This window comes from Vibrio nigripulchritudo (genome assembly GCF_027924785.1).
GTDB classification, from domain to species: Bacteria; Pseudomonadota; Gammaproteobacteria; order Enterobacterales; family Vibrionaceae; genus Vibrio; species Vibrio nigripulchritudo.
Genome location: NZ_AP027049.1, coordinates 1095258 through 1152928 on the forward strand (window position 1 = coordinate 1095258; position 57671 = coordinate 1152928).

Annotated in this window: 48 protein-coding genes and 1 pseudogene (2 of these 49 cut by a window edge); 31 read left to right on the plus strand and 18 right to left on the minus strand. The window is 45.9% G+C overall.

From position 1 onward, the window contains the following. The 3 genes from QMG91_RS05255 to QMG91_RS05265 all read left to right on the plus strand — a co-directional run. A protein-coding gene (locus QMG91_RS05255) for a TRAP transporter substrate-binding protein (RefSeq protein ID WP_045961409.1) crosses the window boundary here: on the plus strand, positions 1-40 show its end. 959 nt of this gene lie to the left of the window's left edge; only the last 40 of its 999 coding nucleotides appear in the window; its start codon lies beyond the left edge, outside the window; it ends in the stop codon at positions 38-40. A gap of 67 nt (positions 41-107) precedes the next feature. Then, positions 108-731, plus strand: coding sequence for a TRAP transporter small permease (locus QMG91_RS05260; protein ID WP_281829288.1), 624 nt, complete (start codon positions 108-110; stop codon positions 729-731). 3 nt (positions 732-734) lie between these two features. Beyond that, positions 735-2096 carry a TRAP transporter large permease gene (locus tag QMG91_RS05265; protein ID WP_022551241.1) on the plus strand — a complete coding sequence of 454 codons (1362 nt, stop codon included), beginning with the start codon at positions 735-737 and terminating at the stop codon, positions 2094-2096. Between the two features lie 101 nt (positions 2097-2197). Here QMG91_RS05265 and QMG91_RS05270 read toward each other — a convergent pair whose 3' ends face one another. The 5 genes and pseudogenes from QMG91_RS05270 to QMG91_RS28970 form a co-directional block, all read right to left on the minus strand. After that, positions 2198-3475, minus strand: coding sequence for a TRAP transporter large permease (locus QMG91_RS05270; RefSeq protein WP_281829290.1), 1278 nt, complete (start codon positions 3473-3475; stop codon positions 2198-2200). Then, a complete protein-coding gene (locus QMG91_RS05275; protein ID WP_281870185.1) occupies positions 3475-3975 on the minus strand; it encodes a TRAP transporter small permease in 501 nt (166 codons plus the stop codon). Before QMG91_RS05275 ends, QMG91_RS05270 begins: the two co-directional genes overlap by 1 nt. A gap of 18 nt (positions 3976-3993) precedes the next feature. Beyond that, a complete protein-coding gene (locus QMG91_RS05280) occupies positions 3994-4971 on the minus strand; it encodes a C4-dicarboxylate TRAP transporter substrate-binding protein (protein ID WP_223094533.1) in 978 nt (325 codons plus the stop codon). A gap of 378 nt (positions 4972-5349) precedes the next feature. Continuing rightward, entirely contained in the window at positions 5350-6687 is a 1338-nt protein-coding gene (locus QMG91_RS05285) for a sigma-54-dependent transcriptional regulator (protein ID WP_004406236.1), read from the minus strand. 8 nt (positions 6688-6695) lie between these two features. Continuing rightward, positions 6696-8469, minus strand: a pseudogene (locus QMG91_RS28970) (sensor histidine kinase). Positions 8470-8917: 448 nt separating this feature from the next. Between QMG91_RS28970 and tig the strand changes: the two are divergent. The 7 genes from tig (at position 8918) to QMG91_RS05330 (ending at position 17897) form a co-directional block, all read left to right on the plus strand. Beyond that, on the plus strand, positions 8918-10219 hold the full coding sequence (gene tig, locus QMG91_RS05300; protein ID WP_004406233.1) for a trigger factor: 1302 nt from the start codon (positions 8918-8920) through the stop codon (positions 10217-10219). Positions 10220-10324: 105 nt separating this feature from the next. Then, positions 10325-10951, plus strand: a complete 627-nt coding sequence (gene clpP, locus QMG91_RS05305) for an ATP-dependent Clp endopeptidase proteolytic subunit ClpP (protein ID WP_004406230.1) — start codon at positions 10325-10327, stop codon at positions 10949-10951. Between the two features lie 86 nt (positions 10952-11037). Then, positions 11038-12318 (plus strand): ATP-dependent protease ATP-binding subunit ClpX, encoded by a 1281-nt coding sequence (clpX, locus tag QMG91_RS05310; RefSeq protein WP_004406221.1) that lies wholly within the window; start codon positions 11038-11040, stop codon positions 12316-12318. Between the two features lie 113 nt (positions 12319-12431). Next, positions 12432-14783: an endopeptidase La gene (gene lon, locus QMG91_RS05315; RefSeq protein ID WP_004406208.1), complete on the plus strand. Its 2352-nt coding sequence runs from the start codon at positions 12432-12434 to the stop codon at positions 14781-14783. A 195-nt stretch (positions 14784-14978) separates the two neighbouring features. Then, the gene (locus tag QMG91_RS05320; RefSeq protein ID WP_004406206.1) at positions 14979-15251 is read left to right on the plus strand and encodes an HU family DNA-binding protein; all 273 of its coding nucleotides are present in this window, start codon (positions 14979-14981) and stop codon (positions 15249-15251) included. A gap of 327 nt (positions 15252-15578) precedes the next feature. Next, positions 15579-17450 carry a peptidylprolyl isomerase gene (gene ppiD, locus QMG91_RS05325; protein ID WP_022590033.1) on the plus strand — a complete coding sequence of 624 codons (1872 nt, stop codon included), beginning with the start codon at positions 15579-15581 and terminating at the stop codon, positions 17448-17450. A gap of 126 nt (positions 17451-17576) precedes the next feature. After that, positions 17577-17897, plus strand: a complete 321-nt coding sequence (locus QMG91_RS05330) for a ComEA family DNA-binding protein (protein WP_022551233.1) — start codon at positions 17577-17579, stop codon at positions 17895-17897. Between the two features lie 56 nt (positions 17898-17953). Here QMG91_RS05330 and rrtA read toward each other — a convergent pair whose 3' ends face one another. Continuing rightward, positions 17954-18520, minus strand: coding sequence for a rhombosortase (gene rrtA / locus QMG91_RS05335; RefSeq protein ID WP_022598155.1), 567 nt, complete (start codon positions 18518-18520; stop codon positions 17954-17956). On the opposite strand from rrtA, the gene QMG91_RS05340 reads away from it, so the two are divergent. Then, positions 18509-19129 carry a tRNA-uridine aminocarboxypropyltransferase gene (locus QMG91_RS05340; RefSeq protein WP_281829301.1) on the plus strand — a complete coding sequence of 207 codons (621 nt, stop codon included), beginning with the start codon at positions 18509-18511 and terminating at the stop codon, positions 19127-19129. The genes rrtA and QMG91_RS05340 overlap by 12 nt on opposite strands. 32 nt (positions 19130-19161) lie before the next feature. On the opposite strand, the gene QMG91_RS05345 is transcribed toward QMG91_RS05340, so the two are convergent. The 3 genes from QMG91_RS05345 to QMG91_RS05355 all read right to left on the minus strand — a co-directional run bounded on the left by QMG91_RS05345 (position 19162) and on the right by QMG91_RS05355 (position 22475). Further along, on the minus strand, positions 19162-20481 hold the full coding sequence (locus tag QMG91_RS05345; RefSeq protein WP_281829303.1) for an anti-phage deoxyguanosine triphosphatase: 1320 nt from the start codon (positions 20479-20481) through the stop codon (positions 19162-19164). 47 nt (positions 20482-20528) lie between these two features. Further along, positions 20529-21113 carry a 5'-deoxynucleotidase gene (gene yfbR, locus QMG91_RS05350; protein WP_281870188.1) on the minus strand — a complete coding sequence of 195 codons (585 nt, stop codon included), beginning with the start codon at positions 21111-21113 and terminating at the stop codon, positions 20529-20531. 147 nt (positions 21114-21260) lie between these two features. Beyond that, positions 21261-22475, minus strand: coding sequence for a pyridoxal phosphate-dependent aminotransferase (locus QMG91_RS05355; RefSeq protein ID WP_022613111.1), 1215 nt, complete (start codon positions 22473-22475; stop codon positions 21261-21263). A 256-nt stretch (positions 22476-22731) separates the two neighbouring features. Here QMG91_RS05355 and QMG91_RS05360 point away from each other — a divergent pair, with 256 nt between their 5' ends. The 6 genes from QMG91_RS05360 (at position 22732) to menE (ending at position 29865) form a co-directional block, all read left to right on the plus strand. Next, positions 22732-24021: an isochorismate synthase gene (locus QMG91_RS05360; RefSeq protein ID WP_281829394.1), complete on the plus strand. Its 1290-nt coding sequence runs from the start codon at positions 22732-22734 to the stop codon at positions 24019-24021. Further along, the gene (gene menD, locus QMG91_RS05365) at positions 24018-25730 is read left to right on the plus strand and encodes a 2-succinyl-5-enolpyruvyl-6-hydroxy-3-cyclohexene-1-carboxylic-acid synthase (protein ID WP_409351252.1); all 1713 of its coding nucleotides are present in this window, start codon (positions 24018-24020) and stop codon (positions 25728-25730) included. The genes QMG91_RS05360 and menD overlap by 4 nt, the downstream gene beginning before the upstream one ends. Next, positions 25717-26514: a 2-succinyl-6-hydroxy-2,4-cyclohexadiene-1-carboxylate synthase gene (gene menH, locus QMG91_RS05370; protein ID WP_281829396.1), complete on the plus strand. Its 798-nt coding sequence runs from the start codon at positions 25717-25719 to the stop codon at positions 26512-26514. The genes menD and menH overlap by 14 nt, the downstream gene beginning before the upstream one ends. A gap of 15 nt (positions 26515-26529) precedes the next feature. Further along, a complete protein-coding gene (gene menB / locus QMG91_RS05375) occupies positions 26530-27396 on the plus strand; it encodes a 1,4-dihydroxy-2-naphthoyl-CoA synthase (RefSeq protein WP_281829398.1) in 867 nt (288 codons plus the stop codon). 76 nt (positions 27397-27472) lie between these two features. Continuing rightward, positions 27473-28459 carry an o-succinylbenzoate synthase gene (gene menC / locus QMG91_RS05380; protein ID WP_281829400.1) on the plus strand — a complete coding sequence of 329 codons (987 nt, stop codon included), beginning with the start codon at positions 27473-27475 and terminating at the stop codon, positions 28457-28459. Beyond that, the gene (gene menE / locus QMG91_RS05385; RefSeq protein ID WP_281829402.1) at positions 28453-29865 is read left to right on the plus strand and encodes an o-succinylbenzoate--CoA ligase; all 1413 of its coding nucleotides are present in this window, start codon (positions 28453-28455) and stop codon (positions 29863-29865) included. The genes menC and menE overlap by 7 nt, the downstream gene beginning before the upstream one ends. Before the next feature lie 53 nt (positions 29866-29918). Here the strand turns inward: menE and QMG91_RS05390 are convergent, their stop codons facing one another. Further along, entirely contained in the window at positions 29919-31793 is a 1875-nt protein-coding gene (locus QMG91_RS05390; RefSeq protein WP_281829404.1) for an MFS transporter, read from the minus strand. A gap of 9 nt (positions 31794-31802) precedes the next feature. Continuing rightward, positions 31803-32399: a TetR/AcrR family transcriptional regulator gene (locus tag QMG91_RS05395; protein WP_004406182.1), complete on the minus strand. Its 597-nt coding sequence runs from the start codon at positions 32397-32399 to the stop codon at positions 31803-31805. A 341-nt stretch (positions 32400-32740) separates the two neighbouring features. Here QMG91_RS05395 and QMG91_RS05400 point away from each other — a divergent pair, with 341 nt between their 5' ends. The 3 genes from QMG91_RS05400 (at position 32741) to QMG91_RS05410 (ending at position 35445) form a co-directional block, all read left to right on the plus strand. Beyond that, on the plus strand, positions 32741-33613 hold the full coding sequence (locus QMG91_RS05400) for a Tim44 domain-containing protein (protein WP_022551221.1): 873 nt from the start codon (positions 32741-32743) through the stop codon (positions 33611-33613). Between the two features lie 291 nt (positions 33614-33904). Beyond that, positions 33905-34465: a LemA family protein gene (locus tag QMG91_RS05405; RefSeq protein ID WP_022551220.1), complete on the plus strand. Its 561-nt coding sequence runs from the start codon at positions 33905-33907 to the stop codon at positions 34463-34465. An 11-nt stretch (positions 34466-34476) separates the two neighbouring features. Beyond that, positions 34477-35445 carry a DUF3137 domain-containing protein gene (locus QMG91_RS05410; RefSeq protein ID WP_022613121.1) on the plus strand — a complete coding sequence of 323 codons (969 nt, stop codon included), beginning with the start codon at positions 34477-34479 and terminating at the stop codon, positions 35443-35445. Positions 35446-35499: 54 nt separating this feature from the next. Here QMG91_RS05410 and pta read toward each other — a convergent pair whose 3' ends face one another. Both pta and QMG91_RS05420 read right to left on the minus strand, forming a co-directional pair. Then, a complete protein-coding gene (pta, locus tag QMG91_RS05415; protein WP_022551218.1) occupies positions 35500-37653 on the minus strand; it encodes a phosphate acetyltransferase in 2154 nt (717 codons plus the stop codon). 104 nt (positions 37654-37757) lie between these two features. Beyond that, positions 37758-38954: an acetate kinase gene (locus QMG91_RS05420; protein WP_004406172.1), complete on the minus strand. Its 1197-nt coding sequence runs from the start codon at positions 38952-38954 to the stop codon at positions 37758-37760. 345 nt (positions 38955-39299) lie between these two features. Here QMG91_RS05420 and yfbV point away from each other — a divergent pair, with 345 nt between their 5' ends. The 5 genes from yfbV (at position 39300) to QMG91_RS05445 (ending at position 44644) form a co-directional block, all read left to right on the plus strand. Continuing rightward, positions 39300-39752, plus strand: coding sequence for a terminus macrodomain insulation protein YfbV (gene yfbV, locus QMG91_RS05425; RefSeq protein ID WP_004406170.1), 453 nt, complete (start codon positions 39300-39302; stop codon positions 39750-39752). Positions 39753-40274: 522 nt separating this feature from the next. Next, entirely contained in the window at positions 40275-41240 is a 966-nt protein-coding gene (locus QMG91_RS05430) for an ABC transporter substrate-binding protein (RefSeq protein ID WP_004406168.1), read from the plus strand. A 64-nt stretch (positions 41241-41304) separates the two neighbouring features. Further along, positions 41305-42225: an ABC transporter permease gene (locus tag QMG91_RS05435; protein WP_004406166.1), complete on the plus strand. Its 921-nt coding sequence runs from the start codon at positions 41305-41307 to the stop codon at positions 42223-42225. Beyond that, positions 42222-43016 carry an ABC transporter ATP-binding protein gene (locus tag QMG91_RS05440; RefSeq protein ID WP_004406162.1) on the plus strand — a complete coding sequence of 265 codons (795 nt, stop codon included), beginning with the start codon at positions 42222-42224 and terminating at the stop codon, positions 43014-43016. Before QMG91_RS05435 ends, QMG91_RS05440 begins: the two co-directional genes overlap by 4 nt. A 167-nt stretch (positions 43017-43183) precedes the next feature. Further along, positions 43184-44644: a sensor domain-containing diguanylate cyclase gene (locus tag QMG91_RS05445; protein WP_200766893.1), complete on the plus strand. Its 1461-nt coding sequence runs from the start codon at positions 43184-43186 to the stop codon at positions 44642-44644. A gap of 12 nt (positions 44645-44656) precedes the next feature. Here the strand turns inward: QMG91_RS05445 and dusC are convergent, their stop codons facing one another. Further along, positions 44657-45613 (minus strand): tRNA dihydrouridine(16) synthase DusC, encoded by a 957-nt coding sequence (gene dusC / locus QMG91_RS05450; RefSeq protein WP_281829413.1) that lies wholly within the window; start codon positions 45611-45613, stop codon positions 44657-44659. A 135-nt stretch (positions 45614-45748) separates the two neighbouring features. On the opposite strand from dusC, the gene QMG91_RS05455 reads away from it, so the two are divergent. Both QMG91_RS05455 and QMG91_RS05460 read left to right on the plus strand, forming a co-directional pair. Beyond that, positions 45749-46342: a YecA family protein gene (locus QMG91_RS05455; RefSeq protein ID WP_281829415.1), complete on the plus strand. Its 594-nt coding sequence runs from the start codon at positions 45749-45751 to the stop codon at positions 46340-46342. Between the two features lie 111 nt (positions 46343-46453). After that, on the plus strand, positions 46454-47221 hold the full coding sequence (locus tag QMG91_RS05460) for a hypothetical protein (protein WP_281829417.1): 768 nt from the start codon (positions 46454-46456) through the stop codon (positions 47219-47221). A 182-nt stretch (positions 47222-47403) separates the two neighbouring features. Here the strand turns inward: QMG91_RS05460 and dsbB are convergent, their stop codons facing one another. Together dsbB and nhaB are read right to left on the minus strand one after the other, a co-directional pair. Continuing rightward, on the minus strand, positions 47404-47928 hold the full coding sequence (gene dsbB / locus QMG91_RS05465) for a disulfide bond formation protein DsbB (RefSeq protein WP_281829419.1): 525 nt from the start codon (positions 47926-47928) through the stop codon (positions 47404-47406). A gap of 77 nt (positions 47929-48005) precedes the next feature. After that, a complete protein-coding gene (gene nhaB / locus QMG91_RS05470; RefSeq protein WP_004406154.1) occupies positions 48006-49589 on the minus strand; it encodes a Na(+)/H(+) antiporter NhaB in 1584 nt (527 codons plus the stop codon). A 637-nt stretch (positions 49590-50226) separates the two neighbouring features. Here nhaB and fadR point away from each other — a divergent pair. Next, the gene (gene fadR / locus QMG91_RS05475) at positions 50227-51066 is read left to right on the plus strand and encodes a fatty acid metabolism transcriptional regulator FadR (protein ID WP_004406152.1); all 840 of its coding nucleotides are present in this window, start codon (positions 50227-50229) and stop codon (positions 51064-51066) included. An 18-nt stretch (positions 51067-51084) separates the two neighbouring features. Here the strand turns inward: fadR and QMG91_RS05480 are convergent, their stop codons facing one another. Further along, positions 51085-51966 carry a hypothetical protein gene (locus QMG91_RS05480; RefSeq protein WP_281829422.1) on the minus strand — a complete coding sequence of 294 codons (882 nt, stop codon included), beginning with the start codon at positions 51964-51966 and terminating at the stop codon, positions 51085-51087. A 196-nt stretch (positions 51967-52162) separates the two neighbouring features. Beyond that, a complete protein-coding gene (metG, locus tag QMG91_RS05485) occupies positions 52163-54238 on the minus strand; it encodes a methionine--tRNA ligase (RefSeq protein WP_281829424.1) in 2076 nt (691 codons plus the stop codon). Between the two features lie 160 nt (positions 54239-54398). Here metG and apbC point away from each other — a divergent pair, with 160 nt between their 5' ends. The 3 genes from apbC to QMG91_RS05500 form a co-directional block, all read left to right on the plus strand. Next, entirely contained in the window at positions 54399-55472 is a 1074-nt protein-coding gene (gene apbC / locus QMG91_RS05490) for an iron-sulfur cluster carrier protein ApbC (RefSeq protein ID WP_281829426.1), read from the plus strand. Between the two features lie 210 nt (positions 55473-55682). Beyond that, positions 55683-56324 (plus strand): uridine kinase, encoded by a 642-nt coding sequence (gene udk / locus QMG91_RS05495; protein ID WP_004406146.1) that lies wholly within the window; start codon positions 55683-55685, stop codon positions 56322-56324. 117 nt (positions 56325-56441) lie between these two features. Further along, on the plus strand, positions 56442-57671 hold the 5' portion of the coding sequence (locus tag QMG91_RS05500; RefSeq protein WP_281829429.1) for an AsmA family protein. Its footprint extends 1104 nt past the window's final position; 1230 of the gene's 2334 nt are visible here — the first part of the coding sequence; it begins with the start codon at positions 56442-56444; the stop codon falls past the right edge of the window.

The window sequence follows — 57671 nt, forward strand, 5'->3', positions numbered from 1 at the left end:
GGATCTTATCGAAGCAGCTCTAGCTTCAAACAAACAATAAAAATAATGGCGCAGCCCCCCGCTGCGCCTTATCCCTTGGTTCATTCCTAATACAGCGGAGTATCTGTATGGAACAGTCGTTTTTTTCCCGAGTCGGTAAAGTAACGGACAACATCGAAGAGACGCTTATTGCTCTTTTTCTCGGTGGTATGACGTTACTGACCTTTGCCAATGTGGTGTTTCGTTATGTGTTTAACGACAACATCCTGTGGGCATTGGAACTGACCGTTTTTCTCTTTGCCTGGATGGTGTTAGTCGGTGCTTCTTATGGCGTGAAGAAGCATTTTCATATTGGTGTGGATGTGGTGATCAACCTTGCACCAGAAAGTGGGCGTAAGATCTACGCCATCATTGCTGTGAGCTTATGTTTACTTTTCTCTGTCTTGCTTTTCATTGGTTCCTGGAACTACTGGTATCCGTTCGTAACCGAGCGTGCCTGGTACGAAACCGATGACATCCCAATGCCTGAAATGCTGCAGTTTTTATCTGACTGGATGAATGAAGGTGAACGTTACGAGAAAATGCCTCGCTTTATTCCTTATGCGGCGCTGCCCATTGGAATGGCGTTACTGACATTTCGCTTTGCTCAGGCAGCCTGGCAGATCATGACAGGCAAAACCGATCGCCTGATTTCAAGCCATGAAGCTGAAGAAGATCTGGAAGCATTGAAATCTGAAAGCAAGGAGAGCTAAACCGTGGACATTTTATTGTTGTTTGTCATGGTCATCGGTTTCATGCTGATCGGTGTACCAATTGCAATATCGCTGGGTCTTGCCAGTATTTTATTTTTGTTGATGCATTCCGATGCGTCACTGGCTTCTGTCGCGCAAACCCTGTTTAACGCGTTTGCAGGGCACTACACCTTACTCGCGATCCCGTTCTTTATTCTCGCGTCGAGTTTTATGTCGACGGGGGGAGTGGCAAGGCGAATCATCCGATTTGCAATCGCAATGGTGGGTTGGTTCCGTGGTGGTCTCGCCATGGCATCGGTCGTCGCCTGTATGATGTTTGCGGCGTTGTCTGGTTCTTCTCCAGCTACTGTGGTTGCGATCGGAAGTATCGTTATCGCTGGTATGGTGAAAAACGGTTACTCCAAAGAGTTCGCTGCTGGTGTTATCTGTAATGCCGGGACACTCGGTATCCTGATTCCACCTTCGATTGTTATGGTGGTGTACGCCGCTGCAACAGATGTGTCGGTAGGGCGTATGTTCTTGGGTGGCGTGATTCCGGGCTTGCTTGCAGGTGTGATGTTGATGATTGCCATCTACATTGCGGCAAGATTTAAAAACCTTCCAGCGCAACCTTTCGTAGGGTGGGGCGAAGCCTTTGCGGCTGCAAAAGACGCCAGTTGGGGTCTGTTGCTGATCGTCATCATTTTGGGTGGTATTTATGGCGGGGTATTTACCCCAACAGAAGCGGCAGCGGTAGCGGCGGTGTATTCCTTCTTTATCGCTAACTTTATCTACAAAGACATGGGACCGTTTGCCGACAAGGAAAACACCAAGCCGATTCTGGTCAAAGTGTTCCAGACGTTTGTGCACAAAGACACCAAGCATACGTTGTTTGAGGCAGGCAAGCTGACTATCATGCTGCTGTTCATCATTGCTAATGCTTTGATTCTGAAGCACGTATTAACCGAAGAACGCATTCCTCAGATGATCACCGAATCTATGCTTTCCGCTGGATTAGGTCCGATTACCTTCTTGATCGTGGTGAACTTACTGCTGTTGATTGGTGGTCAGTTTATGGAGCCGTCTGGCCTATTGATCATTGTTGCACCGCTGGTATTCCCAATAGCAATTGCTCTGGGTATCGACCCTATTCATTTAGGCATCATGATGGTGGTGAATATGGAAATAGGGATGATCACCCCGCCTGTGGGGCTGAACCTCTTTGTGACTGCGGGTGTGGCTAAGATGTCGATGATGAATGTGGTGAAGGCAGCGCTTCCTTGGGTGGCGGTGATGTTCCTCTTCCTCGTTATCGTAACTTACGTACCTTGGGTATCCACCTGGCTACCAACCACCCTTATGGGACCTGAAATCATAACCAAGTAGAAACGAAAACCTGAGACACCCTACACTCAGGAATAGATCGTTCATAAATGCACTTGAAGCACATTGCCCTGCTTTCCCCAGCAGGGCTTTTTTCGATTTATCTAATCCATCGTCCCCGGTAACCAGAGCGATATCTGAGGAACGAAAGTCAACAGAAGCAATACCGCCAACAACATTCCAAGGAACGGAAGAACTTCCTTAACAAAGTCTTTGACCGCCACTTTGCTGATACTACATGCCGTAAACATTAGGGTTCCCAATGGCGGAGTAACCCCGGCGATGGTTAAGTTAAGTACCATCACAATCCCGAAGTGCACCGGATCTATCCCCACTTTGGTGATGATAGGCACCAGAATAGGCGTCAGAATGATCAGTGCAGCGCCACCTTCAATAAACATCCCAACCAAAACCAACAGTAAGTTGATGATCAGCAGTAACAGGTATGGGTTATCTGTCAGCGACAACATGGCATTGGCGACCTGCACTGGTAATCGTTCCCATGATAAGTAGAAACTGAAAGTAGAAGCCGCACAGATAATAAACATCACGGTAGAGGTGGCGATCACCGTTTCTTTCATGATGGAGGGCAAGGCTTTAACCGAAAACTGTCGATGGATATAGCCAACAATAATGGCATAGATAACCGCAATCGCGCCTGCTTCAGTCGGAGTGAAAAGCCCGAATCGGATACCACCGATAATTCCGATGGGAACCATTAGCGACCACGCAGCATTTTTCAATGCCAGTAAACGTTCGGTTAGTGAAGAAGGTTTCGGCTGTGACGGAGCGTAATCGCGAATTCGGGAAATTCGATGCGCGACCAGCATCAATGCGATACACAGGACAATTCCCGGAACCACACCAGCCAGAAATAGTCGCCCAATGGATACGTCACCCATGTAGCCATACAGGATCAAACCAATACCAGGTGGAATGATCACACTGATAATGGATGAACACGCCGTTACCGCGGCAGAAAAAGCCGTGTGATAGCCACGCTGGTTCATCTGAGGAACCATGATTTTACTCTGCATCGCGGTATCGGCATTCGCACTACCAGACATGCCGCCCATTAAGGTACTGAGCAGAATGTTGACCTGAGCCAGACCACCAACTCTATGCCCCGTTAAGCTGTCGGCCAACTTCATTAGCCGCTCAGTTATGCCCGCGTGGTTCATGATGACACCCGTCATAATAAAGAAGGGAATCGCCAGCAAGGGGAATGAGTGGGTTACCGAAACAAATCGCTGAATGAAAATCTGATGCTGAATGCCATTGGTCATTAAAAAGAAGGTTAACCCGGCAATCGCAAGGGCAAACGCAACAGGTACGTTAACCGTAAAAAGCAAAAACAGAATGAAAACCGGAAGTAAATCCATTACAGCACCTCCGGTTCTGATGAGTCATCTGTTTGAGTGGGTCTGTTAAACAGATGACTTGCGCTGTGAATCAACATAAATAAAAAAGACAGGCAGGTTGCAAGGTACACGAAGAAAAACGGTAACCTTAATACGGGAGAAGGACGGTTCCATGACTGAAAAGCCAGAACCGTTGCCAGATAAAAGCTGTATGCCAGAAAGATCAGTACGACCAGTGTTGTTAACTGGAACAACCGTCTACGAATGTTGTCAGGCAGCGCATCGACAAATACGGGGACGCCAATATGCAGACTTTTCCGATAACACACGGCTGCTCCCATAAATACCATCCATGTAAAGGCTATGCCTGACAATTCTGTTGTCCAGACTGCGGGTTGCTCTGTGATGTAGCGAGTGATCACCCCCCACACAACGGAACCCAAAACCAGGCTCATGGCGATCAGGGCAAGCGCGGTTTCCAGCTTGCCCAACACCTCCGACACTTTTCTTAGTGACATCATGATTCCTTATTGTTGGTCTCAGTTGTCCAGAATTTCACGAACTTTGGCGTGCAGACCATCTGACCATTTCGGGAATTTCTGATAAACCGGAGCCGTTGCTTTCTGGAATGCATTGGCGTCTACGTTTTTATGAACAGTCACGCCTTCCGCGCGAAGCTTGTCGAGTAGTGCATCGGTTGTATTGACTGAAAGCTCTGTCATGAATTCACCCGCTTTGATCGCTTCTTCAGCCAGAATGGTCTGAATGTCTTTGGGCAGGTTGGCAAAGTAATCGGCGTTGATGACCAGTCCAATAAATGCTTTAAAGTGGCTGGTTAGCGACACGTGCTTTTTGCTTTCATACAGTTTGGCGGCGTAAAGTGAACCAAGCGGCGCTTCAGCAGCATCGACCACGCCCGAAGACAAACCGGTATACACTTCTGACCATGCCAGTTGGGTAGCACGAGCTCCCATCGCTTTTACGGTTTCAATCCACATGACGTTTGGCGGCACGCGCATTGACACACCTTTCAGGTCATCAGGTGACAGAATCGCTTTGTCCGAAATAATGTGTCTCTCACCAAACAACCAGTTCATCGCCAGAACTTCGAAGTTTCCGTTCTTCTTCACGGTCTCTTTCATAGATTGATAAAGGGATGAATCCAGCAACTTTTTAAAATCTTTTGGATCATTGAGTAAGTAAGGGCCGTTTAATACGCCAAAGTCCGGCGCGTAATCGGATAGGTAACCCGGATCAGCCGTTTGAATTACAGGCAGACCCAGTTTCACTTGCTCGTAAACTTCCAGGTTGGTGCCGAGCTCGCCATTCGGGTGAATCGTGATTTTGATTTTGCCGTTAGAGCGCTTTTCGACGTTTTCGGCGTAGTATTCCAGCGCTTGGTGGAGAGGCTCTTTGTTCGATGTGACATGAGCCAGTTTGAGTTCATAGTCTGCTGCAAAGACGACACTGGAAAACAGCATCGTTATTGCAATAAGCGGCTTGAGTAAACGTTCCATGTGTTGCTCCTGATTTTCCGCGAAACTGAAATAGATGAGTAAATACTCAAGCGCCACGAGCAATGCGCAATTAATACTGGTTGTGCAGGTCGTGTCGCTGACTTGCCCCGATACATCACTGTTTCCGAGTGGACAGCTTCTCAGGTCGCAGAAGGGAACAAGATTTCATCTCAGTTATAGAGTTTGATTAAATTCATATACAAAAGTAAATTTCATATATGGATTTACGGTATCCTTTGTATGGTTAAAAAACAACCGATCGACATCTTGCAAATAATCAAAGTGTGACAGCTGCCTGCGAAAATCAGATAGAGAATAAGTGATGGTATGCATATTCGCGCTTGGCGAGTACCAAGCGCGTAATGAAGTGGGGAAGGTTTAACTTTTGTAGCTGTCTTTGTTGATGCCGAACTTTTGCATCTTGTCGTAAAGGGTTTTACGCGGAAGCTGAAGAGCAGACATGGTGTCTTTAATACTACCGCCGTGATCGGCAAGCGCTTGCTCTATCAGTGCTTTTTCAAACTCTGAAACCTGATCTGCAAGCCCGGACTGGCATTTCGGTTTTTCTGTTTCACCCAACTGGCTGAGTTTACCGAGCAGGACAAAGCGCTCTGCGGCGTTTCTTAGCTCCCTAACATTACCCGGCCAGTCATGGGCGATAAGGGTCTGTAAATCGGCAGAAGGTAAAGAAGTGGCTGCTTTTCCGTAACGTGCTGCTGCGACCAGCAAAAAATGATGGAACAGGGCTGGTATGTCTTCTTTACGAAGTCTCAAAGGAGGCAAATCTAGTGTTACAACATTTAAGCGGTAGTAGAGATCTTGACGAAATGTGCCTTCTGAGGCGGCGTCTTTCAAATCCACTTTTGTAGCCGCGATAACACGAATGTCGAGAGAAATGCTTTTGTTTGAGCCGATTCGTTCAATCTGTCTTTCCTGCAATACCCTTAGCAATCGAATCTGCGCCTGCATCGGCATGGATTCAATTTCATCAAGAAAAAGCGTTCCTCCCTGAGCGTATTCGAATTTACCGATACGTTGGCTGTCTGCACCTGTGTAAGCACCTTTTTCATGCCCGTATAACTCGCTTTCGATCAGGTTTTCTGGCACAGCCCCACAGTTGACGGCAACAAAGTTTTGCTCGCGCCGGCTGCTTTGCTCATGCAGAGAGCGGGCAACCAATTCTTTGCCAGTGCCCGTTTCGCCAAACAGAAGAATGTCTGCGTTGGTGTCGGCTATGTGGCTAATGGTGTCACGAAGCGACTGAATACTGTCGGTTTCTCCAATGATTCGTGGACCAAGTGTTTTGTTGGCTTTTAGCGCACGCTTGAGCTTCTGGTTTTCTAAGGTCAGCTTTCGTCTCTCGATGGCCCGTTTCACCGTATCAATAAGCCGATCGTTAGAAAAAGGCTTTTCGATAAAGTCGTAAGCGCCATCGTGCATCGATTGGACAGCCATAGAAATATCGCCGTGACCCGTAATTAAAATCACAGGGATATCCTCATCTTTGGCTTTGATAGAGTTCAGCAACTGCTGACCGTTAATGCCGGGCAGGCGAATATCGGTGACGACCACAAAGGGCGGCTCGTCTTCCGAATACGCCAGCAGGGCAGATTCGGCATCGGGGAACCCTGTGGCTTCAATATCCGCCAGTTCAAATGCCTGCTCCATGGCAATCCGAAGATCTTCTTCATCATCAATAAAATAGATGTGACACATACTCATTCCTAAATTTTTGGCAGCAAGAGACGAAAGCGCGCGCCGGATTGTTCCATGTTATGCGCCTGCAGTTCTCCATCCATGCTTTGCATAATCTGTTGGGAAATGGGCAAACCTAGCCCAAGACCGTTTTGCTTCGTCGTGAAAAAGGGCTCAAACAAATGGTTGAGCGTATCGGTTGCGATTCCCGGACCTGTGTCTTCTATATCAATCACGATATGTTCTGGGGTCGCATACAGCCTGAGTAGAATGTTTTTTTGTGGCTGCATATCCATAGCCTGAATGGCGTTAGTGAGTAAGTTCACTAATACCTGTTCGAGCTGAATTGGGTTGATTCTGGATTCGAGGGGCTGTTCCAGTCCTTCGCATTTTAATTGTGTTTGGCTCTCTTTGAGCTGAGGTTTTAACAGTTCTTTTGCTGCGATGATGACAGGCGAAATTTGGGTAACGACTCTATCGCTCGCGTCACTTTTTTTCGCGAAGGCTTTTAACTGCTGACTGATTTTTGCCATGCGTTCAGTGAGCGCCGAAATTCGGTGCAGGTTCTGATCGACTTTGTCGTGCCGTTCTTTTTCCAGAAACTGGAGTGCGTTGTCTGCGTAACTGCGGATCGCCGCGAGGGGGTTATTTAGCTCGTGGCTGATGCTGGTGGACATTTGCCCCAAAACCGCGAGCTTTGCGGCTTGAATCAGCTCTTCCTGAGTTTGCCTAAGTACCGATTCGGTATCTGCTCTTACCTTGATTTCCGCTTCTAACTCTGCGGTTCGTTCCATAACTTGATATTCAAGCTTTTGCTTGGATTCCGCCTGAATACGTTCGATTTGCCTTTGCTTAGACTTTTGCTGACGAATGATAATGCTGGCGAGATAAAGCAGGGCGAATACCAGTGTATTCAAAGCAATCAGCCCAACGATTTTCCAAAAAAGGTTCGATTTGGGGCTGAGAACCCGCACTGTCAGAGAGCTATTGTTAAGGGGTTTTGACGACACTTAAATACTGATTAAAAAATGAAGAATCGCTTGTAAGGGTTAATTCAGTTTGTCTGGCGTTGAAGTTGCCGGAAAATGCCAAAGAAGAAATATCCCGTTCCAGATATCTGCGACTCTCCTTTATTTCTTTTTTCTTAATTTCGTCAAGGTCATAGAGGCTGTTGTACCACCAATTTACCCGGTTAGACATAAACACAACATCGTCACTGTCCGTGACAACAAAGAAGCTATTTTGACTGTTCCAGTCTTCTTCTATTGTGGAAAGGTCTTTTTTTACAACAAGAACACCAATTGGGCTTCCAGCGTATTTAACGGGATACGAATAAAAATATCCGCGCCTGCCCGACGTGCTGCCTAATGCAAAGTATTCGCCCCGGTTTCCTGAAATCGCGGCTTGGTAATAAGGGCGAAACGCAAAATTACGCCCAACGAAGGTCTTCTTGTTTTGCCAGTTGCTGGCGGCGATGGTTGTTCCGATATTATTGAGCAGATAGGTATCAGCGGCTCCGACAACCGTATTCACTTCTTCTAAATAGCGATTGGTGATGTCTAGCTGAGCGCTGTTATCAGGAGAAAGTAGGGCATCCACCAATTCGTTGTCTTTAGACATAAGTTGTGGAATGTAGGCGTACTTTTCTAGCTGACTCGTGAGGTGGCTGCTGAGCTGTTCAGCCTGAACTTGCGCATCTTCCAGTTGTTGCTCATAACCAGCCTGCCAGCCCCATGTGCCTAGTATCAGGCTAGAGACAGCGTAGGAGAGCAATAAAATGACTGGAATACGCCGCAGAATCATAGAGATAAACTTCTTCAACAACTGATAACGTAAAAGTAACAAAAAAGAGAAATTTATGGGTTGTTAAAACAAGACTCGGATCTCTTTTTTGCCTTTTCATGAAAAAAACTGATTATTTCACTTGAAAAGCCATGTATCGTCCCCATTTCTCAGAAAACTTTTGCCAAATGTTCGAGAAATCAGGACTTGGCTCGACAGTCGTTACGCATATCGCTAGAATGTCGCGTCTAAAATTTCTGTCCTGAAGCTAATTGGAGATGCTCTATCTGTACCAAGAGTATAGGTAAGGGGTCACCGAATAGTGTTCAAACCAAGAATTCGGTGGTTTGTGACTCTACGAATTTATTTTTATGTATTCAGACAGAATGCAACTTAAGGATGAAGCCACCGCAAGAAGCGCTGGCTCATACGCTCAGGTAATCTGAGCCAGTTTTGAGGTTTATTTATAATGCAAGCTACTGTTGAAACTCTAGAAGGCCTAGAGCGCCGTCTTACTATTACCGTTCCTGCCGCTAACATCGAAGACGCAGTAACAGCTGAACTACGCAACATCGCTAAAAACCGTCGTTTCGATGGTTTCCGTAAAGGTAAAGTGCCTTTGAAAATGGTTGCGAAAATGTACGGCAAAGCAGTACGTCAGGATGTGATGGGTGAGGTTATGCAACGTCACTTCATTGAAGCGATCGTTAAAGAAAAAATCAACCCAGCGGGCGCTCCTACTTTCGCTCCAGTTGAAACTGAAGAAGGTAAAGATCTTGTATTCAACGCAACTTTCGAAGTTTACCCAGAAGTTGAGCTGAAAGGTCTTGATAACATCACTGTTGAGAAGCCAGCAGTAGAAGTGAAAGAAGACGACGTTGCTGAAATGATCGAAACTCTACGTAAGCAGCAAGCAACTTGGAAAGAAGTTGAAGGCGCTGCTGAAGAGAACTCTCGTGCAACTATCGACTTCGTTGGTTCTATCGACGGTGAAGAGTTTGAAGGCGGTAAAGCTGAGAACTTCCCACTAGAAATGGGCGCTGGTCGCATGATCCCAGGTTTTGAAGACGGCATCGTAGGTAAGACCGCGGGCATGGAATTCGAAATCGACGTAAACTTCCCAGAAGATTACCACGCTGAAAACCTAAAAGGTAAAGCAGCTAAGTTTGCTATCAAAGTAAACAAAGTTGAAGAGCGTGAGCTTCCAGAACTTGACGAAGAATTCGTTGCTAAGTTTGGCGCTGAAGGCGGCATCGACGGTCTTAAAGCTGAAGTTCGCAAGAACATGGAGCGTGAGCTTAAGCAAGCTGTTAAGAACCGCATCAAAGAGCAAGCGATTGACGGTCTGGTTAACGAAAACGAAATCGACGTTCCTGCTGCACTTATCGATCAAGAAATCGGTACTCTGCGTCAGCAAGCTGCACAACGTTTCGGTGGCAACCCTGAAGCGGCTGAGCAACTTCCACGTGAGCTGTTCGAAGAGCAAGCTAAACGTCGCGTTGTTGTAGGTCTTCTACTAGGCGAAGTGATCAAATCTGAAGAATTAAAAGCTGACGACGAGAAAGTTAAGGCTATTATTGAAGAGATGGCGACTGCTTACGAAGATCCAGCAGAAGTTATTGCTTACTACGAGCAAAACGAGCAAATGATGAACAACATGCGCAATGTTGCGCTAGAAGAGCAAGCGATTGACGCGATCATCGCTAAAGCAAAAGTTTCTGAAAAAGAAGTAAGCTTCAACGAGCTTATGAATACGCAACAGCCTGCATAAAATCAGGTTTCAGTGCGTAGAAAGTTGACTTTGTTTTAACTCTTCTGCTAACAATGGTCCGTATGAGTCATTCATCCGGGCCATTTTATTTAGGGATATAAGAATATGAGCTACCAAGAAAAAAATGCAATGTCACCAATCATTGATGCACTAGTACCCATGGTGGTAGAACAAACTTCCCGTGGTGAACGTTCTTACGATATCTACTCACGCTTGCTCAAGGAACGTATCATTTTCCTGACTGGTCAAGTTGAAGACCAGATGGCCAACCTTGTGGTTGCGCAGTTACTTTTCCTTGAATCAGAAAACCCAGACAAAGACATTTTCCTTTACATTAACTCTCCGGGCGGAAGTGTAACGGCGGGCATGTCAATCTACGACACCATGCAGTACATCAAACCAAACGTAAGTACGGTATGTATGGGTCAGGCTTGTTCAATGGGTGCTTTCCTGTTAGCAGGCGGTGCTGAAGGTAAACGTCACGTTCTACCTAACTCTCGTGTCATGATCCATCAACCACTAGGTGGTTTCCAAGGACAGGCGTCCGACATTCAAATTCACGCTCAGGAAATTCTGACCATCAAACAAAAGCTAAACAAATTGCTTGCAGAGCATACAGGTCAGCCTCTTGAAGTTATTGAGCGTGATACTGATCGCGACAACTTTATGTCGGCAGATCAAGCAGTAGAATACGGTTTGGTTGATTCAGTTTTAACTCACCATAAAGAGTAATTTGTCATTGCTGCAAGATGCAGGCGAAATTTGGTGAAAATTGATATAAACTCAAAACAAGATAGTAAAGGCTAAGAGGTTAGCGAATGACAGATAAAAGCAAAGAGGGCGGTAGCGGTAAGTTACTTTATTGCTCTTTCTGCGGCAAAAGCCAGCACGAAGTTCGCAAGCTAATCGCAGGTCCATCGGTGTACATTTGCGACGAATGCGTCGACTTGTGTAACGATATTATTCGTGAAGAAATTAAGGATGTGCTTCCTAAGAAGGAATCCAGCGCGCTTCCTACTCCTCGCGAAATTCGCGAACACCTTGATGATTATGTGATTGGTCAAGATTACGCTAAGAAAGTGCTAGCCGTAGCGGTATACAACCACTACAAGCGCTTGCGTAATGGCGATACGACGAGCGAAGGCGTTGAACTGGGCAAGAGTAACATCCTGCTAATCGGTCCAACGGGTAGCGGTAAAACGCTGCTGGCTGAAACCCTGGCTCGTTTCCTAGATGTACCTTTCACCATGGCCGATGCGACCACTCTGACGGAAGCAGGTTATGTGGGTGAAGATGTAGAAAACATCATCCAGAAGCTTCTTCAGAAGTGCGATTACGATGTTGCAAAAGCGGAACGCGGTATTGTCTACATTGATGAGATCGATAAGATTTCACGTAAAGCCGAAAACCCATCCATCACACGTGATGTATCCGGTGAAGGTGTACAGCAAGCACTATTGAAGCTGGTTGAAGGTACGGTTGCATCTGTTCCACCACAAGGTGGCAGAAAACATCCTCAGCAAGAGTTCCTGCAGGTAGACACATCTAAGATCCTGTTTATTTGTGGTGGTGCATTTGCTGGTCTGGATAAAGTGATTGAGCAGCGTACAGCAACAGGAACAGGTATTGGTTTCGGTGCTGATATTCGTTCTAAAGACGAAACGCGTACCGTTGGTGAGTTGTTTACTCAGGTAGAACCTGAAGATCTCGTGAAATACGGTTTGATTCCGGAATTCATTGGTCGTCTTCCTGTAACCACTACATTGACCGAACTCGACGAAGCAGCACTTATTCAGATTCTGTGTGAACCTAAGAACGCACTGACTAAGCAGTATGCAGCGTTGTTCGACCTGGAAGATGTAGAGCTGGAGTTCCGTGAAGATGCGCTTAAGGCGATTGCCAAGAAAGCTATGGATCGTAAAACGGGAGCTCGTGGTCTTCGTTCTATTCTGGAGTCTGTACTTCTGGAAACTATGTACGAATTGCCATCTTCTGAGAATGTCAGCAAAGTTGTGATTGATGAAGCGGTTATCCAAGGTGAATCGGACCCTCTACTGATTTACGAAGGGAATGACAATCAGGCTGCTGGCGCAGAATAAAATACTTTTAAACACTAAAGGAGGCTTTTGCCTCCTTTTTTTTATTATCTCGTTGAATCTAAGCAACTTGCCCCCATATACTGCACATAAGCAGAAACGGAAGAGAGAATAGTATGAACTTGGAACGTTCCGAGCGTATCGAGATCCCCGTATTACCCTTGAGAGATGTGGTAGTTTACCCACATATGGTTATCCCATTGTTTGTTGGTCGTGAAAAGTCAATCCGTTGCCTTGAGTCTGCGATGGACACCAACAAGCAAGTTCTTCTTGTTGCCCAAAAGCAAGCAGATACTGACGAGCCATCTATCGATGACCTGTTTTCTATCGGTACTGTTGCAACCATTCTTCAGTTGTTGAAACTGCCTGACGGTACAGTAAAAGTACTGGTCGAAGGTCAGCAACGTGCTCAAATCCATCAGTTCAAAGAAAACGATTTCTTCCTGGCAGATGCTGAATACCTGTCAACGCCAGAACTGGACGAGCGTGAGCAAGAGGTTGTAGTTCGTAGTGCAATCAATCAGTTTGAAGGCTTTATCAAACTGAATAAGAAGATCCCGCCAGAAGTTCTGACCTCTCTAAACGGAATCGACGAAGCGGCGCGCTTAGCAGACACCATTGCCGCTCATATGCCTCTGAAGCTTAACGACAAGCAGCAAGTGCTGGAAATTCTGGATGTAAACGAGCGTCTTGAATTCCTGATGGGGCAGATGGAATCAGAAATCGACTTACTTCAGGTAGAGAAACGTATTCGCGGACGCGTGAAAAAGCAGATGGAGAAATCCCAGCGCGAGTACTACCTGAACGAGCAAATGAAAGCCATCCAGAAAGAACTGGGTGAAATGGACGACGCGCCAGACGAATTTGAAACTCTGAAGAAGAAGATCGAAGAGTCGAAAATGCCGAAAGAAGCGCGCGAGAAGACAGAACAAGAGCTGCAGAAACTTAAGATGATGTCTCCGATGTCCGCAGAAGCGACGGTTGTTCGCAGCTACATCGATTGGATGGTAGGTGTTCCGTGGACTAAGCGCTCTAAAGTGAAGAAGAACCTGGCGAAAGCAGAAGAGGTTCTTAATGAAGATCACTACGGCTTAGAACGCGTAAAAGAACGCATCCTTGAGTATTTAGCGGTTCAAAACCGTATCAACAAGCTGAAAGGTCCTATCCTTTGCTTGGTTGGTCCTCCAGGTGTGGGTAAAACTTCTCTGGGTCGCTCTATTGCAGCGGCAACAGGACGTAAATACGTTCGTATGGCTCTGGGCGGCGTACGTGATGAAGCGGAAATCCGTGGCCACCGTCGTACTTACATCGGTTCTATGCCGGGTAAACTTATCCAGAAAATGTCAAAAGTGGAAGTGAAAAACCCGCTGTTCCTTCTGGATGAGATCGACAAAATGTCTTCTGACATGCGTGGCGACCCAGCTTCAGCGTTGCTAGAAGTACTGGATCCAGAGCAAAACAATTCATTCAACGACCACTACCTTGAAGTGGATTATGACTTGTCTGACGTAATGTTTGTTGCGACGTCGAACTCAATGAATATTCCTGGTCCTCTTCTTGACCGTATGGAAGTGATTCGTCTTTCTGGTTACACAGAAGATGAAAAACTGAACATCGCTAAGCGCCACCTAGTGGGTAAGCAAGTTAAGCGTAACGGTCTGAAAGATCACGAGATCGAAATCGATGACTCTGCCATTATTGGCATCATCCGTTACTACACGCGTGAAGCTGGTGTACGTAGCCTTGAGCGCGAGATCTCTAAGATCTGCCGTAAAGCGGTGAAGAACATTCTGTTGGATTCAGATCTGAAGAAAGTGTCTGTTTCTATCGAAAACCTGAAAGACTACCTTGGTGTGCAGCGTCATGACTTTGGTAAAGCAGACGAAAGCAACCGCATTGGTCAGGTAGTCGGTCTGGCTTGGACGGAAGTAGGTGGCGACCTGTTAACCATTGAGACTGAGTCTATGCCGGGTAAAGGCAAGCTGACTCAAACCGGTTCTCTTGGCGACGTGATGCAGGAGTCGATTCAGGCTGCAATGACGGTTGTTCGTTCTCGTGCGGAAAAACTGGGTATCAACTCAGATTTCTATGAGAAGCGCGACATTCACGTACACGTTCCTGAAGGGGCTACGCCTAAAGACGGACCAAGTGCGGGTATCGCAATGTGTACGGCATTGGTTTCTAGCCTGACAGGTAACCCGGTTAAAGCAGATGTCGCGATGACAGGTGAAATTACCCTTCGTGGTGAAGTTTTACCGATCGGCGGTCTGAAAGAGAAGTTGCTCGCAGCACATCGCGGTGGAATCAAAACAGTGGTCATTCCGAAAGAAAATGAACGTGATTTGGAAGAAATTCCAGACAATGTTATTGCAGATCTGGTGGTTAAACCGGTTCAGTGGATTGACGATGTGTTAACGATTGCATTGGAGAAAGACCCGTCTGGAGTCACTCTAGAGTCTGTAAAATAGTGACGTGCAGCAAAAATAACTAAACAAAATACGCTGACATGCTTGAAAAGGCTTGTCAGCGTTTTTTTTGGAGGCTAAGTTTATCCACCAAGGACAACGCCTTTTCCCATAAGGCGCGGTTTAAAAATAACTAAATTTTTTAACGGAACGAATACTGCCAATTTTGGAATCGGTGGTACTAAAGGGGAACATCACGTGAATAAAACACAACTAGTAGAAAAAATCGCAGAGAACGCTGACATTTCTAAAGCATCAGCGGGTCGTGCCCTAGACGCATTCATTGAAGCAGTGAGTGACACTCTACAATCTGGCGACCAAGTAGCATTGGTTGGCTTCGGTACTTTCAGCGTACGTACTCGTGCAGCTCGCACAGGTCGTAACCCTAAGACTGGTGAAGAAATCCAAATCGCAGAAGCTAAAGTACCAGCTTTCAAAGCAGGTAAAGCGCTTAAAGACGCGTGCAACTAATTTTGGATTGACCTGCAAAAGGTCAATTACTGGGAATGGCGCTCAAAAACGCCAAAAAATCCTGAAATATGCGCATCAATGTGGTGCGCATTTCTTTTTCTGATATCATCTTCACCATTCAGCGCTATAAGGCGATTTGCCTGAATTCTTCTGAACAAGCTAATGTCCGAAAAAATGAAAATGTCCTCAGTTTTGAGGTGAACTTTTTTGTGGGCTACAGATCTAAATCACACATATTTATCAGTGAGCTGGCTTGTAGTATTCGCTAATGTGTAGATTTAATGGCTTAGTCAGAGCTCGGGCTCAATTTTGGAGAGTTGTTACATTATGATGGAACGATTGCGCGAAGGCGTAAACAGCATCGCAATTAAAATTATTTTAGGACTGATCATTCTGTCCTTTGTCTTCACAGGTGTGAGTGGCTACATTGGCGGTGGCAACAACGTTGCCGCAAAAGTTGATGGCATTGAAATTAGCCGCGGTGCTTTTGAGCAAGCGTATCAGAATGAGCGCAACATGCTTCAAGCGCAATATGGTGAACAATACGCAGCGTTGCTAGCAGACCCAGATTTCGTTCAAAGACTTCGTCAGTCTGTATTAGACAAGATGGTCAATGAAATCTTGCTAGAGAACCACGCTCGTTCACTAGGTATGCGCATCAGTGACGAACAAGTGCTGAACCTTATTCTTCAGATGCCTGAATTCCAGTTAGATGGAAAGTTCAATCAGGACATCTACGAAACATCATTGCGCCGTGCTGGTTACACGCCAGAATCCTTCGGCGAAGTTATGCGTCGTAGTGAAATTCGTAATCAACTTTTACAAGCGGTGAGCGCGAGCGAGTTCAGCTTACCGGGTGAAGTTGCCGACCAATCTAAACTGATTACTCAAACTCGTGACATTCGTACTTTGGAACTGAGTGTTGAAGAGTTTGCGAAAAAAGCTGAGTTATCAGACGAAGAACTTCAAGAGTACTACGAATCAAATTCGGCTCAGTTCACTCGTCCAGAGCAAGTTAAGGTTTCATACCTTGAACTGTCTGGTGAAGCGCTTAAAGCAAGCGTAGAAGTGACTGACGAAGACGTAGATGCTTACTACCAGGAAAACCTTAGCCAGTACTCCTCTGCGGAACAACGCAGCGTAAGCCACATTCTGGTTGAAGGTGACGACGAGGCAAAAGCTCAAGCGATTCTGGATGACCTGAACGCAGGGACTGACTTTGCTGAACTTGCGAAAACTCGTTCGGAAGACCCTGGCAGTTCCGACGAAGGTGGTTCATTAGGTTGGATTGAGCGCGACGTTATGGACCCAGCTTTCGAAGAAGCGGCATTTGCTCTGGCGAATGTAGGCGACGTAACGGGTTTGGTTAAGTCTGACTTCGGTTACCACATCATCAAGCTTGATGAGCTGAAAGCTTCAGAAACTAAGCCACTTTCTGAAGTGAAGGAAGAAATCAAAGCAGACTTGGTAAACCAACGTGCTGCGGAAAGCTTCCATGACATTTACACCGATCTTGAGCGTGTAGCGTTTGAGTCTCCAAATTCTCTAGCGCCGTCAGCAGAGTTGTTCGAAGGCACTGTACAAACTACAGAGTTTATCTCTCGTTTCAACGCGCCAGAGATTCTGAGCAGCCCAGAAGTCCAGGAAGCTATCTACAGCCCTGAAGTGAAAGAAGACGGTGAAAACTCTGTACCTGTGGAAATTGCGCCAGAACACGTTGTTGTGGTTCGTGTCGACGAGGTTCGTGAAGAAACGGTATTGCCTTTCGAAGAAGTGAAAGAACAAGTCGTTCAGCAACTGTCTGTTGTGAAAGGTGAGCAAAAAGCGGTTGAATTGGCTGACCAGTTGATTGAAGCGCTATCTAATGGCGATAGCAGCGTATTAGAACAAGAAGGCTTGGCGTTTGGCGAGCAGGAAACCATTAATCGTGGTAACCCTCTGGCTAACACGGTATTTGCAATGACCAAACCTGAAGAAGGTAAAAAGGTTTACAGCCAGTCTAAAGACTTCACAGGCAACATTGTGGTTGTTGAATTGGAGGGTGTTTCTTTTGAAGAACAGCCTGCATTTGCAGCACAAATTGGCATGCAACTGGTTCGCAGCAATGGTGAGCAAGACATGATTGCATTGAGCAAAGCGCTTCGTGATAAAGCGGATGTTGAGTTCTATGTGATTGATAATGCTAGTACTCACCCGTAAAAGTGTGTAACTAATTTGTCTATCAAACAGGTCGCTATATGCGGCCTGTTGTATTTTTAGTATTGATGATTTTCTAACCTTTGGTGACCGTACAAAATACGTTTTTTTATAACCAAGGAAGGAAATATGAAAATCATAAAACTGGCTTTGATAGCCGCTCTTTCTCTTTGCTCTGCCGTTTCTGCAAACGCGTGGGAGTCAAATTCGCCATCTAAAGCGGCTTCAAGCAGTGATAAGCATGCTGGAATAGAAATTACCGTAAACATCAATACAGCAACCGCTGAGGAGCTACAAACGCTTTTAATCGGCATAGGTGCTAAGAAGGCGAAAACCATCGTAGAGTTTCGTGAAAAGAACGGGTTATTTCAGTCTGCAGACGATTTGAGTAAAGTGAAGGGTATTGGCAACGCTACAGTTGACAAGAATCGTGACCGAATTCTGCTGTAGAAAACTCTCGATCAACAGACCCGAATATATGGATGTGAATGAGCGTTTGGTCGCGCTCATTTTTTTACCCATTTTTTGGGTTGCAAAGCACTAAGAATCAGACCAAACAAAGTACCAACTACATGTGCCTCTGTTGCCACTTTTGCTTCTATCAATGCGGCGGTGTCTGCCGAAGGTCCAACCCAGGTTTCCCATCCAATCTTAACCAGTACAGCCCCGACTAACAGCAAACTCGATTTTCTGCCCTGTATTGCTTCTGTGAGAGCGTAAAAAGCAAATATTCCATGCAGTACGCCTGAAAAGCCAACGTATTGATAAGTATCTGAAGCCAGTAAACCGACTCCAATTAATGCAGAAAGAAGAAGAACCAGAACAGCCATGGACAACCAGGATGCGGTGAAACGGAAAAAGAATGCAATCACCGCCAGGCTGGCCGCATTGAGAGCGAGATGATTAAGATTGGTATGGGTAAAATTTCCTGTTACGATTCGCCACCATTGCCCGTCTAGAATGTCATCTGCGTTCCAGGGCAGTATATCGCTGAATGTCGGAAGCTGTGCAACGACCATAACGATTACATAAATTACTACAACGGGAACCAATTCTGCTTTATGTCTGATCATCAATCTGAAACGCACTCTCGATATTGCCAAGATTGTGGGAAGGCGAAAAAAATGTGTATTTGCCACACCATTCAAAGCCTTCATTCTGAGGTAGAACTGCTGATTCTTCAACATCCGGATGAAGTGAATCGTGCAATGGGGACGGCTCGGATACTAAAGCTCTCGTTAGCGAATACGCATGTATTGATCGGAGAAGACTTCACAAACGATGAAAGACTAGCTCAATTGCTGGAGGATGACGCCTATTATCACTGTGTTCTGTTCCCGCAGGAAAGCAGCCTCTCTGTGTCCGAGATAGCTAAGCATAGGGGTAAAAAGCTAAGGGTGATACTACTGGATGGAACCTGGAAAAAAGCCTACAAGATGTGGAGGCTGAACACCATGTTGCATGACTTGCCTTGCCTCGCTTTGCCAGAAAACCTAGAAGGGAACTATCGAATTCGAAAAGCGCCTTCCAGTAATAGCTTATCGACAGTTGAAGCAGGGTTTCATGTACTTCGTCTTTTGGATAGCAGCCGGGATTTTTCCCCACTTCTGGATAGTTTTGAACGGATGGTGGACATGCAGTTTTCTCATATCCCACCGCATGTCCGTTCTAAAAACTACTGATTGTCTGAGCTGCTTGGGTCAGCATACCTTAATTAAGAGCAAAAAAGCTGCTGATGGAGTCTTTGCGCAGAGCCATCCGTGAGCGAAGATATGAAGTCAGTAATCACTCGCATTCCGCCGTCATGGCTTTCTGCGGCTTTTAACCATTCAAGGCGAGTTGAATCTGGCAGCAACCTTTCTGGATCCCCACTTATTGCCTCGAAGATATCCATAATCACTTGTTGCCCTTTGTATTCGACAACCTGAACTTCAGGAATCTGAATCACATATCGGCTTACAAACTGTTTGAAGATCTCGAGTGCTCGCTCTGAGGACGGCTCTAACGTCGCATTCCATTGAAGAAGAGGCTCATCAAATTTTCTCTCTGGTAACTCAGCGACGCTGATGCTGGTCAGTAATGCGTTAACGATGCCTCCAATTGCATCCTTACGCTGGTAATGGATACCGGAAAACAGTTTGTCGCTGATGGTTTGGATATTCTCCTCGAACCATTTGTCACCACATTCTGCCAGCTGGCTCGCTGCTACCTCCTGCCATTGGTTTCGGTGAACCAGCCCAAGTACGATGGCATCTTCCAAATCATGAATGCCGTAAGCAATATCGTCGGCCAGTTCCATGATCGAACAATCCAGCGATTTGAAACGAGTTTTCTTATGTTCGAAGGAACCATAGTCCTTCTCGCGCATGGCAGAGAAAGCAAGTTTGTCATTGTCGCTCAAAGGCTCCAGCACCCAGTCAAACAAGGATTTATCGTCATCGTATATCCCTTTGGCTGGATGCCAGTCGCTGGCTTTCAGTTTTCGTTGATTGCTGACCGATTCAGGGATCGAAGCGGAGCGAGTCTCACTGATTAAAGCCGGGTACTTAATCAACCCAAGCAGAGCGCGACGGGTTAAGTTCATACCATGGCTTTCAGTATAGGGTTCCAACTGGGTAACAATGCGGAATGTCTGAGCATTGCCTTCAAAGCCGCCATGTTCACGCATCATGTAATTCAGTGCGATTTCGCCGCCATGACCAAAGGGAGGGTGACCGATATCATGAGCAAGGCACAGTGCTTCCATCAGGCTGGAAGTCGGTAGCAATTCAGACAATTCAGGTTGTTTACGCTTTACTTGGGCTCGAATACCCGATCCCAGCTGTGCGGCTTCAAGAGAGTGGGTGAGGCGAGTACGGTGAAAATCATTGACGCCAGTGCCATGCACCTGAGTTTTCGCCTGTAACCTGCGGAATGCTGCAGAATGCAGGATTCTTGCTCGGTCTCGCTGGAACGGGTCACGGTGATCGTCGCGGCGCAGTTTCTGCTCTTCATTCATGCGCTCTTGCCAGGCGAAATGGTCGAGTTTGGTCATATTGTCCTCATTATTATCGTTATATTGGAACGTTGATGGTTGATGCTCTAGCTGATCTCATCTAGCGACATTTCAAAACTTTCGGCGAAGGTCTCTAGAAAGTAAAGCATCTCGGGCGACTCTCGGTCTTTGAGCGTTTTATCTAACCTCTTCTTCGCCTGTGCATATTCGTGGTTGCCGGCTGAAAGCTCTTCAAGGCATTTTAAATATGCGCAAAGGCAATCTGCCTGTTTTACGATCCCTTGGTCTTCCTGATTGGCATCTTTTGAAATAAGAAACGGCGCGAAGTCCTCCTGAAATTCTTCAGGCAGCATCGATAACAGTTTAGCTTCTGCCGCCGCTTCTATCTTTTTATATTCTTTAGCAATATCAGGATTATAGTATTTGACTGGGGTAGGTAAATCGCCAGTCAGGACTTCACTGGTGTCGTGATACATACCAAGAAGTGCAATGCGTTCGGGGTTTACGTTGCCGCCAAACTTTTGGTTTTTGATGATTGCCAGAGCGTGTGCCACAAACGCGACCTGAAGGCTATGTTCTGAAATGTTTTCAGTGGAAATAGAGCGCATGAGTGGCCAACGTTGAATAAGCTTCATTCTGGCCAGATGGGCAAAAAAGTGACTGCGTGCCATGTGGTGCTCCTTGTTTTTCACACGGTTCCCTATAGCTTAAGAGATTGAGTTTAAAGGCACAACTTAACTAGGAAATCCGGGACTTGAGATAACAGATTACAAACAAAAAGCGCACCCAATAGGTGCGCTTGAAAGAACATGTAAAGGTTACTGACGATATGTAGTCAGGAAGCGATCCAGCCTTCCAATGGCTGTCTCTAAGTCTTCGATGTGAGGCAAAGTCACAATTCGGAAGTGGTCCGGTTTTGGCCAGTTAAACCCACTCCCCTGAACCAGCAGTACTTTTTCCTGAATCAGAAAATCCTGTACGAATTTCAAATCGTTACTGATATTGAATTTTTTTACATCAATTTTAGGGAACAGATACATAGCGCCCTTAGGTTTAACGCAGCTGATCCCAGGAATTTGGGTGATCATCTCGTAGGCTTTGTCTCGCTGCTCCAACAGGCGTCCACCTGGCAAAATCAGTTCGTTAATACTCTGGTAGCCGCCTAAAGCCGTTTGGATCGCGTGTTGCATTGGTACATTGGCACATAGGCGCATTGACGACAGCATGTCTAACCCATCGACATAACCTTTCGCTTGCGCCTTAGGTCCTGTCAGAAACATCCAGCCACCGCGGAAACCACACACGCGATACGCTTTAGAAAGACCGTTGAATGTCACCATCAAAACATCGTCAGCAAGCGTGGAAATGGATGTGTGAGTTGCGCCGTCATAAAGGACTTTATCGTAGATCTCGTCAGCAAAGATGATCAGTTTATGCTGGCGAGCTATTTCAACCATCTCCAAAAGAAAGTCTCGGCTGTAAACGGCACCGGTTGGGTTATTCGGGTTGATCAGTACCAACCCACGAGTTTTAGGCGTGATTTTGGCTTTGATATCTTCTAGATCTGGGTACCAGTCTGATTCTTCATCACAAAGGTAGTGAACAGCATTACCTCCAGACAGAGAAACAGCCGCTGTCCACAGCGGGTAATCTGGCGCAGGCACCAACATTTCGTCACCGTTATCCAGAAGAGCCTGCATTGCCATCACAATCAGCTCAGAAACTCCGTTACCAATGTACACGTCTTCAACGTCTAAATTCAGCAAGCCCTTACGCTGATAGTGTTGAACCACGGCTTTTCTCGCCGAGTAAATACCTTTGGAGTCGCAGTAGCCCTGCGAGGTGGGAAGATTGCGGATTACGTCAACCAGGATTTCATCAGGGGCATCAAAGCCAAACGGGGCGGGATTACCAATATTCAGCTTTAGTATTTTATGCCCCTCTTCTTCCATGCGTTTAGCATGTTTGAGTACAGGACCCCGAATGTCGTAGCAGACATTGTCGAGTTTTGATGACATCCCGATATTTTGCATTGAGTAAATCCCGATTTATTTTATTTTAATTTTTAAAAGTACACTATTTAAGGTGTTAATAGAATAAAAATCTGTTTGAAATCGCAGGTTTTTATATTGTTCTGACATTCTGACCACAGGAGAGAGTGAGGGCTTGTCACTAATTTTTTGTGTAGCCCGAATTTCTCCCTAAATCGGCTCAGATTTGTCTGATATCAACAAATAGACTAGTCGAGATAGATAAGATGATCTCAGATTTCAGAAGAGTGAGATTGTCTTGTCGCCATTCAGAGCCAAAATCGAAGCGCTAATTGAACAAATTCAGACCGTTGTGGATCTCGATGAGCGAATCAGTATTCCATTCGAGCCAGACAATCCGTTTTCCCCTCTGGACTGGCTGGAAGCGCAGCCACATTCCACCAAACTCTATTGGCAATCACGCGACAAGAACCGCGAAGTTATTGCATTAGGTGTTGCCAGGACATTTGACACCCCTGAACTTGGCGAAAAGTACATCAAGTCAAATCAAAATCTCTGGGTGGTCATGCCATTTGATGCCCAGTACCCCGATGTATTCTTACCTAATATTGAAATTCAAAGACTAGGCTCAAATTGGACGTTGAGTGTCAATGTGAACCAGAGTAAAGAGGTGGCGATTAACGCGCTGGAACGAGTGAAATTAATAAGTCCGACTCATTTCTCATCACCCAACAATACTCAGGTTAAATTTGTTCGACATATTCCAGATCTGAAAGACTGGACCCACTCCATAAATCTCGCGTTATCAACATTCGAACATTCGGATCTGAAAAAAGTGGTGTTGGCGCGAGAATCTGAGTTCCTACTCTCTGAGCCTGCTTCTGGATTTACTTTGTTAAGAGAGAGTCAGACATCTAACCAAAACAGCTACCATTTCGCCTTCACCAAAAACAGAGATTCGTTATTCTTCGGATCGTCTCCGGAGTGCTTGTTCCGACAAAATGGATACGAGCTAGAAACGGAAGCCTTGGCAGGCACAATCGAGCGTGGTTGCGACGCGCGAGATGACTATGGAAAAGGTCACTGGTTGTGGAATGACAAAAAAAACCGTTACGAAAACCAGTTGGTTGTCGAAGACATCGAGTCGAGATTGCACCCTTACTGCAGCTCTTTAGAAATAAGTGAAGCTTCGTCTTTGATCCGCCTGGCAAAAGTGCAGCACCTAAAACGTAAGATTGTGGGATACCTAAATCCGAAGAAAGCCGAAAGTTCTTTGGTTGATGTGCTCCATCCGACTGCGGCGATTGCCGGACTACCAAAAGATCAGGCGATGGAGTTTATCCAGCAGAATGAGTCGTTTGAACGCGGGCTCTATAGCGGAGCGATAGGCTACATCAGTCAGGACCGTTCCGAGTTTTGCGTGTCTATTCGCAGCGCACTTATCAATAAAAAAAGCATCAAATTTTACGCCGGGGCAGGCATAGTGCCGGGATCAGCCCCCAATGCAGAATGGCAGGAGCTAAACAAGAAAATGTCGACGTTGCTTGACTTGTTGACAGAGCTACCAGAAGTGGAGGTGGCATCATGATTGAACAAGCCAGTTTGAACAGAACGTGGGCTAAGCTGATTTTAGAAGAGCTAACCCGATTTGGCGCAGAACATATCTGTATCGCTCCGGGATCCCGTTCAACACCACTGACGCTAGAAGCGGACGACCACCCCAATTTGAAATTACATTGTCATTTTGATGAGCGCGGGCTGGGCTTTTATGCATTGGGCATCGCTAAATCTACTCAAAAGCCCGTTGCTATCGTCGTGACATCAGGGACTGCGGTTGCCAATCTTCTTCCAGCAGTCTGTGAAGCGAATCTAACCGGAGAAAAACTGGTATTGCTTACGGCGGATCGCCCGGTTGAGCTGATTGATTGTGGAGCGAATCAGGCGATTGAGCAGGTCGGGATATTCTCATCTCACGTTGTAAAAGCACTCAATCTTCCTAGCCCCAATACCAGGGTTTCACCTAACTGGTTACTCTCCAGTCTGGATGAATGCTTACACCTACAGGTAGAGCAGGGTGGTGTCATCCATATCAACTGCCCATATCCAGAACCTTTGTACGGTGGTGAACCCGTATCTTTAGACTCCCACTACTTCAATGGTGTTCGGGGATGGTTTACCCATAAGAAGCCATTTACGACTAAACACAGTCAAGTTGTAGCAAACAGCATCAATCCAAACGATTTTGCGACTAAGAAAGGGGTAGTCATACTGGGTTCGCTGTCGTTAGAAGAAGCTCAGATTGCGAAAAAGCTCGCTGAGCGCCTCGGCTGGCCGATATTTTGCGACCCTCAATCCGGAGTGAGCAGCGAGTACGCTCATTTTGATCTCTGGCTGAGAAACGAAGAAGCCGCCAGAGTTCTTCAGGGCTGTGATTTTGTCCTCCAGTTCGGTGGACGAGTGGTGTCCAAGCGCTTGTTGAAGTGGATAGATGACCGCTCAGAAACATGTGAATACTGGATGGTGCAACCGTACAACCAACGACTGAATCCAGGGTTGAGAGCACAGAACCGTATTGCGACTCATATAACGCAATGGTGTTCAGAGATGTTGGACAGTCTGCACCCTGCGGAAGTCCGATTTCGAGGCTGGGCGGAAAGCCTGAAGGATATCTCGCAGAAAACTTCAGAGCTGATACAACGAAGTGAACACGCACTATGCTCTGAAACCAGACTGACCATCGACCTGTTTGAGGAGCAAACAGAAAGCACCAATCTGTTTTTAGGAAATAGTCTGATTGTCAGGTTAGTTGATATGCTCACCTCACTTCCAGACACAGAGGTGTATTCCAATCGTGGTGCCTCTGGCATTGACGGATTGATTGCTACGGCGGTAGGCATACATGCTGCCAGTGGTAAGAAGTCGTTAGTGATGCTAGGAGACACTTCACTGCTGCATGACATCAACTCTTTAGCGCTGTGGACTCATCAAAAAGCGCAGCCTTCGGTAATCTTTGTTTCCAATAACGATGGTGGTGCAATATTCGATTTCCTGCCCGTTCCGGCAAACAAGAAGCGTGCACTTTACCAAATGCCTCATGGGTTTTTGTTCAAACACGCTGCGATGCAATTTGGGCTGAGTTATACAGCGCCCGAAAGCACACAAACCTGTATTCAGGAAATTCAGAGTCACTTGAGCCAAGGTGAAGGCACACTGCTAGTCGAGCTGGTCACACCGCCGGAGCAAACCTCTCAGGAGCTCAAGCCTATTGTCGATAAGGTGATGCATGATCTTATCTAGCACCTGGTTGAATCACTCAGGACTCAACACTCAGAACAGCCCTGTCATTGTGTTTCTGCACGGGTTTCTTGGAAGTGCCGTCGACTGGCAGCCGATTATAGAGTACCTCGAAGGGGTAGACTGTCTGGCGATTGATTTGGCCGGTCATGGGCAGAGTTCGAAGGTTGAACCAAAAGACTTCATTACAGTTTGCCATCAGGTGGCGGAAACTTTAGAAACCCGTATTTCCAAAAACAGACCTGTTGTTCTTGTCGGCTATTCGCTGGGTGCCAGAGTTGCCATGTATGGGGTCGCAAATTCGATCTGGAGCAAGATAAATATTGTAAAAGTGATTCTGGAAGGAGGGCATTTTGGTTTACAAAATGAATCTGACAGGAAAAAACGCTGGGTAAACGACAAAAACTGGTCGCATCGTTTTTCATCGGAAATCATTGAACAAGTCTTACTCGATTGGTACACGCAGCCTGTGTTTAGTTCGCTAAATCATGAGCAAAGACAATATTTTATCGCTAAGCGACGGGATAATGATGCTAAAGGGGTCGCTCAAATGCTACGTGCGACATCGCTATCAAAGCAGCCTTATCTGCTCGCTCGTTTACAAAACCGAACCTCGATTCATTATGTCTGCGGGGAAAGAGATCAAAAGTTTAAAGCGCTCGCTGAATCAAGCGGTTTACCCTTCAGCGAAGTGAAAGATGCGGGTCACAACGTGCATCAGGAACAGCCTGCTGCGTTTGCCCGAATCGTCAATCAATGTATGGCTGAACATCAATATCAGTCGTAACTTCTGGAGAAAATTATGGCAAGAACTGTCGGTATCACTGAAGAAGAGCTTTACGCACCTGTGGAATGGCGCTGTGCCAACCCAGATTATCAGGATATTCATTACCATAAATCCAAAGAAGGCATAGCGAAAATTACCATCGCCCGACCACAGGTTCGAAATGCATTTCGTCCTCAGACGGTTAACGAAATGATTCATGCATTATCAGACGCTCGCTACGACAGTGATGTTGGTGTGATCATATTGACGGGGTTAGGTGAAGATGCCTTCTGCAGTGGCGGCGATCAGAAAATTCGTGGTGATTACGGTGGTTATCGTGATGAAGAAGGGACACATCATTTAAATGTACTAGACTTCCAACGTCAGATTCGTACCTGCCCAAAACCAGTGATTGCCTCGGTGGCTGGCTATGCGGTTGGTGGTGGTCATGTTCTTCATATGATGTGTGACTTAACCATCGCCGCGGAAAATGCACAATTTGGTCAGACGGGACCTAAAGTGGGGTCGTTTGATGGTGGTTGGGGTGCCTCTTACATGGCACGAATCGTTGGGCAGAAAAAAGCGCGAGAAATTTGGTTCCTGTGTCGCTTTTACGATGCGCTGGAAGCGTTGGATATGGGGCTGGTGAATACGGTTGTCCCAGTTGAACAGCTAGAGCGCGAAACGGTTCGCTGGTGCAGAGAAACTTTGCAGCATAGCCCAATGGCACTACGCTGTTTGAAGGCGGCACTGAATGCTGACTGCGACGGTCAGGCAGGTCTGCAAGAGCTGGCAGGTAACGCGACAATGATGTTTTACATGACAGAAGAAGGGCAGGAAGGTCGAAATGCGTTCAATGAAAAGCGCAGACCAGACTTCGACAAATTCCCTCGTAACCCTTAGGCAAAACGCACACAGACCCGGTATCAGGTTGTTAGACCTTAAGGATGAAAGCGTACCGGGTAAAAGGACAGGACATATGCGAAACGTAAAGCTTTACCGCTACCAACTGGCGATGGACAGCGGCGTAATATTGCGAGATCAGAAACTTCCTCAGCGCGATGGCTGGATCATCGAACTGAAAGAGGGAGAAAACACTGGGTTTGGTGAGGTCGCCCCTTTACCCGGATTTAGTAAAGAAAGCTTCGAAGATGCGGGTGAACAGCTTCAGGAACAACTCGCTAAATGGGCTGCGGGAGAAGAATTACATCTTGATACCTTGCACCCATCGGTGTCGTTTGGGTTATCCATTGCGCAAATGGAGCTGGTGGGTGGCTTACCAGAAAATGGTAATTACTCCGTTGCGCCACTTTGTACAGGGGATCCTGATGATCTTCTTCCCGTATTGAGCCAGTTAAACGATGAGAAAGTCGCGAAGATAAAAGTAGGGCTTTACGAGCCGATTCGCGATGGCATGCTGGTTAATCTGTTTTTGGAATCCATACCGGATCTGTCCCTCCGATTAGACGCCAATCGCGCATGGTCGCCGGATGAAGCGCGAAAATTTGCTAGCTACATTAACCCTTCATACCGCCAGCGAATCGCATTTTTAGAAGAACCGTGCAAGCAACCGGGAGAAAGCCTCGCATTTGCTATTGATACGGGTATTGCCATTGCCTGGGATGAGACATTGCAGCACGCAGTAAAGCAAGAAGGTTTTGCGCTGTCTGAGCTAACGGGCGTGAAAAGTCTGGTCATTAAACCCAGCCTGATAGGATCAATAGAGCGCTGCGCCGCGTTGGTTAAGCAAGCAGAAAAATTGGGCATCACCAGCGTAATCAGCTCTTCACTAGAGTCCAGCTTAGGTTTAAACCAACTTGCTCGTTTAGCACACTGGCTCACTCCCAAAAGTGTCCCCGGATTAGATACCCTGAGTATGTTTGCTTCTCAACTGGAAGTGCCATGGCCTGGCTCACCGTTACCGATTGAATCTCTCGAATCACAGGAGCTTGTGTTTCAGTGCTAGACCGATTTCCGCTTCGCTACTGGGCAGAACGTTCTCCGAATGACATTGCGCTTGTTTTCGAAGATAAAACCTTTAGTTGGGCGGAACTTAAAATCAGAGTGGAATCTATGCGTGCGTTGCTCGAAGGGCAGGGTATTTCGAAGCAAGGCGTGGTTGCATGTGTAGGGAAAAACTCATTAACGATGTTGGACCTGGCACTTACCTGTGCTGACTTGGGGGCGATCTTTGCCCCTATCGCACCGGCTCCAACAAAAGTCATTAATAAGAAACTGAATTCCATCGCACCAAGCTTGGTGTACTGGCAAAATCAAGAACCTCAGACTCACTTATATCCAAGCCTGACGCTGTCAGATACCTCACCATCTAACCCCCCTTCTTCATCTGATGAGACCTTATTTGGTGAAAACTTTTTTGATGAAAATTTGGTATCGAGCCTAATTTTTACTTCTGGTACTACAGGTGACCCAAAAGCGGTGGCGCATCAAACTTGTCACCATCTCGCTTCTGCAAAAGGGCTTTTGGAAGTGTTTGAGTTTTCCAAAGGAGACTCTTGGTTATTAAGTCTGCCGTTGTACCATGTTTCTGGTCTCGCCATTATCTGGCGCTGGCTTGCTACTGGCTCGACACTGGTGATGCCTTCTACTCAAGGGCTAATAAAGGATTTGAAAGCGGTGACTCACGCCTCTCTGGTATCGACTCAATTGAAAGCATTGTTAGACAGCGGCGAGAAGACCGAGCTGAAACGGGTGTTATTAGGAGGTAGCGATATTCCCTCTAAGCTCATTTCCACAGCGATTCGAGCGGGAATTGAAGTCTGGATGGGATACGGACTGACAGAGGCGGCGTCTACGGTGACAGCAAAGCGCGCTGGAGGCGTTCACAGTGCGGGAATGGCGCTCCCGAACCGAGCACTTAAATTATCTGATGACGAGATCTGGATAAAAGGTGAAACCTTAGCTCAAAGTTATTACCAAAATGGTTCTGTGATTCCACTGGAATTGGAGGATGGTTGGTATGCGACGGGTGATTTAGGGCAATGGCATGAAGGTGAGCTCGTTGTATTGGGCAGAGCTGACAATCGTTTTATCTCAGGGGGCGAAAATATCTCATGCGAAGAGATTGAGTCAGCCTTGATGAGTCTCAACAGTATTTCCAATGCAATCGTAATACCTGTGGATGATGATATTTACGGGCAGCGACCCGTCGCCGTTCTGGAGACTCAAGTGTTGGCTAATAAGCCTGATTATGATGCCCAGCTAGCTAACCGTCTGGAAAAGTTTAAGTGGCCTGTTGAATACCATCTGATGCCCCGTGAAGCGAAAGAGCAGGGCGGCATTAAGATTTCAAGAAAGTGGCTGAAAGACTGGCTGAGTTTAGAAAGGTCGAAAATGAAAAGGAGCGAATGATTCGCTCCTTTTGCTAAGGTCAACAGACCCTAAGATCTATAGTTCAGGCGAGCTTACTTCCAATCGCCGCGCAGTGTGGAAACTTGCTCAAACATATACTCGGTTGAAGCGTTGTCCGGTTGAACGGGTGTACCTGCCTCAATCTCAACCCTTGACCAGAAGCGTCTTGGGAAGCCGTGACAGGCTCGCCCGTCTTTGGAACGGCTGAAGTAACTTCCCCATAACCCTTTTAATGCCATTGGGATAACAGGAACGGGGGAGCGGCGCAGAATTAGATCCATACCACGCATAAACGGATTCATGTCTCCATCGTTTGTTAAGCGACCTTCTGGGAATATGCAAACCACTTCTCCCTTAGAAAGTGCTTCTTTTACCTGCGTGAAAGCCTGACGAACTGAGCGGCTATTGGTGCCATCAATGGCAATCACTCCTCCATTTTCGAGCAGTGTTTTAATCGGTTTAAAGTGCGCGTATTCTTCTTCCATCACGAAGCGAATCTGACGCTTACAGGCACCAATCATCAATAACGCATCCATGTAGCTCACATGGTTACAAACAATCAGTGCGCCGCCTTCTTTAGGAATGTTGTCTAAGTTCTTATGTTTTACTCGATACATGGTGTGGGTAAACATCCACAGTACGATGCGAGAGAAGAACATAGGCGCTTGCCAGTACACGTAAATCGCAACAAAAATGTTCACAATTGCCAGAAGCAAGAAAAGCGTAGGAATGGAAAGCTCCAGTACACTCAAACAAACAATACCTAGAACCGCGCTGCCTACCATGTAGATTGAGTTATAGATGTTATTCGCTGCAATGATTTGTGCGCGTTCATCTTCACGCGCCTGAGTTTGCATCAAGGTATAGAGCGGTACGATGAACAAACCACCGGACGCTCCCAACATCAGCAAGCTGAAAAATACTGGCCAGAGAGCAGGGTAGGTCAGGAAACTGGTGAAATCGGCAAACTCAGGCAGAGAATCTGGAGTGAAGCTCGCCATCATAATGCCAAAGACACTGATGCCAAGGCTACCGACTGGAACAATGCCGGGTTCCAGCTTATGCTTGGAAATGCGATCACACGCCATAGAACCGATGGCGATACCGACAGAGAACAACGCCAGAAGGAAGGAAACCGCGCTTTCGTTGCCGTTCAGGTGTAATTTGGTGTAGTTCGGGAACTGAGTCAGATAACTTGCGCCCAGGAACCAGAACCAGCTGATTGCCATTATCGCCTGAAAGACCACTCGGTCACGTTTAGCAATGGCTAAGGTATGCTTGGTTTGGGAAACTGGTCGCCACTTAAATTCGACTTCTGGCGCAGTCGGTGCTGCTTCAGGAATAGAACGGCTCGCCACGTAACCACATAGGGCAAAACTGACCACACAAATGGCGGCCACAATCGTGGCATTATCCGCAGATGCGATTACCCCTGCCCCTAAAGTACCCAGCAGAATCGCTAAAAATGTGCCCGTTTCTACCAATGCGTTACCCGAAACCAGTTCATCGCGTTTCAGGTGTTGTGGCAGAAGTGCGTATTTTACAGGTCCGAAGAAAGCCGATTGTGTTCCCATCAGAAACAGCAGAATCAGCAAAATCAGATAACTTTGAGTGACAAAACCAATTGCCCCTAAGGTCATAATGCCAATTTCAGCCAGCTTTACTTTTCGGATGTAAGCGCTTTTCTCGTATTTGTCTGCCAGCACCCCGGCGGATGCAGAGAAAAGGAAAAACGGAAGAATAAACAGACCAGCCGCCAGGTTAATGAACAGGTTACTGGAAATAGGAAGGGCTTCGGCTCCGGCAAACGCAACAAACAACAACAGAACATTTTTAAAAATGTTGTCGTTGAATGCGCCAAAAAACTGAGTAATAAAATACGGGAGGAAGCGCTTCTGCCTCATGAGAGACGGGTGCTGATTAGGCATTCAAAATCCTTATGCTTGCCAGTTAGCCAAATAGTTGGAAAGTAGATTATCGATCAAGATTTTGCCATCGACTGGAGAAGCTGAAAAGAACTTATCATCAACACTGAGCAGTGTAATGCCATGTACGCCTGCCCACAACACTCGGCTTGCTTCAACAACGTTACGATCTGCGCCTTCAGGTGTAATCATCTCAATTAAGCCTTCAAGCATTCCCGTCATTTTGTCAATTCGCTCAGCTTGCCAGGTCGGCAGCTCTTCACCGTTCATGGTGTGCTGGAAAATCAGTTGCCAGCGATGTGGATGAGCTAACGCAAAATCGTGATAGCAGTACGCGAGTTTGTGTAACGCGTCTATAGGGTGCTGCGCGTCTTCTACGGCTTTTTCTGCTTGCAGAGAAAGTTCGTCCAGAGTCTGGGCAACGGCTTTAAGCAAAAGCAGGTTGTAGTTGCCAAACACATTAACAAGTGTACTTGGGACGTAACCAATCATATTGGCTATCTTTCTGAGGCTAAGCTCGTGGTGGGGTTTTTCTTCAAGAAACGATTTAACTTTCTCTAGAGTCAGTGCAATCAGTTCTTCGCGAGTATGATCGTTACGTCTGGCCATGATGGGGTGATGTTTGGTTGATTGGTTAAAAATGAACAATGTTCATTATTTTAAGTGTCGCTTATATAAGGGTCAAGGTGATAAACATGCCCACGAGCCCAATTTACTGAAATTAGAGCTGTATAGGTTAGTTTACTGTTAAACAAATATTTTAATTTATTTGGAACCAAGGTATCACTCTTTTTTATCATGGCAATATTCTGAAACACAGATTTTTGTTGCACGTATTTAAATGTTAACAACGAGGGGCTATGATTCTAAAAGTCGTTATGGGACTTGATATCGGCTTTACATGCCCATAGCTACATAATGTTAATACCAGAATTAAGAGAAAAATAACGATGAAACGATTATTTGCGTTTGTCGCTTTGTTAATGATTTCGGTTACCACTGCCCCAATCGCGGAAGCGAAAAAGTTTGGCGGTGGTAAGTCATTTGGCAAGAGCCACAAAACTGCGCCTGCTCCAAAACAGCAACAACAAAACACAAATACCATCAGTAAAGACCAAGGTAAACAGACCAGCGGTAAGAAAGGTCTGATGGGCGGTTTACTGGGTGGTCTGCTTGCTGGTGGACTTCTTGCTGCATTCTTTGGCGGTGCATTTGAAGGTATCCAGTTCATGGATATTCTGATTATCGGTCTGATTGCATTTGTTATTTTCAAATTGATGAAAGGCATGCTTGCAGCTAAACAGGGCAGTATGAACCAGCAACAACCCGCTTACCCGGGCATGAATCGCAATTCGTTTGAGCCTCAACAGCAGCCAAACGGCCATAACTTCGAGCAGAGCCAGCCTCTATCTGGTGGTTTTGGTGCGACAGGGACAAGCGATGTTCCACATAATTACCCACCGGGTTTTGATCAGGCTGCGTTTATCAATGGCTCTCGCGAGCACTACCGTACGCTTCAGGGCGCATGGAACCACAACCAGCTTGAGACAATTCGTGAGTATGTTTCTCCGGGCCTTTTCGAAGATTTGTCTGCAGAGCGCGCTAAGCTAGAAGGCGATCAGCATACTGAAGTTATGTACGTCGATGCAGAAATTGTACGTGCGGATTACGACTCATCCAGTGCGCAGCTTAGCCTACAGTTTAGTGGCCGTTACCGCGATTCAGTCGAAGGTGTTGAAGAAGACATCACAGACGTATGGCACTTGGAGCGCGACCTGACTCAACCGAATGCGCCATGGTTGATTGTTGGAATTCAAGCTTAAGCTCAATTTAGTCACCCTATAGGTAAACCCCTTCCTCATTGAGGAAGGGGTTTCTTTTTGCTCCTCATACACACCACTTTCTATCTGTCTGAAGATTCAACAGCCAAGCCAAGCCAAGCCAAGCCAAATCTAGATTCTGATGCGAGCAAGAAATTGCCTGAATTATCAATAGTTGTATTTGATATGGAATTCGTTAAACGTAAATCGCAAGATCCATATGCAATGATTTCATTATTTCCTGAGATTTGTTAGCGTCTTCTGGTTTCTTTATTTTAATTCAAGGAGTTGCCAGTGGATTGGGTAATTATTGGGCTAGTTGTCGTATTTCTCTTGTTCTGCATCATGACCTACAACGGGCTGATCGCAAAAAAGAATCAGGTTGAGAATGCCGAATCCAGCATTGATGTGATGCTGAAAAAGCGTTTTGACCTGATTCCAAACCTAGTCGAGTCTGTTAAGGCATACACTAAGCATGAGTCCTCAGTACTGACAGAACTGACCGACATCCGTTCAAAAGCCATGAGCGGTAATCTAAGCAGTGAAGATAAAGTAGAGCTGGATAAGCGAATGAATCAGGCTTTATCTCAGTTCAATGTGACGGTGGAAGCTTACCCAGAGCTGAAAGCCAGCGAAAACTTTTCTCACCTTCAACGCACACTAAACGAAGTAGAAGAGCAGATTTCTGCCGCTCGTCGTTCCTTCAATGCGGCTGTAACCAATCTGAATAATGCCGTTGAAATGTTCCCTTCAAATATCTTTGCCAACTTTATGGGGCTGACAACACGAACGTTGTTTGAGATCCCTGAAGCGGAAAAAGCCAATCCAAATGTTGGTAGCCTGTTTGGTAATTGATAGGGAAACAAATGAACGCAACTGAACTGCAGACTCTGTTCGAAAATGAGTTAAAGCCAAAATTAGAGCCGCTGGAGCAAACGCGCCTGGAAGCGGTGAAACGAAAGAACATATGCCTTGTTCTAGGGGCTATTTTGATTGCCGCATCGATTTTCTGGGTGTTAGCAACCAATCAGGAAATTGAAGTGGCAATGTTTCCTATTGTCATTGGGGGGCTGATTTTGGGGGCTTTCTTTAATGCCAAGTGGAGTGTTTATCGAAAAGCCTACAAAAATGAAGTTGTTACCGCATTACTTGAGTTCATAGATCCTTCACTGACTTGTCGACCTAATGGTTATGTGGATTCTACAAAGTACAAAACCAGTGGGCTTTACCGCAGGAGCTATGACAGATACAGCGGCGAAGACCATATCACGGGCAAAATAGGCAAAACGGCAATTGAGTTCTCTGAGCTTCATACGGAGTACAAAACCACATCGCGTGACTCTAAAGGTCGAACCACGACCAATTGGCATACCATTTTTAAAGGCATTTTCTTTATTGCGGATGCTAATAAACACTTTAATAGCAAGACATACGTTCTTGCCGACAGTCAGGGGTTCTTTTCGTCAATTGGTAAAGCCCTGACGGATAAGTTTGGTGGCATTGGAGACAGAGTTGCGCTTGAAGACGTGGACTTCGAACAATACTTTGAAGTGTACAGTGACGATCAGGTTGAAGCCCGTTATTTGCTTAGTCCTGCATTGATGCGGAGACTGGTGGAATTTCGAAAAAGTGCTGGCAATGTCGGGATTAGCCTGTCTTTTGTTGGCGGCAATATCTACATTGCGATACCAAACAGAAAAGACTTTTTTGAGCCGAAGCTGAATAAGTCAGCAGTGGCATTTGATATGGTCGAAGAGATATTTCGAGACCTGGATTTCTTTATCGGAGTGGTAGAGGATTTGGACCTGAATACCCGAATCTGGACCAAACAGTAATACAAAAAACAAAACCCGCCATTTGGCGGGTTTTTTATATTTTTGCGAACAAAATTACGCGTCAGCGTCTTCTGCTTGCTTCGCCTGAATGGCGGTAAGTGCCACTGTGTAAACAATGTCGTCAACCAGTGCGCCACGAGACAGGTCATTAACTGGCTTGCGCATGCCCTGAAGCATAGGACCGATTGAAACAAGGTCAGCAGAACGCTGAACGGCTTTGTATGTCGTGTTACCTGTGTTTAGGTCAGGGAATACGAATACTGTCGCTTTACCTGCAACTGGAGAGTTTGGCGCTTTAGAGGCTGCAACATTCTCCATGATAGCTGCATCGTACTGAAGCGGACCGTCGATAACGAGATCAGGACGTTTTTCCTGAGCAATCTTAGTTGCTTCACGTACTTTCTCAACGTCAGCACCCTGACCGGATGTACCAGTAGAGTAAGAGATCATTGCAACGCGAGGGTCGATACCAAATGCGGCTGCAGAATCGGCAGACTGAATTGCGATTTCAGCCAGTTGCTCTGCGTTTGGATCTGGGTTGATCGCACAGTCACCGTATACCAGAACCTGATCTGGCAGAAGCATGAAGAATACAGATGAAACCAGAGACGCGTTTGGCGCCGTCTTGATCAACTGTAGTGGTGGACGAATCGTGTTTGCTGTTGTGTGAACAGCACCTGAAACCAGTCCATCAACTTCTGCGCGCTCAAGCATCATAGTACCCAGTACTACGGTGTCTTCGAGTTGCTCGCGAGCCACAACTTCAGTCATGCCTTTGTTCTTACGAAGCTCAACCAGACGCTCTACGTATTTCTCACGAACGGCTTCTGGGTCGATAATTTCAACGCCAGTACCAAGAGTGACACCTTGCTGCTCAGCAACACGCTTGATCTCTTCTGGGTTACCAAGAAGGATACATTCTGCAATACCGCGCTCAGCACAGATAGACGCCGCTTTAACCGTACGTGGCTCATCACCTTCAGGAAGTACGATGCGTTTCGCTGCACGACGAGCAAACTCAGTTAACTGGTAACGGAATGCTGGTGGGCTCAGACGACGTACGGCTGCAGAGCCTTCAGTTAGCGTGTCGATCCAAGGACCGTCGATGTGGCTTGCAACGTGATCGTTAACAAATTCGATACGCTCACGGTCGTCTGCTGGTACTTCAAGGCTAAAGCTTTGAAGGTTCAGAGACGTCTGCCATGTGTTACCTTGCGCTTTGAAGATAGGAAGACCAGTATCGAATGCTGGCTTACACAAGTCTACGATCTCGTCAGGAATGTCGTAACCGCCTGTTAGCAGGATTGCACCGATTTCAACACCATTCATAGCTGCCAGTGCTGCGGCAACAATAACGTCAGGACGGTCTGCGGAAGTCACCAGCAGAGAACCCGGACGGAAGTGCTCAATCATGTGTGGCAGAGAACGCGCACAGAACGTGATGCTCTTGATACGACGAGTTGCGATGTCACCTTCATTCACGATTTCCGCTTTCAGGTGTTTCGCCATGTCAATAGCACGAGTTGCAATCAGGTCGATGCTCCAAGGCACGCAACCCAGAACACGGATTGGGCTAGAGTTGAAGATTTGCATTACTTCAAGGTTCGCCTGCTGAGCGCTGTCTGCATCATCGAAGATTTCAGAAAGGTCAGGGCGGGTACGGCCAGCATCATCAACAGGTGCATTTAGCTTGTTGATGATTACGCCGGAAATGCTCTTGTTTTTGGTGCCACCGAAGTTAGAACAGGCAACTTCAATACGCTCTTTAAGCTGAGTAGGGTTGTCTGTACCAGGAGTCGCAACAAATACAATCTCTGCACCCAGCGTTTTCGCGATTTCTGCGTTTACCTGGTTAGCAAATGGATGTTTGCGAGTAGGAACCAAACCTTCAATCAGGGTCACGTCAGAATCTTTATTGATTTGATTGTAACGCTCGACCACGGTTTCCAGCAGCTCGTCCATCTTTTCAGCACCGATCAGTGCTTCAGCTTCTGTCATTGGCGTTGGTCGGCCAATTTTCATGTCGCTGTTGAAAGATACGATGGTAGACGTTAGATCGGGTTGATCACCGCCGCTACGAGGCTGGGCAATAGGTTTGTAGAAAGAAACTTTAACGCCCTTGCGCTCCATTGCGCGAAGAACGCCCATGCTAACACTGGTAAGACCAACACCGGCGCTAGTTGGGATAAGCATAATAGTACGGGACATAGGGGAGTTCCTATCACTATCAGGTAAATGCTCTGTTTTGGCAGAGCTGAAAATAAGAACTGGGTTAACGCATGCAATATGCGTCACCCAGTAAAGTCAGTTTATTATAGACCTGCCAGACGAGCAGTGTCTTCAGCGATTACAAGCTCTTCGTTTGTAGAGATAACCATCGCTGGGATGCGGCTGTCAGCAGTAGTGATAGTACCTTCACCACCGAAACGCGCTTTCAGGTTCGCTTCGCCATCAACTTCGATACCGAATACACCCAGACGGTTAAGAACCATCTCACGGATTGGACCAGAGTTTTCACCGATACCACCAGTGAATACGATAGCGTCCAGACGGCCTTCTAGTGTTGCTGTGTAACCTGCAACGTATTTAGCCAAACGGTGGCAGAACACGTCCATTGCACGAGTTGCTTCTTCTTTCTCGCCGTAGTTGTCTTCAACGAAACGACAGTCAGATGTCACTTCAGTCAGACCTTGCAGACCAGATTCTTTGGTTAGCATAGTGTTGATTTGTTCAACAGAGTAACCAAGCGCGTCGTGTAGGTGGAAGATGATCGCAGGGTCGATATCACCACAGCGTGTGCCCATAACCAGACCTTCAAGAGGAGTCAGACCCATAGATGTGTCTACAGATTGACCGTTCTTGATTGCACAAACAGAAGCACCGTTGCCTAGGTGGCAGTTAATGATGTTCAGTTCATTTGCTGGTTTGCCAAGACGCTCTGCCGCTTCACGAGCGATAAACAGGTGAGAAGTACCGTGCATGCCGTAGCGACGAACACCGTGCTCTTTGTACAGGTTGTAAGGAAGCGCGTACAGGTACGCTTCTTCAGGCATAGTCTGGTGGAAAGCTGTGTCGAAAACTGCAGACATTGGCAGGCTTGGGAAAGCTTTCTGAGCCGCTTTAATACCGATGATTGCAGCAGGGTTGTGAAGCGGTGCCAGAGTTGCACAGTCTTCGATACCTTTAAGTACAGCTTCGTCAATCAATGCAGACTGAGTGAACTTCTCGCCGCCGTGTACAACACGGTGACCGATAGCTTTCAGTTGCTCAGCAAGCTCAGGCTTAGAAGCAAGAATAGTTTCAACGATGAAAGAAAGTGCTTCATCGTGTGCAGCTCCATCACCTAGTTGTGCTTCGTGCTTGCCATCAAGTTTCCACTTGATACGTGCTTCTGGAAGATGAAGACATTCTGCAAGACCGGTTAGGTGCTCGTCGCCATTTGCTGCATCAACAATGGCGAACTTAAGTGAAGAACTACCGCAGTTTAAAACTAAAACTAGCTTAGACATGAGTGACTACCTGTTATTCGTCTGATAAAAGAATCAGTTAAGGATGAAAATCAATCGCAAGCGTAATCGCCTTTCGTTAAAAGCCAATTACGCTTGGTCAAAAAATACTTGAAATTCCGTATCGTTGAGCGTATTGATTCAGTATCAATACGAAATACGCATCCTTGCAAAATAACACTCACGGTTGCCTAAATTGTAAATAACAGCAACAATGAGATTGAGGGTTTGCTAAGGATAGCGATAATGACCCAAGATAACAAAAAAATTTGAGTGCATTTTAACTAGAATCAATTTTTTTGCAGCTTTTTTTTAAAGGTTGTCATTTTATTTTAGTGAGAGGTCGGTATGAATAATAAAGTCGGGCTTATCCATAGTTTGAAAGATGGTCAAAAATACATGGATATTTGGCCTATGAGAAAAGAGCTGACCCCTCTTTTTCCAGAGCAACGCATCATCAAAGCGACGAAGTTTGGTATTAAAGTGATGCCAGCTGTAGCTGCGATCAGCGTGCTGATGCAAATGGTGTTTCAGAACCAGCAGGCTATGCCACAGGCAATCGTAATGGCGCTGTTTGCCATAAGCCTTCCGCTTCAGGGAATGTGGTGGTTGGGAAATCGCTCTAACACTCAACTTCCTCCTGCTCTTGCCTCTTGGTATCGAGAAATCCATCAAAAGATCATAGAAGCTGGTGGTGCGTTAGAGCCCATCAAAAGCAAACCGAGATACAAAGAGCTGGCGGTTACATTAAATCGCGCTTTTAGGCAGCTCGACAAATCTGCACTGGAACGTTGGTTCTAACTGCGAAAACCACAGAGATACATGAAAGGAGGCATTTGCCTCCTTTTTTACTGCCTAGTAAATTCATTGTGCCATTCATTATCTCTCCAAATATTTGCTTTTATATGAAAGTCAACCCTTAACGAGAAATTACCAAAGCTAGATTTGTGCATAAAATCATCATCCGACTTGCTCGGGATTAACGAGAAGATAAAGTTGTTAGAACAAAAAGCGGTGGTTTTGTGTGCTAAATAACCTTAGATCTACATTTTGTTACTTCGTTGTTAATACTTGCTTCCATTTGTCCGGTCTTGCTGGTAAAAATGTGTACATATGCGTAAATAAGCGCGTACAAAACAAATAAATAAAAAATAGTAGCTGTTTATTTCAAATTTCCTAAACTTAAGCGCGAGCGACTGAAAAGTTTTTCTTCTAGTTTTTAGAGAATTTCAGCCACTTAGCTTACTGGAGTCAAACAGCTTTCCACCCGGAGTGGGTGGTCACAACATCACAACTACTTTACTGCTGAATCAAGGAGTCAAGATGAAAGCAAGTCAAATCATTGTTGCTGCGTGCATTGCAGGAACAGCGTTACTTTCCTCCACAGGTGTTATCGCAAAAACTGCAAAAGTGGCAGTGTCTCAAATCGTTGAGCACCCAGCATTGGATGCTACCCGCCAAGGTCTGCTCGACGGTCTGAAAGAGAAAGGGTATGAAGAAGGCAAAAACTTAGATTTTGAATACCGCACCGCTCAAGGTAACCCTGCTATCGCTGTACAAATTGCGCGTCAGTTCGTAGGTGAAAACCCTGACGTGCTCGTAGGTATCGCAACGCCTACTGCACAGGCTCTGGTATCTTCTACACGTTCAATTCCTGTTGTGTTTACAGCGGTAACGGATCCGGTAGGGGCAAAATTGGTTAGCCAGCACGAAAAGCCGGGCAAAAACGTAACGGGTTTATCTGATCTGTCTCCGGTTGCACAGCATGTTGACCTTATTAAAGAAATTCTTCCCAATGCTAAATCTATCGGCGTGGTATACAACCCAGGTGAAGCGAATGCTGTAACTTTGGTTGAACTGCTAAAAGAAGCAGCTGAATCTAAAGGGTTCAAAGTTGTTGAAGCGACAGCGCTGAAAAGTGCTGATGTTCAGTCGGCGACTCAGGCTATTTCAGCAAAATCTGACGTTATTTACGCACCAACTGATAACACAGTCGCAAGTGCCATCGAAGGTATGATTGTGGCAGCGAATCAGGCGAAAACTCCAGTTTTAGGTGGTGCTACGTCTTATGTTGAAAAAGGCGCGGTGGCGAGCCTTGGTTTTGATTACTATCAGGTGGGTGTTCAGACAGCAGATTACGTTGCAGCAATTCTAGAAGGTGCTGATCCTGGTAGCCTGGATGTAAAAGTTGCAAAAGGTTCTGACCTAGTTGTGAACAAATCAGCGGCTGAAAAAATTGGTATCACCATTCCTCAATCCATTCTGGATCGTGCAACAAGCGTAAAATAATAACTATTAGCCCGAATAGCGCCTGCTATTCGGGTTTTTTATATCAAGCAGAAAGGGAGTCGTTATGTCTGCTTTTGCATTTTTTGGAGCCCTCGAAATTGGGCTCATTTATGGATTGGTCGCACTGGGTGTTTACTTAACCTTTAGGGTACTGGATTTCCCCGACTTGAGCGTTGACGGGAGTTTCCCTATGGGAGCTGCAGTGGCTGCAACAGCGATTGTGGCAGGTATCGACCCTTGGATTGCTACAGGAATGGCAATCATTGCAGGCGCAATAACTGGCTGGGTTACGGCTTTTTTAGCTGTAAAGTGTGGGATCTTGCATCTATTGGCTTCGATCTTAACCATGATCGCCGCATTCTCAATCAATATTCGAATTATGGGTCGTCCTAATATGGCTCTGATCGGCGAAGATACCATCTTAACGCCGTTTGAAGCGTTGGGCGATTCGATGTACGTAAGACCAATTGTGGTCGGCGTACTTGTTGTGCTTTCTGCCATCTTTGTCGTTCGACTTCTTAACAGCGATTTTGGACTTGGGCTTCGCGCTACAGGTGTGAATGCTCGCATGGTCGCATCTCAGGGAGCGAGTACTGCTTTCTATACCTACTTTGGTTTAGCTCTGTCTAACGGATTTGTCGGTTTTTCTGGTGCTTTGTTTGCCCAGACGAACAGCTTCGCGGATGTGACCTCTGGTGTCGGTACTATCGTGGTAGGGCTTGCAGCAGTTATTCTGGGGCAAACCCTGATTCCGGGTAGAAAGATTTGGGTTGCTGTAGTGGCTGTTATCGTGGGTTCGGTTCTCTATCGATTAGCGGTCGCGTTTGCACTGAGTACAGGAATGTTTGGTTTGCAGGCGTCTGATCTGAACTTAGTGACAGCGGTATTGGTTGCACTCGCACTGATCGCACCAAAACTAAAAGGAAACCTAAACGCAAAAAAGGGCGGTAAGCCTGCGAAGTCTGAATCTAAGGAGGTAGCATGATCCAGCTCGACAATATTCAAGTTACTTTCAATGCAGGCACTATTCTAGAAAACCGTGCGCTTCGCGGTGTCTCTCTGACAGTTCCAGAACATGAATTTCTCACTGTGATTGGTTCAAACGGGGCGGGTAAATCCACGCTACTTGGAGCGGTAACGGGCGAAACCCCAATGGCGGGTGGCAGTGTTGTTATCGATAACGTAGACGTAACAAGACAAACGGTTGATCAACGTGCAAACCAATGTGCTCGTGTATTTCAGGATCCACTCGCCGGAACCTGTGGCGATTTGACCATTGAAGAAAACATGGCGCTGGCGTACATGCGTGGCAAGCGCCGTGGCTGGAAGCTTTCGCTATCTTCCAAGCGAAGAAAGCTGTTTCAGGAGCGAATCAGCATTCTGGGTCTTGGTTTAGAAGACAGGTTAGGGGACAACATTGGTTTGCTTTCAGGTGGACAGCGCCAGGCGGTAAGCCTTGTGATGGCGACGCTGTCGGACAGTAAGCTTTTGCTTCTTGATGAACACACTGCGGCACTCGACCCTAGAATGGCTGCGTTTATCATCGACTTAACCAAGCGCATCGTGAAAGAGTTCAACTTAACCGTCATGATGGTGACTCACTCCATGAAAGACGCACTTGCTTGCGGAGACCGGACTGTGATGCTGCACCAGGGAGAAGTTGTGCTGGATGTCGCTGGTGAAGAAAGGGCAAATATGTCGGTGCCAGATTTGCTTGAAATGTTCTCTAAAGTTCGAGGTGAAGAGCTGGCGGATGATAGTTTGCTCTTGAACTAGAACTTTTATAAAAATCAGCTCGGCAAAGCAACACACTTTATAAACCCTCTTTATCATAAAGAGGGTTTTTTCTTTGATTAAGATACTGTTAATATTGCGCTTTCGTTTTGAGATGGAGTGTCTCTCTGAATGTGTTTTAAGGCGCTGTTGTTGTGTTTGGGGGTCATATGATGTCTTCCCAACACATGAGTTTAAGATACGTATTTCTTGTCCCTGCCATATTTGCCATTGGCATGTTGCTGATGGTAGCAATGAATTACTTCGAGCGAACCGAAAAACGGGTAGCTCACGAATATCAGCGTGTTGAACACGCCATCCACCGTTCCGTTAAGATACTGACCTCTCTTGATTACACACTTTCTACTCATTATCAGAACGAGAACTTTCCGCATTTTCAGCATAATTCTCAGGTGCAAAACGGAGTGTGTCGGATTTGGCCGATCGAAGCTCTAATTCTTGCTGAAGACAAAAACCTGAACATACCTGCTGTAGACATCAGCTATATGATTTCCGGCGACGACAGCATGTGCGTCCGAGGTTCTGCGCTGAACCTTCATGCAGTCGAAATGATGGACCTCGCGCCTATGTTGTCTTTTCTGCATGATCTGGATGAGCACATACTTGGCGTTCACTATGTGGCGGAAGAGGGGTTGGTTATCTCATCTCCAGATAATCTTGCAAACAATATTGAACGTTCGTCAATAGAGCACTTTAAATCTCTTCCGTTCTGGTATCTGACAAGCCAAAACTCGGATTCCATTACGGTGACCGGACCAATAGAAAGCCCGAACGATCTGGACAGAGTGCTGACCTTGTCTTTACCTGTTAGCCATGGAGAGGATTTTAAAGGTGTCGTCTCTCTTGAAATAAATACCAATCTGCTGCTGACATCCAATACGTCTGCCAGCCAGCGTTTGATGTTGGTACAACACGAAAATCTCGCTGATTACCAAAACCGCAAATACGTTTACCCACTATCCATTCAGGGGGTGGCATTTGAGCACGTTCTTTTTTATCAGTCTGACTTGATGGATGAATTGATCTCATTGCTTAATGAAGAACGTAACGCCGTCTTTATTATTGCGATCATATACATACTCACAGTTATCAGCTTGTTTTACCTTAACCTCAATTTTGAAAGGCGATACTTCCAAAACCTCGCGGAGAGAGATCCAATGACGGGTCTGCTCAATCGACGCGGACTAGAGATTGAATTTAAGAAGCCGTGTCGATTCCAGTTTGAAGGGATCGCAGTGTTTGACATCGATAATTTCAAGAAGATCAACGACACCTATGGTCACGAGATGGGCGATCAGGTGATTTGCTTTGTGGCTGACCAAATGCGGAGTGTTTTACGTGAAATGGATGTGGTTTCACGCTTTGGAGGGGAAGAGTTTGTGGTGTACATACGTGCCAACAGCCCACAGTTGATTGTCGAAATTGCGCATCGGATACACAATCAAGTCGCGAGAGAATCTACCAAAATACTGGCAGAAGGGTTTACGTTATCGGGTGGCGTGTGTGTGGAAGATCATCATGACCACAAAGGGTTAAAAGAGCTGGTGAAGTCAGCCGACAAGAAACTCTACCATGCTAAAGAATCTGGCAAGAATCAGGTCACGTTTTAAGGAAGCGGGGAGTTATACCGCTTCCAGCAGACTGTCTCTGTAACGAGAGATATGCTCGACGATTGGAGCTGCTTTGTTAAAGGTGCGAATGTCTCTGAATAACGCTGCGGCTTCTGGGTACTCTTGCCTTAGGTAAGAGAACCACTGTTTAACGCGGTTGGGGTAGTACAAGCCTTTGTCGCCTTTGATTTCGTATTCAGAATACTTCAAGAGCAAATCGACCACTTCATGCCATGGCATCGCAGAATGGTTATGTTTAACTACATTACCTAAGTTAGGCACGTTGAACGCACCGCGGCAGACCATGAGCGAATCAATACCAGTCATGTCGATGCAGCGTTGACCATCCTCATAGTTCCAAATTTCGCCATTGGCGATCATCGGAATCCCCACTTTTTGCTTCAGCTTGGTCAGGTATTCCCACTTAATTTCTTCTGCCTTGTATCCACCAGCTTTGGTGCGAGCATGAACAGTGAGTTCGTTTGCACCTGCTTGTTCAATTGCATCCGCAATCTCAAAGCAGTCATTCGGATCTTCCCAGCCTAGGCGGATTTTTGCTGTTACGGGAACAGAAGGGTCTACTGCATCTCGGCAGGCTTTAACAACGTGATAGATGAGCTCTGGGTGCTGAAGCAAGGCAGCACCGCCCTTACTTTTGTTGACCATTTTGGCTGGGCAGCCAAAGTTAAGATCAATGCCATCAGAGCCTAGCGTAACTGCCTTAACAGCATTTTCAGCCATCCAGTTTGGCTCCTGACCGAGTAACTGAGTACGAACAGGAGTGCCAGCTTTGGTTTTGCTTCCGGTGAGTATTTCCGGGCAGATGCGTGTAAAGACATGGTCTGGCAATACTTGATCAACCACACGCACGAACTCTGTGACACACAGATCGTAGTCGTTAATGTTGGTCAGTATTTCACGCATTAGGTGATCTAACACGCCTTCCATTGGTCCGAGTATTACACGCATATTGGTTACCTTGCATTAGGTCAGAGACCCGAGGGATGCGCGATTGTACGCGAGAACTTTTGGTGATGCAAAAGTGGTGCGGGCATCTCGGCTTGGGTATAATCCAGCCCCCAATGCACAATGAAGACGCTAAACATGTACCAATTGATGACCTTACCAGAGAGTTTCGAAGGTGAAACACCGCTTTTTTACGAGGGCGCCGTGCTGGCTGCGAATTTTGCCACTCAGCCTTTAGACCCTAAAACCTGGTTGTCTGGTCTGAATGCATTGGAACTTGAACCTACAATAACGGAACAGATTCATAAGCAATATGCCGCGCTTAAATCCTCAGCGTATGAAGCGTTAAATCTGACAATGGATGAAGAGGGCTTCGCAGACTTTTCTGAAGGATTCATGTCCGTATGGCCAGTGGTTGAGGAGCAGTGGCATGAAGCAAACCCGTCTGATGGCACGCTTAGAATGCTTCAGGCTCTGCTAACCACTTTTATGCTTGGGATCGATGAAGCACAAACCCACGAGCAGATGAAAGCGGCAGGTATTGAACAACCCCTGCGATTGGAAGACTTATTGCCCCAGTTGGACATTATGATTTCCGAAGTGGCAATGGCAGCCGATGAAATGATGATTGGTTCAAAATCGCAGAACGTAAATCCATACAAAGACATTGGCAGAAACGACCAGTGCCTATGTGAAAGTGGTAAAAAGTTTAAGCAGTGTTGTGGTAAATAAATAGCCTTAGCCAAATTAGTAAAAATTCCTTCTAAAGATGGCGGTCTACGCCTGTAAGAGATTATGCAAATGATTTATTATCTGAGGTTTAATCTAATAGTGGGTAACTAGATGAGTACAGGAGTTCCGGTTCCAGAGTTTTATTTAGATTGGCAGTTTTGGTCTGCTGTGGCTGCTTATATTGCTTTAGCCTTGACACTGTTTCCAAAAATTAAAATGTTGCTTATAAAAGGGAAGCTGACAATAGACAAACATGGAAAAGTGAGCGTTTTCCATGGGGTTGGAACACCTAACTTGAATGTGTTTCTTATTTTAAGAAATGTCGGTGGTAAAAGCATTAGTATTCAAAAGCTTGAAATGATCGTTGAAAAAGCTGATGAAGGAAGTTTCGTACTTAACGGTGACTTGTATTACGTCAATCCACACGATACTCAGTCAACTTTATTAACACCAATGCGCATTGAAGTAGGTCAAGAATGGTCTCACACGGTTCAGTTTTATCTTCCTTGGGAAAGATCTAAAGAAAAAAAATATAGGAAGATTCAATCCAAAGTTAGAGATGCCATAAGCGAGCAAGTAAGAAGTAATCCGCAAAGAGATGAAACAGAATTATTCACAGCGAGCTCTGAAGACATCGATGAATTGATGAGTATGTTTGACCAGAACTTTAAGTGGACTGAAGGTGAGTATAACATCCAGGTAGTTGCAAAAGATAATGAAGACAATATCTTAGCCACTTCAAAGTCAAGGTTTACCTTATTTGAGAGTGATTCCGAAGACTTACGGTCATGGGCGGATGAATATAAGTATGGTTTTGGTATTTGCCTTCAAAATTCTTATAAGCAGGCTCCAATACAGGTTACATTAAATAAGCCATAGAACTAATACGTAATGGTGTTTTCACAACTGAAACGAACGACGTAGGTACAGTTCTGATTTATTAGTTTAGGGAGGTCTATTTGTTGAGCTACCTCCCTCATTTCAATCTCTCGCTATGCAACCCTTGACAAAGATAGCCTATTGTTTTCATCGTATCGGTAAGCTATCTATCTGAAAGTTTTTCAGAACTCAGGCTTCTTTGCAAACTGAGAAATGATAACCACACCCAGAGCGACAAGCATGCCTGCAAAGATCACCACCAGCCATTGAGGCATAGAAAGCGTCAGGAACTGCCAGACCACTTTGCTACAGTCACCGTATGCATTGAATACGGAAGGCATCCATTCATGCAGAGGTGCCCATTCAGGGAAGGTAACGAAAATATCGCATGTCGCGAAAGGGGATGGATTGAATTGATAGTCGACGTGCTGTAAAGAAAGCATCAAGCCTTTGTATGCGCTTGCGCCCCAGCCTGCAAACCCCAGCCAGCGTATGATGGCATTTTTTGGATTCAGCATTCCCAATATGGCTGCAAAACCCACACCCATCATGGCGACACGTTCATAGATACACATTACACAAGGCGCCAACATCATGACATGTTGGAAGTACAAGGCAGTTGCTTCAAGCGCAACGATGGAAATCAGTAAGATGAGCCAGGACAAACGGCTTTCAGAAAACTGTTTAATGGCATATAAAGCGTTCAAGTGAAGAATCCTTATAAAAAAAGCTCTGATAACTCAGAGCTTTTTATCCTGAATAAGTTCTCTATTCAATAAAAAAATTAGTGACCGTGTGATGAACTTACCGCTTCCGCTGTGTGATGCGATATCCACCCCATCTCGTAGAAACTTGCTGTCATTGGTTCCAGCAGGAATGCGATACCAAACAGACCTACGATTGCCAGTACAACAGTGTATGGCAATGCCATGATAACCATGCGTCCGTATGACAGACGAATCAGTGGTGCCAGTGCAGAAGTCAGCAGGAACAGGAAGGCAGCCTGACCGTTTGGTGTTGCAACAGAAGGTAGGTTAGTACCTGTGTTGATTGCAACCGCCAGCAAGTCGAACTGGTCACGGGTAATCACACCATCTACCAGCGCAGATTTTACTTCGTTGATGTACACCGTACCTACGAATACGTTATCCGATACCATGGATAGCAAGCCATTCGCGATGTAGAACATGATCATTTGCTGACCACCTTCCAGCGCAAGTACAGCATCGATAACTGGCTTAAACAGCTCCTGATCGATGATTACAGCAACAACTGCGAAGAAAACAGCAAGTAGAGCAGTAAACGGTAGGGCTTCTTCAAACGCTTTACCCAGAGAATGCTCTTCAATAACACCGGTGAACGCGGTGGCAAGGATGATAACGCTCAAACCAATCAAGCCTACTTCTGCCAGATGGAACATCAAACCGATGATCAACCAAACGGCAATTAAACCTTGAATGATGAGCTTAGCCACATCTTGTTTATTGCGACGCTTACGCTGCTCGTTATCAAAATCTACAAGGATTTTGCGCACGCTTGCTGGCAGGTCGGTGCCATAGCCACAAATCTTAAGCTTCTCAACCAGAGCACAGGTAATCAGACCACAGAAAAACACAGGTAAAGTTACAGGAAGCATACGAACCATAAACTCACCGAAGTTCCAGCTCGCCTGATCCGCAATAATTAGGTTTTGTGGTTCACCTACCATGGTCATTACACCACCTAGTGCAGTACCAACACCGGCATGCATCAGCAGTGAACGTAGGAATGCACGGTAGTTTTCAAGGTCATCACGAGTTACTTCACACAAGTGGTCATCGCTCGTATGGTCGTGGCTTGCTTGTGAGCCTTTTCCTGAGGCGACTTTGTGATAAATCGAATAGAAACCAACAGCGACCGAAATTACAACGGCAATTACGGTTAGTGCATCAAGGAAAGCAGATAAGAAAGCCGCCACAAAACAGAAAGCTACTGAAAGCATCATTTTAGAGCGAACGCCAAGAAGTATCTTAGTAAAGATAAACAGCAGCAGCTCTTTCATGAAGTAGATACCAGCAACCATAAATACTAATAGAAGAAGCACTGGCAGGTTGGCTTCGATTTCATGGTAAACCTGATTTGGGCTCGTCATCCCGATCGCGACCGCCTGAATCGCTAACAAACCACCGGGCTGAAGTGGGTAACATTTTAGCGCCATTGCCAAAGTAAAGATGAACTCAATGATGAGCATCCAACCTGCAATGAACGGGTCAACAAAATAGAAGACAATCGGGTTAATAATAAGAAAGGCAATAATGGCAAGTTTGTACCAATCTGGGGCTTTGCCTAGAAAATTCTTAATAAACGCATTTCCGAGTGACATCGGCATGATAAGACTCTTTTTATAGTAAATTCGACACTGAGAGTGTGTCTCGATCCCTGATTATGAAATGTTAAATTTCATAAAAATTACATCTTAAACAGCGACTTAGAAAAACAACTTCGATGAGAATCTCTGTAGCCTTGCCAAGTCACTCCTTGAGAAAGACAAGCACTCCTTTACTTTCGCCCGCAACTCTACTCCTACCTAATATTTAGTCAACCTAAAAATGTTTAAAAACGTAATAATGGCAGGCCTTTTTATTGAGATTCGAGGTCAGCGTGGCATAGAATACCACGAAATTTTACTTTTACTTACACTTTTGATCTTGCCTGTACAACTCAACAAATTATTGCTGTTTTTTATGAATATGCAGGTGTTTTTGCCGAAATTAGCCTAATTTTCCGGTCAAAATTAAGTCGTAAAAATGCATGAGATGACAAATTTATTTCGTTAGCTGATTGTTAAAATTGTTGAAAAATGGGAGTTGACTCACAATGAGGGGTCTAATCTATTTCAGAATAAAAAATTCTAACGGCAGATCTCACAATCAAGTCAGGAAAGTGCATGTCAGTTTTCTGAATTGAGCAAGTAGTGGTATGATGAGTGCAATTTTACGTTATAAAAGTACCGGAAACCCGAATTCATGGTTATAAAGGCAAAAAGCCCAGCAGGTTTTGCTGAGAAGTACATTATCGAAAGTATTTGGAAGGGGCGTTTCCCTCCTGGTTCTATCCTTCCTGCAGAGCGCGAGCTATCGGAACTGATTGGTGTGACACGAACTACGTTGCGAGAAGTGCTTCAGCGCCTTGCACGTGACGGCTGGCTGACGATACAGCACGGCAAACCCACCAAAGTTAACCAGTTTATGGAAACATCGGGTTTACACATTCTGGATACCTTAATGACGCTTGATGCGGATAACGCGACCAGCATAGTGGAAGACCTGCTGGCAGCACGCACCAATATCAGCCCTATCTTTATGCGTTACGCATTCAAAGCAAACAAAGACAACTCCCTTAAGACCATTCAAGGTGTGATTGATTCTTGTGAGCAGCTTCTTGCCGCAGATAACTGGGATACATTTGTTGAAGCGTCTCCGTATGCAGAAAAAATCCGGGCGAACGTAAAAGACGAAAACGAGAAGGATGAAGAGAAGCGCCAGGCAATTCTGGTTGCAAAAACCTTCAACTTCTATGACTACATGTTATTCCAGCGTTTGGCTTTCCATTCTGGTAACCAAATTTATGGATTGATCTTCAACGGTCTGAAAAAGCTTTACGATCGAGTAGGCAGCTACTACTTCTCCAGCCCAGAAGCACGTGCATTGGCTCTGAGCTTCTATAAACAGCTTGGTGAAGTATGTGAATCGGGCTCTCGTGATCAGCTTCCGCTAGTTATCCGCCACTATGGTCTGGAAAGTGCGCAAATCTGGAACAAGATGAAAGTTTCTCTTCCAACAAGCTTTACCGAAGACGACAGTTGATTCAGCACAGAAATCATTTTAAAACCCGCTATTGGCGGGTTTTTTTATTTCATAATTTCTGGTTTTATCAGTTGGCATATACTCTAAAATTTCAGGTAACGGCTCATAAAGCTCCTCGCAAATGGCACTGATGACTTTGTCGTAAGAACCAAACAGAAATGCAGAGATACCATTCGTTAGCTTGTACAAAGCAGCAATATCGATCGGGTTTTCCTTATAGGATTCATTTGAAAGTCGGTTTAGCACATCATTCAGACTGAACAAAACGTCTGAAGAAATGGGAACCGAGCAATTGACGCTTATCTGATTTAACCGTCGAAGTATCAGGTGACCATAGTGAAGGTAGCGTTTTCTACCGGTCTCTGTTTCTGTATCCTGAATGCACATCCTTAATTGAGTTAAACACTCCATGGCTTCGCAGATTAACTGCCAGTCCTGATGGTATTGTTCGGTCAGATCCTCTCTGTATGCTTCGATCATCCAGGTTACTATCTGCTCATCCATCAAATACAAACAATGGCGAATCACCTTTCCGTGCGAAATTTGGTTGCGGTTGATTGAATGCGTGCGCCACTCTTTGCATAAAAGCGTCAGGTTAATCTGCAGAACACGATACTTAGCTTTATCTGATGTGGTGCTGATTTTTCTTGCCTGAGCCGAGATGGCTTTAATTTGTTCTTTCAGTTTGAACAGAGCTTTTAGCGTTGAATGTGATGCATGGTTGCCCTCTACCAATACCTGATGTGTAAGCGTTCGATGCGTTCTGCACAGTTCTATGAGCTGCCTGAGCAGGTGGAGGTTATCAAGGTGACGCTGGTCATTCACGGCGCGCGTCTGGCTATGCATAAATAAGAGCAGTATGCAGATCAATATAATGGTTAAGCTGATGAGCACGAACATATACACCTCCTATGTATCTCTCAATTCAATAGAGTGCATAGTCAGTGCCAGTATTTTAGTAATTTAGAATCAGTAGGTTAGCCAGGTTGGCTATGGTAATTATGCGATAGGTTGGTGCAGTTGCACCAATATTGAAAAATTAATAATAAAAAAACCGCCAGCAAAGCTGGCGGTTTTTAGTATTTGCAAAGGATGATTACATCACACGCATGCCTGGCTGAGCGCCTTCATGTGGCTCAAGCAACCACAAATCACTTCCGCCTGGACCTGCCGCTAGAATCATGCCTTCAGACATGCCAAATTTCATCTTACGAGGTTTAAGGTTCGCTACCATTACAGTCAGTTTACCTTCTAGTTCCTCTGGCTTGTAAGCTGACTTAATGCCAGAAAAGACCTGTCTTGTTTCGCCGCCGATGTCCAATTGGAATTTAAGCAGCTTGTTTGCTTTAGGTACTTCTTCACAGGAGATGATACGAGCAATACGCATGTCGACGGCTGCAAAGGCGTCGAACTCAATTTCGTCTGCAATTGGCTCTTTATCAAGCTCTGTCTGGCTTGCCTTGTTCTTCTCTGCTTCAGCCTTCTCTTTTGCTGCCATTTCTGCTGCTGCATCTTCTTTTGATGCTTCAACCATAGCTTCAATCTTCTTAGGATCGATACGGTTAAACAGAGCTTTGAACTTAGTGATTTCGTGACCAGTCAGTGGCGCTTCAATGCCTTCCCAAGTCAGTGTTTCGTTGAGGAACGCTTCAGTACGAGCCGCCAGAGCTGGCATCACTGGTTTCAGGTAAGTCATCAGAACACGGAATAGGTTGATCCCAACAGAACAGATGTCCTGCAGTTCTTGATCTTTCCCTTCTTCCTTCGCGACTACCCAAGGTGCTTTTTCATCAACATACTGGTTTGCTTTGTCTGCCAGAGCTGTAATTTCACGAATAGCACGACCAAACTCACGAGATTCGTATAGCTCTGCGATGCGGTCAGCTGCTGCAACGAATTCGTTGTACAGTTCAGGCTCAGCAAAGTTTTCAGACAGTTTGCCTTCAAAACGCTTAGTGATGAAACCTGCGTTACGAGAAGCAAGGTTAACAATCTTGTTTACTACATCGGCGTTTACACGCTGAGTGAAGTCTTCAAGGTTAAGATCCAGGTCGTCAATACGGCTGTTGAGTTTCGCAGCGTAGTAATAACGCAGGCACTCAGGATCCAGATGATTCAGGTAGGTCGCTGCCTTAATGAAAGTACCTTTCGATTTAGACATCTTCGCGCCGTTTACCGTTACATAGCCGTGAACAAATACGTTGTTTGGCTTACGGAACCCGCTGCCGTCCAGCATTGCTGGCCAGAACAGAGAGTGGAAGTAAACAATATCTTTGCCGATGAAGTGGTATAGCTCGGCTTCGCTGTCTTTTTTCCAGTACTCGTCGAAATCTAGATCATCACGTTTGTTACACAGATTCTTGAATGAAGCCATGTAGCCAACAGGCGCGTCCAGCCAAACGTAGAAGAATTTGTCTTTCTCGCCCGGGATTTCGAAGCCGAAGTATGGCGCATCACGGGAGATGTCCCATTGCTGAAGACCAGACTCGAACCATTCCTGCATCTTGTTGGCCGTTTCTGACTGCAGTGAGCCTGAACGAGTCCACTCTTTCAGCATGCTTTCAAACTGAGGCAGATCGAAGAAGAAGTGCTCTGAGTCTTTCATTACTGGTGTCGCGCCAGAAACAGCAGACTTAGGCTCAATCAGCTCTGTCGGGCTGTAAGTTTCACCACAGTTATCACAGTTGTCGCCGTACTGATCGTCGGACTTACACTTAGGGCAGGTACCTTTTACGAAACGGTCTGGAAGGAACATTTCCTTCTCTGGATCGTAAAGTTGTGAAATCGTGCGACTGGAGATAAAACCGTTTTTCTTGAGCTGCAGGTAGATGTGAGAAGCCAGCTCGCGGTTCTCTTCCGAGTGCGTGCTATGGTAGTTATCAAAACTGATATCGAATCCAGCGAAATCTTTTTGGTGCTCTTCACTTACAGCAGCGATCATCTCTTCTGGCGTAATACCCATCTGTTGTGCTTTAAGCATGATTGGCGTGCCGTGAGCATCGTCCGCACAGATGAAATTAACAGTGTTGCCACGAAGGCGCTGATAACGAACCCAGATATCCGCCTGGATATGCTCAAGCATATGACCAAGGTGAATAGAACCGTTTGCATACGGTAGGGCACAAGTTACCAGAATTTTCCTTGTAGAAAGGTTTCTTGGATCGGTTGCCATACTTGTTATTCGCTTTAGATAGGTATTAATGAGACAGCCGCTAATAGTACCTTAAGCAGCAGCGTACTCCAAGTCACAGACTGGGTGTATTACCTAGTTTTTTCAGGGTTCTTTAGCAATGATTGAAGTGTTAGGATGAGCTCAAATAGTGGGAGGTAATATGGAACAATTTCAATCAAAAGATGCACTTTGTCAGTGGCTGGGTCAATATCAGCATCCGATGCTGATTTCTGGCTGGAGTCAGACTCCGGGTATTGTGTCTGTTTTGGCAAGCGGTGTAGTCAAGATTGAACTTCCGTTTATCAACCAATCTCTCCACGAAGGGCTGTCAGCCTGGGTTAAAAATCAGATTTCTGACGGGGTTGTTCCCGATTTTAAATATGACATCGTAAGCAAAACCAAAGCTCTACAGACAACAGTAGTCGCCGAAGTTAAAGGTGTTAAAAACATCATTGCGGTGACTTCCGCCAAGGGCGGGGTGGGCAAATCAACCACAGCGGTGAACTTTGCACTGGCACTGAGCGAAGCCGGAGCAAAAGTGGGTATGCTGGATGCGGATATTTATGGCCCTTCCGTGCCTATTATGTTGGGAACCCAAGGGCAAAAACCTGACGTCAGAGACAACAAATGGATGCAGCCGATACCTTCACATGGTCTCTACACAAATTCCATTGGCTATCTGATTGAAGATGCTGACGCGGCAATCTGGCGTGGACCAATGGCATCCAAAGCGTTATCCCAGTTATTGAATGAAACGGAATGGCCGGATTTAGATTATTTGGTGATTGATATGCCACCGGGTACGGGAGACATTCAACTGACGTTGTCACAGCAGATTCCGGTAACAGGTGCTTTAATTGTCACCACTCCTCAAGATCTGGCGCTGGCAGATGCACGAAAAGGCGCTGCCATGTTTGAAAAGGTTAACGTGCCTGTGCTTGGGCTTGTAGAGAACATGAGCTATCACATTTGCAGTCACTGTGGCGAGAAAGAGCATATCTTCGGTCAGGGTGGTGCTGTCCAGATGGCACAAGATTTCGGGCTTGCACTACTCGCACAAATTCCACTGCACATTTCGGTACGCGAAGATCTGGATGCCGGGAAACCCACCACAGTTGCTCGCCCTAACTCCGACCACGCCCACATCTACCGAGAACTGGCTGAGACAGTAATCAGCAAGATGTTCTGGCAAGGAAAAGCCAAACCTGACGCGATCAGTTTTGTGGCGCTGTAGCAAAGAATTTCGTCTGAATCACGCAGTATAAGAGCCAAGGTTAATAGCAGGAAATGGTATATATCCCCTGCTTTTCATACAGATATTGAGTAATTACTCATCTACTAATGATAATTTCGACACACTATACTGGTATTAAGTATTTTATCTCCCTATAATCAGGCGGTTTAACCCAACCACAGCTACCAAATTAGTATCAGGTGCTTTTACATGTCTAATAATAATCAATGCGTCATCGTGGGAATTGCTGGCGCTTCTGCTTCTGGAAAGAGCTTAATCGCAAGTACTATCTACAATGAGCTTCGTGCGAAAGTCGGAGACGACCATATCGGCGTGATCACTGAAGATTGCTACTACAAAGATCAAAGCCAGTTGAGCATGGAAGAGCGCGAGAAAACCAACTACGACCACCCTAACGCACTTGATCACGACCTGCTTTGTCAGCACCTGGAGCAGTTAGTTCAAGGCAACTCTGTTGAAGTTCCTGAGTACAGCTATTCTGTACACACCCGCACTGACAACACAGCTACAATGACACCGAAGAAAGTGATCATTCTTGAAGGTATCCTGCTTCTTACCGATCCACGTCTGCGTGACTTAATGCACGCAACAGTGTTTATGGATACGCCACTTGATATTTGTCTGCTGCGCCGTGTGAAGCGTGATGTGGAAGAGCGTGGTCGTACGATGGAATCGGTACTTAAGCAGTATCAGGATACGGTTCGTCCAATGTTCATGCAATTCATTGAGCCTTCTAAGCAATACGCCGACATCATTGTTCCTCGCGGTGGCAAAAACCGAATTGCGATTGATGTACTTAAGGCGCACATCGCTAAGCTTCTGAAGAGCTAAGCACCAGATTTGTCAAAGTTCTGATAAATCGACAAAAATTCATAACAAAAAGTGGCGCATTATGCGCCACTTTTGTATGTTTGAAGGAATATCTACAGTCGCAGATTCAAGGAATCCATGATGAAGAAGTTGCTTCTATCTATTGCCGCGCTCATCGCTCTGGTGATCGTTGCTTTGTTAGCTCTGATTCTATTCGTAAATCCCAACCAGTTTAAACCTTTGATTGTCGAGCAGGTACAGAAAAACACCGGTATGACGCTCGCGATTGAAGGTGATATTAGCTGGCAATTTTTCCCAAGTTTAGGGTTCAGTGTTGGTAAAACAGAACTGAAAAACCCAGAAGGCTTCTCCAGCCCCAATCTATTGAAAGTACAGCAAGTAGGGCTTGCCATAGAGGTGACTCCTCTACTTAGCAACCAGTTGGTAATTGGCAATATCCTGCTCGATGGTGCTGAAGTCTCGCTCGAAACACTCAAGGATGGCACCTCAAACCTGGATAGCTTGACCAAAGCCAACTCAGCAAAAGACCAGGCTGAAACAACAGACACAACTCAGGCTCCAGCCGAAGAAGCGCCTGCTGAAACGGGTGAACAGCCGTCGGCTCTGGAGCAATGGGAAGTTTTGGTTGCTGGTATCACCATATCAAACGCGAAAGTGACGGTATCGGATAAACAGGCGGGTACGCTTTTGACTCTAAGCGACGCGAATGCATCGCTAACCGAATTTGAATTCGGTCAGTGGAGCAAGCTGACTTTTGATGTCACTGGTGCCCAGAATCAGCAAAACTTCGCAGCAGAAGGGCAGGTCGAGTTCAAACTGTCTCAAGACCTCAAGCAGTACGAACTTCGTGAAGTTGCGCTTGATGCCAGTGTCGATGACAAATCATTAGGGCTGAGTGCAAAGGCAAAACTGTCACTGCCTGCCTTTGCGCTTGGTGCGTGGAACAGCATCGAATTTGACGTGAGCGGTAAGAATCAACAACAAAACTTCGCGGCGAAAGGTGGAACAGAGTTTTTCCTTTCTGAAGATTTTCAAGATTACCAACTCCGCAAACTCGGGTTGGATGCCTCTTTCAACGACCCTGGAAACAAGGTAGAGAAGCTACGTCTTGACCTTGCCTCCTTTGCTTTTGATAAACAAAATGCTCTGTCTTACGAGTTGCTTGGTGACTTAGCTGGATTGGCTGTTGACTCGAAAGGTTCACTGAATATTACGGTCGATAAAGCCATCAGCAAAATTAAAGTGGCAAGCATTAAGCTCGCGAACAACCTGAAAGGTGAGGCACTTCCTCAGTCTCCAATGGCAGTTAACCTTGATGCCGGGCTTACATTTGATGTGAAGAAAAGC

What these genes read in the sequence shown, in the direction of transcription:
- QMG91_RS05260 (WP_281829288.1), top strand. Translation starts at nt 108, where the DNA reads ATGGAACAGTCGTTTTTTTCCCGAGTCGGTAAAGTAACGGACAACATC.
- QMG91_RS05270 (WP_281829290.1), bottom strand. Translation starts at nt 3,475, where the DNA reads ATGGATTTACTTCCGGTTTTCATTCTGTTTTTGCTTTTTACGGTTAAC.
- QMG91_RS05275 (WP_281870185.1), bottom strand. Translation starts at nt 3,975, where the DNA reads ATGATGTCACTAAGAAAAGTGTCGGAGGTGTTGGGCAAGCTGGAAACC.
- QMG91_RS05280 (WP_223094533.1), bottom strand. Translation starts at nt 4,971, where the DNA reads ATGGAACGTTTACTCAAGCCGCTTATTGCAATAACGATGCTGTTTTCC.
- QMG91_RS05285 (WP_004406236.1), bottom strand. Translation starts at nt 6,687, where the DNA reads ATGTGTCACATCTATTTTATTGATGATGAAGAAGATCTTCGGATTGCC.
- tig (WP_004406233.1), top strand. Translation starts at nt 8,918, where the DNA reads ATGCAAGCTACTGTTGAAACTCTAGAAGGCCTAGAGCGCCGTCTTACT.
- clpP (WP_004406230.1), top strand. Translation starts at nt 10,325, where the DNA reads ATGAGCTACCAAGAAAAAAATGCAATGTCACCAATCATTGATGCACTA.
- clpX (WP_004406221.1), top strand. Translation starts at nt 11,038, where the DNA reads ATGACAGATAAAAGCAAAGAGGGCGGTAGCGGTAAGTTACTTTATTGC.
- lon (WP_004406208.1), top strand. Translation starts at nt 12,432, where the DNA reads ATGAACTTGGAACGTTCCGAGCGTATCGAGATCCCCGTATTACCCTTG.
- ppiD (WP_022590033.1), top strand. Translation starts at nt 15,579, where the DNA reads ATGATGGAACGATTGCGCGAAGGCGTAAACAGCATCGCAATTAAAATT.
- QMG91_RS05330 (WP_022551233.1), top strand. Translation starts at nt 17,577, where the DNA reads ATGAAAATCATAAAACTGGCTTTGATAGCCGCTCTTTCTCTTTGCTCT.
- QMG91_RS05340 (WP_281829301.1), top strand. Translation starts at nt 18,509, where the DNA reads ATGTCTGATCATCAATCTGAAACGCACTCTCGATATTGCCAAGATTGT.
- rrtA (WP_022598155.1), bottom strand. Translation starts at nt 18,520, where the DNA reads ATGATCAGACATAAAGCAGAATTGGTTCCCGTTGTAGTAATTTATGTA.
- QMG91_RS05345 (WP_281829303.1), bottom strand. Translation starts at nt 20,481, where the DNA reads ATGACCAAACTCGACCATTTCGCCTGGCAAGAGCGCATGAATGAAGAG.
- yfbR (WP_281870188.1), bottom strand. Translation starts at nt 21,113, where the DNA reads ATGGCACGCAGTCACTTTTTTGCCCATCTGGCCAGAATGAAGCTTATT.
- QMG91_RS05355 (WP_022613111.1), bottom strand. Translation starts at nt 22,475, where the DNA reads ATGCAAAATATCGGGATGTCATCAAAACTCGACAATGTCTGCTACGAC.
- menD (WP_409351252.1), top strand. Translation starts at nt 24,018, where the DNA reads ATGATTGAACAAGCCAGTTTGAACAGAACGTGGGCTAAGCTGATTTTA.
- menH (WP_281829396.1), top strand. Translation starts at nt 25,717, where the DNA reads ATGATCTTATCTAGCACCTGGTTGAATCACTCAGGACTCAACACTCAG.
- menB (WP_281829398.1), top strand. Translation starts at nt 26,530, where the DNA reads ATGGCAAGAACTGTCGGTATCACTGAAGAAGAGCTTTACGCACCTGTG.
- menC (WP_281829400.1), top strand. Translation starts at nt 27,473, where the DNA reads ATGCGAAACGTAAAGCTTTACCGCTACCAACTGGCGATGGACAGCGGC.
- QMG91_RS05390 (WP_281829404.1), bottom strand. Translation starts at nt 31,793, where the DNA reads ATGCCTAATCAGCACCCGTCTCTCATGAGGCAGAAGCGCTTCCTCCCG.
- QMG91_RS05395 (WP_004406182.1), bottom strand. Translation starts at nt 32,399, where the DNA reads ATGGCCAGACGTAACGATCATACTCGCGAAGAACTGATTGCACTGACT.
- QMG91_RS05400 (WP_022551221.1), top strand. Translation starts at nt 32,741, where the DNA reads ATGAAACGATTATTTGCGTTTGTCGCTTTGTTAATGATTTCGGTTACC.
- QMG91_RS05410 (WP_022613121.1), top strand. Translation starts at nt 34,477, where the DNA reads ATGAACGCAACTGAACTGCAGACTCTGTTCGAAAATGAGTTAAAGCCA.
- pta (WP_022551218.1), bottom strand. Translation starts at nt 37,653, where the DNA reads ATGTCCCGTACTATTATGCTTATCCCAACTAGCGCCGGTGTTGGTCTT.
- QMG91_RS05420 (WP_004406172.1), bottom strand. Translation starts at nt 38,954, where the DNA reads ATGTCTAAGCTAGTTTTAGTTTTAAACTGCGGTAGTTCTTCACTTAAG.
- yfbV (WP_004406170.1), top strand. Translation starts at nt 39,300, where the DNA reads ATGAATAATAAAGTCGGGCTTATCCATAGTTTGAAAGATGGTCAAAAA.
- QMG91_RS05430 (WP_004406168.1), top strand. Translation starts at nt 40,275, where the DNA reads ATGAAAGCAAGTCAAATCATTGTTGCTGCGTGCATTGCAGGAACAGCG.
- QMG91_RS05435 (WP_004406166.1), top strand. Translation starts at nt 41,305, where the DNA reads ATGTCTGCTTTTGCATTTTTTGGAGCCCTCGAAATTGGGCTCATTTAT.
- QMG91_RS05440 (WP_004406162.1), top strand. Translation starts at nt 42,222, where the DNA reads ATGATCCAGCTCGACAATATTCAAGTTACTTTCAATGCAGGCACTATT.
- QMG91_RS05445 (WP_200766893.1), top strand. Translation starts at nt 43,184, where the DNA reads ATGATGTCTTCCCAACACATGAGTTTAAGATACGTATTTCTTGTCCCT.
- dusC (WP_281829413.1), bottom strand. Translation starts at nt 45,613, where the DNA reads ATGCGTGTAATACTCGGACCAATGGAAGGCGTGTTAGATCACCTAATG.
- QMG91_RS05455 (WP_281829415.1), top strand. Translation starts at nt 45,749, where the DNA reads ATGTACCAATTGATGACCTTACCAGAGAGTTTCGAAGGTGAAACACCG.
- QMG91_RS05460 (WP_281829417.1), top strand. Translation starts at nt 46,454, where the DNA reads ATGAGTACAGGAGTTCCGGTTCCAGAGTTTTATTTAGATTGGCAGTTT.
- nhaB (WP_004406154.1), bottom strand. Translation starts at nt 49,589, where the DNA reads ATGCCGATGTCACTCGGAAATGCGTTTATTAAGAATTTTCTAGGCAAA.
- fadR (WP_004406152.1), top strand. Translation starts at nt 50,227, where the DNA reads ATGGTTATAAAGGCAAAAAGCCCAGCAGGTTTTGCTGAGAAGTACATT.
- QMG91_RS05480 (WP_281829422.1), bottom strand. Translation starts at nt 51,966, where the DNA reads ATGTTCGTGCTCATCAGCTTAACCATTATATTGATCTGCATACTGCTC.
- metG (WP_281829424.1), bottom strand. Translation starts at nt 54,238, where the DNA reads ATGGCAACCGATCCAAGAAACCTTTCTACAAGGAAAATTCTGGTAACT.
- apbC (WP_281829426.1), top strand. Translation starts at nt 54,399, where the DNA reads ATGGAACAATTTCAATCAAAAGATGCACTTTGTCAGTGGCTGGGTCAA.
- udk (WP_004406146.1), top strand. Translation starts at nt 55,683, where the DNA reads ATGTCTAATAATAATCAATGCGTCATCGTGGGAATTGCTGGCGCTTCT.